The following is a 54,927-nucleotide window of genomic DNA, read 5'->3' on the forward strand; positions in this document are numbered from 1 at the left end:
AGTACGCCACGGTGACCGACTGGTCCACCGACCGGTTCGTCGTGCACCCGGGCAACCGCACCCTGCCCGCGCCGGAGACCGCGGGCATCTGGACGGCGCAGGCGAGCGGCGGCGGCACCCAGACGGTGGTGTGGCCGATGCGCAGCGGCGACTGGACGGTCGTGGTGATGAACGCCGACGGCTCACCCGGGGTGAACGTGGTGGCCGAGATCGGCGCGACGGTTCCCGCGCTCGACGACATCGCCTGGATCGTGATCGGCGTCGGGCTGGCGCTGCTGGCCGGCGGCGTCGCCCTGATCGCGGTGCCGGTGCACCGGGCCGCGCAGCGTCCCGTCGGCGCGCGGCCGGAGTCCTGAACACCTGTGCCGGCGCGCAGGACACCCGTGACCTGATGATCGATCCGGTGACCTTCGGCCCTGTCCGCCCACACGAACCCGGGGCGACGATGACGGCGTGATCGAGCCGACCTCGCCGAGGGCCCCGCGGGAACTGGGCCGCGCCGAGTCGCTGACCCTGCTCGGCAGTGTGGGTGTCGGCCGCGTCGTGTTCACCCACCAGGCGCTGCCCACCATCCGGCCGGTGAACCACGTGCTCCACGACGGCTGCGTCCTCGTCCGGACCCACCCCGGTGCGGCGCTGCTGTCCGCGATCGGGACGGTGGTCGCCTACGAGGCCGACCTCGTCCGGGAGGGCGACCGGATCGCGTGGAGCGTGATCGCCGTCGGGTACGCGCGCCGCGTGGGCGACCGGGAGCTCACCCGGTTCCGGGCCTTGCCACAGCCGTGGGTGGCGGGCGAGACGACCGAGGTGATCCGGATCGACCCGGAACTCGTCACCGGCTTCGCCCTCGACGGCGAGCTCGCGGCCGAACTGCCCGCCTAGGGACCGGGAAGCGCTTTCCGGGCCGGGTTGCTGGCAGACTGCCGCCGTGACGTTGTTGTTCGAGGGTGAGCTGCACGTGCACTACGGGCAGTTCTACGTGGAGAGCCGGACCGACGAGTTCTTCGACGGGCTGACCGACGCCCGCGGCGGTCAGTCGAACGGTCTGTGCGGGGCCGCGGTGCCCGGCCTGCTGTTCCTCACCACCGGCCTGCACACCGGGAACGTCGAACTCACCGTGGAGGTCCTGGACGGGCCCGCGCCGGTGGGGGAGGACTGGGAGGAGGTCGTCGAGGTGTCGTTCCGGCCGCAAACGGCGGCCGTGCAGCTGGTGCAGTGGGCGGCGGAAGCGAGCTGGCCCCTCGACCTCGAACCCGTCGACTACCGCGTGCGGTACTGCGCGTCGGGCATTGAGCAGGCGCGGGCGAAGGACACCCGGCTGACCGGCGAACCCCCGCTCGACCGGTACCTGCTGCAGTTGTGGCCCGCGCCCCCGGCGGCCGACGTGGTCGTCCGGGAGACCAGCGCGACCGCCGCCTACTGGCACAAGCACGCCCGGACGCTGCCGCCGCCACCCACTCCGGAGCAGCGGGCGGAAGCACGGCGGCGGGAACGTCTGGAACGCGAACGGGCCCGCCGGGAGGCCGCACGTGCCGCCGAAGCCCGGCGCTGGGGCGGCCGGCCGCCGGGCGAACGGCTCAAGCGCGTGAACGGCGGCCTGGTCCTGGCGCGGCTCGACCGGGATCTCACCGACGCGATCGAGCGGCTCGACGAGACCACCCAGCGCGCCGTCGCCGTGTGGCTAGCTCGCCGGGCCTGCGACGAGGCCGGCCTGAGCGACCTCGACTGGGTCGCCCCGGCGCTGGCCGCGCTCGGGGACGGCGAAGCGGTGCCGCCGTTCGACGACCACGCCGCGGTTTTCGAGCGGCTGCACGGCGACGACCGCGTCGCCTACACGGCGGTGCCCTCCTACGACGGGCGCCACGACCGGGTTTCGCAGCAGCACGCGGCCCTGCCCGCGGTCCTGTCGGCCGTGGCGGGCGACCCGCTGGCGGCGGCGCTGGAAACCCTGTTCCACGCCACGGTGACGTTCGGCAGCGGATATCCCCGCCTCCACTCCGAGGTGCGCCGCGCGTTCCTGAGGCCCGCTTAGGCGCCCAGGATCAGGCGCCCAGGATCAGGCGCCCAGGCTCAGGCACCCAGCGCGCTCAGCACCAGCGCCGACACAGTGGCGCGGTGCGCCGGGCTGTCCTCCCACCGCAACCGGCGCCCGGACTCGACCACCACGCCGAAACCGGCGTGCACCAGCACCCGCGCCTGCCTTGAGTCGAGCTCCGGCCGCACCGCCCGCAGGTGCTGCTCCCACACCGCGATGTGGTCCCGCTGCGCGGCGACCAGCGGGCGCCGCAGGTCGTCCGGAAGCCCGACGATCTCGGCGTTCGCGACCGTGGTGAGAGCGTTGTACTCGAAGCTGTACGCCACGTAGGTGGCCGTCAGCGCGGCGAGCGCGTCACGCGGATCGGCCACCCCGCGCAGGTTGTGGTCCACCGCCTGTGTCAGGAGCGCCGCCGCCTGCAGGCACGCCGCCGCCAGGATGTCGGCCTTGCCCGGGAAGTAGCGGTACAGCGCGGACGGGACCAGGCCGACGGCCTCTGCGATCCGGCCGTTGGTGACCGCGGCGAACCCGTCCCGTTCGAACAGCGGCACGGCGGCCGCGAGGATCTCCGAGCGCCGCGTCCGCGCCACCGGTTGCGCGGGGAGTTCGACCGCGTGCGTGGTGCTCGCTTCCGGATCGGCCGCCGCCACGCGCAGCGCGCAGCGCTGCAGCTCGTCCTCCAGCCGCCGCTGGGCGATCGACGTGTGGTGCATTGTGATGGACCCGATCGCGCCGAGCGCCGCCACGGCCCGCAGGTGCTCGCCGGGCCGCGGGTGCTCGTGCCGCACCGCCTCCGCCACCCGCTCGACGACACGCGCGAACTTGCCCCGCAGCACCCGCCGGTCCGCGCGGTCGAGGTAGCGGGACTCCCACCGGTAGAGCCCGCCGGACGCGCGGTGGGCGACGGTGACGCGGGTGGCGGCCGCGAGCACGTCGGCCAGGGGCGCTCCGGCGGGCACCTCGTCCAGCGCGGCGAGGAGGCCGTCGACCATGACGTCCGCGCACTCGGCGAACAACGCGTACTTGTTCGGGAAGTGCCGGTACAGGGCGGCGGCGGTGATGCCGACCCCGGCGGCGATCTCCTCCATCGACGCCGCGTGGTAGCCGCGCTCGCTGAACACGCGCCCGGCCGCGTCGACGATGAGCTGCCTGCGGTTGCGGGGCCGGACGGCCGCGGCCGGCTCTGCGGTCACCGTGCGTCGGACGTACGCGGGAACTGGGCCATACGCGCCAGTCAACCACGCCCCGCGCGGCTCCTCTTGCCGACCAGCCTCCGTGCTCGATATGTTAATGAGAAATCTCTTCGCGAACTGGCCACGAATGCCCCACCACACCTACCAAGGAAGCTAGGTAAGTAAATGACCGATCTCAACCGACGGAAAGCACTGTCGCTCGGCGTCGCCCTGGGTCTGGTCGGCGCGGCGAGCGCCACGCCGGCGTGGGCGTGGTCCCCGGCCGGGTCGGTGGCGGGCACCGGCACGGGCGCCGACCCGTGGTGGGTCTGGGACGACGAGGTGGACGCCGTCGTGGCCGGGCTCTTCGCCGAGGGCCGCATCCCGGCGGTCAACACCGCGATGGCGTCCTGGGTGAACAACCGCGACCCGCTGCCCGCCGGCCTGCCCGCCGAACTGTCAGCCTGGCTGCAGAAGGTCAACAAGCTGCCCACCTGGGCCGACCCGGTCAAGCTGCGCCGCGCCGCGGACTTCAACCGGCGCAAGGACACCTACCTGTTCATGCTGTACGGGCTCGGCAGCGGCATCATGAGCACGGTCATCCCGCGGGAGGCCAAGTCGGTGTACTGGTCCGCGGGCGGCGCCGACATGCAGGACCGGGCGGCGAAGACGTTCACCTTCGGCTACGACCTGAGCGACCTCGACGCATTCGAGCCCTCAGGCCAGTTCGTGGTCACCGCCAACAAGACGCGCCTGGTGCACGCCGCGGTGCGGCACCTGCTGCCGCAGTCGCCGCACTGGCGGGCGGTGGCCGACGAGCAGAAGCGGATCCCGATCAGCAACGGCGACATCCTGATCACCTTCCACAGCCTGGGCACGTTCGTGCACCGCAAGCTGATCGAGTGGAAGGTCCCGATGTCGCCCGCGGACGAGGAGGCCTTCCTGCACTCCTGGCAGGTCGCCATCCACCTGCTCGGCGTGCGGGAGGAGTTCATCCCGAAGACGTGGGCCGAGGCGGACGCGCAGTCCGCGTCGGTGCTCACCCCGCTGCTCGCGCCGACGTTCGAGGGCCAGGAGCTGGCCGAGGACCTGCTGGGGCTGACCGCGCAGATCGACCTGGGCGTCACGCGCGGGTTCCTGAACGAGTTCGTGCGGTACGTGCTGAGCGACGAGATCGGCGACTGGCTCGGACTGAGGCGGGACTACGCGGCGGCCGGGCTGATCCGCGCCGGGTGGCCGGCCTACATCGCCTTCCGGGAGGGCCTGCTGCCCGTCGCGCCCGCCGGGTTCTACATGTTCGACCAGTTCATCCGGGCGATCGCGATGCTGTTCCTGAACAAGGGCACGTCGGCGACGACCACGCCGATCACCATCCCCACCGGGAACCGCCCCGGAACCTGATCCGTGCGGTCGTCGCGCCCGGTGCGGTGGCCCGAGCGCGACGATCGCGCTTCCAGCGCCGTGCCTTGACGCCGTTCGCGCCCGCGCGGTTGGCTTCGGAGATGACCGTGGGGGAGTCGTACGTCGAGCGGCCGCCGTTGCCGGCGCTGGCCGGAGTGGTGCGCACGGTCTGGATCCAGCGCACCGGCGACGCGCCGTACGTGCAGCGGCACCTGCCCACCGGCGGGGTCGAGATCCACTTCCCGCTCGGCGGCCGCCCGCAGCTGCTCGGCCCGCTCACCGGTCCGCACGTCGAGGTCGTCCCGGCCCGCACCACGCTCGTCGGGGTGCGGTTCCGGCCGGGAACCGCACCGCCGCTGCCCGCTGCGCTGGGCGACCTCGTCGACCAGCGCCTGGACCTCGCCGGACTGTGGGGCCCCGCGGCCGGCCGGCTGGTGGAGGAGGCCGCGGGCGCGCCCGAGCGTGCGCTCTTGCTCCTGCAGCACCACCTCCTGCGCCGGTTCCGCGCGGCGGGGAGAGTGGATCCGCTGGTGCGCGAGGCCCGCCACGGCGCTGATGCCCTGGCAGCCGGTCGGCATCGACACCCTGGCCGACCACCTGGCTCTGTCGGCGAGCCAACTGCGCCGCCGCTGCCTCCAGGCGGTGGGGATGGGCCCCAAGGTCCTGCAGCGGACGTTGCGGTTCCAGGGGTTCCTCGCGCTCGCGCAGGCGGGCGCCACGGCGACGGGCCGTCGCGGCGTGGACGGCGTGGCCGGCCTCGCGGTCGACGCCGGGTACGCCGACCAGGCCCACCTCAGCCGGGAGTGCCTCCGCCTGACCGGCGTCACCCCGCGTGAACTGCTCGGCGGTGACGTCGAACGCTGCGCCTGCGGCCACGATCACTCCGCGTCGTACCTGCCGTTCCTCGCGCGGCGCGACCGGGCACCCCTGCTCGTCTGATTCCTGCGCGTTTTGTTCAAGAGCCGCCGCCGCGCCGCTCCTAGCGTGGTCCTCCACCGACCCGCACCGGTTCTTCACTTCCCCAGACGATCGACGGCGAAGGAGCGCAATGACCAAGGTTCTCGTCACCGGCGGGCTGGGCATGATCGGCGCCCACACCGCTCGCGCGCTCGCCGACCTCGGCCGGGAGGTGGTCTGCACCGCCCACCACCGGGCCGAGGTGCCGTCGTTCCTGGCCGGCGAGGTCGCCGTGGAGGCTCTCGACGTCACCGACCGGGACGCGTTTCTCGCCCTCGGCAGCCGCCACGACATCGGCGACATCGTCCACCTCGCCGGCAGCGTTCCCGGCGACGACCCGGTGGCCTTCTTCCGCACCGACACGGCCGGCCTGCTCAACGCGCTCGACGCGGCCCGCGTCTGGGGCGTGCGCCGGTTCGCCGTCGCCAGCAGCCTCGGCGTCTACTTCGGACGGACCGAAGTGCCGTGGCACGAGGAACTCCCGCTGCCGTCCGCGGCCCTGCCACACCTGATCATCGCGTTCAAGAAAGCCGTCGAGCCGCTCACCACGCACGCCCTGCGCGGCAGCGGCGTGCGGCCGGTACTCCTCCGGATCGGGAGCACCTGGGGTCCGTTGATGGACCCGGAGTCGCCGTTCAACCCGATCCCGCCCTGCATCAGCGCGGTGCTGCGCGGTGAGCAGCCCAAGCCGCTGTACGCCGACGACGGCGGCGACAGCTGCTACGCGCCCGACGCGGGGCGCGCGATCGCGATGCTGACCACGGCGGAAACGCTGCGGCACAACACCTACAACGTGTCCCGCGGCGAACCGTTCACCAACCGCGAACTCGCCGAGGCCCTGCGGGCGATCACCTCCGGGCCTGCGCTCGACGTCCGGCCGGGACGGCAGAACGGCCCGGGTCCCGACCCCTACCTCGACATCACCCGGCTCACCCAGGACACCGGTTTCACACCCGCGTTCGACACCGCCGCGGCGGTCGCCGACTACGTCGCGTGGCGCGCCGGCAACCCCCGCTGAACGGACATCCCGTCATCGACCCGGACGTGCGCCGCGATCCGCGTCTCGCGCTGTCCCTCGCCCCCGCCGGCAACCCCTTCGAGCCGGGTCGTCGTGCGGGGGCGGGGCGTCGCCCTGATCGGAACCGGGCGGGTCAGTCCAGCAGGTCCTCGATCCGGATCGGGATGTGGCGGACGCGGATGCCGGTCGCGTTGTGGATCGCGTTGGCGACCGCCGCCGCCACGCCCACCGTGCCGATCTCGCCGAGGCCCCGCGCGCCGAGGTCGTTGTGCAGCGTGTCCGGGTACTCCACGAATTCGACCTCGATGTCCGGGATGTCGGAGTTCACCGGGATCAGGTAGCCGGCAAGGTCCGCGTTGGCGAGCCGGCCGCTGCGCTCCACCTCGAAACCCTCGTGCAGCGCCGCCGACACACCCCAGATCATGCCGCCGCTGAGCTGGCTGCGCGCGGCCTTGTCGTTGATGATCCGGCCGCCGTCGAAGACCCCGAGCATCCGCGACACGCGGGCCTCGCGGGTGAGGCGGTGCACCCGGACCTCGACGAACTGCGCGCCGAACGAGCTGAACGAGTGCTTGGTCAGCTCCTCGCCCGGCGCCGACGACCCGACCGCGGTGAGGCTCGGCCTGCCCACCGCGCGCAGCACCTCGCCGAAGGTCATCGACCGGCCGCCGCCGTGGACGCGGCCGTCGGCGTAGGTGACCTCCTCGCCGGCGAACGGCGCCCCGGGAGCCGAGGCCAGCGCGAGCAGTTCGTCGATCACCTGCCCGGCGCCCGCCATGATCGCCGTGCCCGCGCTCGCCGTCGCGGTGGACCCGCCGGACATCCCGCCGGGCGGCAGAGCCGAGTCGCCGAGGCGCGGGGTGATCCGGCCCGCCGGGATGTCCAGCGATTCGGCGCCCACCAGGGACAGCACGGTCAGCAGGCCGGTGCCCGGGTCCGCGCCGCTGGTCGCGATGTCCGCCGTGTCGTCCGCGTTGAGCGTGATCCCGACCGACGCGGGGAACCGGAGCGCGGGGAACATCGCCACGGCCACGCCCATGCCGACCAGCCAGTCCCCGTCGGTGCGGCCGCCCGGCCTGCGGTCGGCCCACCCGAACCGCTGCGCGCCGATGCGGAAGCACTCGTCGAGGTGCTTGCTCGACCACTGCAGGTCTTTGCCGGGCGGGGCGAGCGAGTTGTTCCGCTGCCGCAGCTCGATCGGGTCCATGCCGAGCGCGTCGGCCAGCTCGTCGATCGCGCTCTCCAGCGCGAAGGAGCCGGGCGCCTCGCCGGGCGCGCGCATGAACGTGGTCGGCGGCAGGTTCAGCGGCACGATCCGCTGGCTGATCTGCAGGTTGCGCGTCGAGTACCACTCGCGGGACGTGCCGTGCGAGGTCGGCTCGATGAACGAGCGCGCGGTGTCCGTGCTGCACCACGAGTCGTGCCGGAGCGCGACCAGCGTGCCGTCCCGTTCCGCCCCCAGGGTGATCCGCTGCACCGTGGCCGCGCGGCCCGCCGTCGCCGTGAACACCTGCTCGCGGGTCAGCGACGCCTTCACCGGCCTGCCCAGCGCGCGGGACGCGGCGGCCGCCAGGAACGCGGGCGCCGAGGTGCGGCCCTTGCCGCCGAACGCGCCGCCCACGAACGGGTTCACCGCCCGCACCGCCGCCGGCTCCAGCCCCAGCGCCATCGCCAGCTCCATGGCCTGCAGGTGGGCGCCCTGGTTTCCACTGTAGACGGTGAGGGTGCCGTCGTCCCACACCGCGACGGCCGAGTGCGGCTCCATCGGGGTGTGGTTCTGCGCCGCCGTGCGGTAGGTCGCGTCGACGACCACCGGGCTGGCGGCGATCGCGTCCTCGATGGACTCGACGCCGTCTTCGAGCACGCTGAGCGTCGGCGGCGCGTCCACGTGCCCCGGCGACGCCTCGATGGCCGTGGCCAGCCCGTCCTCCAGCGAGGTCACGGCGGGCAGCTCCCGGTAGGCGACCTCGACCAGCATGGCCGCGTCCCGCGCCTGCTCGAACGTCTCCGCCACGACGAAGCCGATCGGCTGGCCGACGTAGGTGACCTGCCGGTCGCGCAGCGGGATCCACGTCTCGCCGAACATCGGCATCGTGACCGCGTTCAGCGCCAGCGGGTCGAAGGGGGAGTACACGCCGAGCACGCCCGGGGCGCTCTTCGCGGCGGTGACGTCCATGGACTCGATCTCGCCGTGCGCGATCGTGCTGACCACGATGTAGCCGTAGACCATGCCCGGGAAGTTGTGGTCCACGCCGTACTTCGCGCTCCCGGTGACCTTCAGCGGCGCGTCCAGCCGTGCGGGCATCAGCGGCTCCCCTCGGTGACTTCGAGCAGGGCGCGGACGATCGTCCGCGGCAGCAGGGACAGCTTGAAAGCGTTTTCCGACAGCGGCCGTGCGCCGTCGGTGGCGAGCGCGGCGGCCGCCGTGAACGACTCCTCGGTCGCCGGCTTCCCGCGCAGGGCCGCCTCGACCGCCGTGAGCCGCCACGGCACGGTGGCCACGCCGCCTGCCGCGACCCGCGCGTCGGCGACGACCCCGTCCCGCACGTCGAGAGCGACCGCGGCCGAGCAGAGCGCGAACTCGTAGGACTGCCGGTCGCGCACCTTGACGTAGGTCGAGTGTGTGGCCCAGTCCAGCCGCGGCACGACGACCTCGGTGATCAGCTCACCGGGGCGCAGGTCGTGCTCGACGTGCGGGGTGTCGCCCGGCGTGCGGTAGAAGTCGGTCAGCTTGACCGTGCGCTCGCCGTCCGGCCCGGCGAGCCGGACCCCGGCGTCGAACGCGACGAGGGCGACCGCCACGTCACTGGGGTGGGTGGCGACGCACTTGTCGCTCGTGCCGAGCACCGCGTGCATCCGGTTCGCGCCGCCGAGCGCGGGGCAGCCGCTGCCCGGCTCGCGCCGGTTGCAGGGCGTGGTCACGTCGCGGAAGTACGTGCACCGCGTGCGCTGCATCAGGTTGCCGCCGATGCTGGCCATGTTGCGCAGCTGCTGGGACGCGCTGAGCAGCAGGGCGCGGGAGATCGCCGGGTACACGCCGGGGTGCGCGGCGATGTCGGCCATCCGCTCCAGCGCGCCGATCCGCAGCCCGTCGCCGGTGTCGATGCCGCGCAGCGGGAGCCCGTTGATGTCCAGGACGCGTTGCGGGGTCAGGACGTCGAGCTTCATTAGGTCGACGAGCGTGGTGCCGCCGGCCAGGAAGGTGCCGGGGGAGTCCAGCGCCGCGGCGACGGTGGCCGGGGCGGTCAGCTCAAAGGCTCGCATCGGCCCTCCTCGCCTGCTCCACGGCGCGGACGATGTTCGGGTACGCCGAGCAGCGGCACAGGTTGCCCGACATGAACTCGCGGACGTCCGCGACGTCCTGCTCGACCGCGGCCACCGCGGACATGACCTGCCCCGGCGTGCAGAAGCCGCACTGCAGGGCGTCCTGGTCGGCGAAGGCCCGCTGCACGGGGTGCAGCTCGTCCCCTGTGGACAGTCCTTCGACGGTGGTGACCGGTTCGGTCACGGTGGCGGCGAGCGTGAGGCAGGACAGCACGGGCCGTCCGCCGACGTGCACGGTGCAGGCGCCGCACTGGCCGCGGTCGCAGCCCTTCTTGGGGCCGGTGATCCCGAGTCGCTCGCGTAGCGCGTCGAGCAGCGTGACACCCGGGTCGACGCTCAGGTGTTCGGGGTGGCCGTTCACTTCGAGTGAGATGTCCACTGGGTCTCTTCCCTGACGGCGTGGTGGGTCCGGAAACGGAAGCGGATATTTATCCGATTGCTCTCGACGGTATCGGATTACAATCCGCTTCGCAACGAAGAGTACGCCCGGAGCAGCTCCAGGTGGGCGGGTTACCGTGAAGCGGCACCGGAACGGCGAGGGAGGGACCAATGACGACGGGTTCGGTCAGCCCACGGCGTGCCGACACCCGCCGCAACCACGAGCGCATCCTCGCCGTCGCGGCGCAGACTCTCGCCGAGTCGGGGGAGGTGTCGTTCAACGCGATCGCCAAGCGCGCCGGGGTCGGCGTCGGCACCGTGTACCGCCACTTCCCGGCGGCCGCGGACCTCATCCTGGCCGTCTACGAGCGGGAGGTCCGGCACCTGCTGGAGGTAGTGCCGGAGCTGCTGGAGCACGCCGGGCCGGCCCGGGCGTTCCGGACCTGGGTGACGGACCACCTGGCGCCGTACATGATGACCAAGCGCGGGCTGGCGAAGGCGCTGGCCGAGGCGACGGCGCAGCGCGGCACGCTGCCGGTCAGCGCTGTGCAGTCCATCCGCGAGGCGATGGAAGCGCTGCTGACGGCCGGCGTCGAGGCGGGCCTGGTCCGCCCCGGGGTGGACGTCGAGACGGTGATGCGCAGCCTGTTGGGCCTGCTGCACCTCGACCCCGAGGACGACTGGCAGCGCCAGACGGCGGACCTGGTGGACCTCGTGTGGCGCGGTCTTCGCCCGGACTGAGCACTAGCGACTGCTGCCGGGTGCCGCTCCTGGCCGCCCGGGGACGAAGGTCACTTCTCCGGGTAGGGCGCTGTACTCGCGGGTAGCCGTCTGGCAGGGTCGTGACTCCGGCCGCGTTCGCGGGCCGTGTGGAAGGGGTGAGCACGTGCCCGGGACTCTGGAGAAGATCGCCCACGGGCGCCGGGGTGAGCAGGAGATCCGGCGGTTGGAAGGGCTTCTGCGGCTGGAGCAGCCGCAGTTCGCGCCCGGTGTGGTGCACGAGTGGGTGGCGCGCGAGTTCGCCCGGTTCGACGACGCCCCGGTGCGGGCCTACATCCCGATCCTGGTGGAACGCGCCGTCCGGGCGCGGCTGCGCGCGACGCCCGTGGTGCCCTACTCGCCCGCCGCGGACCTGGTGGACTGGGCGCGCGGCACGGCCGAGATCCTGCTGGCCGGGGAGCTGCCGCGCCGCTGGCAGCACACCCGGGGAGTGGCCGGGCGGGCGAGCGAGGTGTCCGCGGTCCTGCCGCCCGCCGAGCGCGCGGTGCTGGTCGCGGCCGCCTGGCTGCACGACATCGGGTACGCGAGCCCGGTGTCGGTGACCGGCCTGCACTCCCTGGACGGTGCCCGGTTCCTGGCCCGGCTCGGCGTTCCGTCGCGGGTGTGCGCGCTGGTCGCGCACCACTCCGGCGCGGCGGCCGTGGCCTCGTTGAGCGGGCTGGCCGGGGAGCTCGCCGAGTTCGGTGACGAGCGCGGGCCGGTGCGGGACGCGTTGTGGTACTGCGACATGAGCACCAGCCCGTGGGGCGAGCCGGTCTCGTTCGAGGAGCGGATGGCCGAGATCGAGACCCGCCGCGGCCCCGAGGACCCGGTGGTCCGGGCGCTGGCGATCAACCGCGCCGAGCGGGCCGCCGCGGTCGCGCGGACCACCGAGCTGCTCCGCCGGCGTTCCTGCTGATCAGCTGCCCGCCAATTCGGTGAGCAGCGCCCGGACGCGCCGGTCGATCTCGTCGCGGATCGGCCGCACCGCGTCGACGCCCTTGCCTGCCGGGTCTTCGAGCCGCCAGTCGAGGTAGCGCTTGCCGGGGAACACCGGGCAGGCGTCGCCGCAGCCCATGGTGATCACGACGTCGGCGGCCCGCACGGCGTCCGTGGTCAGCGGCTTGGGGAATTCCTTGGACAGGTCGAGGCCGATTTCGCGCATGGCTTCGACGACGGCCGGGTTGATGGTGTCGGCGGGGGCGGAGCCGGCGGAGCGCACGGTGACCCGCCCGGCGGCGTGGTGGTCGAGCAGCGCGGCGGCCATCTGGGAGCGGCCGGCGTTGTGGACGCAGACGAAGAGGACTTCGGGTGTGGTCATCGGGTGGTCTCCGTTGTGGTGAACCGGCGGCGGAGGGCGAGCGAGACGTAGACGAGCGCGACCAGCACCGGCACCTCGATCAGCGGGCCGACGACCCCGGCGAGGGCCTGGCCGCTGGTGGCCCCGAAGGTCGCGATGGCGACGGCGATGGCGAGCTCGAAGTTGTTGCCCGCCGCGGTGAAGGCGAGCGTGGTGGTGCGCTCGTAGTTCAGGCCGAGCGCCTTGCCGAGGGCGTACGAGCCGGCCCACATGAGTCCGAAGTAGACCAGCAGCGGCAGCGCGATGCGGGCGACCTCGAGCGGGCGGCTGGTGATCTGGTTGCCCTGCAGGGCGAACAGCACCACGATGGTGAACAGCAGCCCGTACAGGGCGACCGGCCCGATGCGCGGCAGGAACCGGGTTTCGTACCAGTCGCGGCCCTTGCCTCGTTCGCCGAGACGGCGCGTGAGGTATCCGGCGACGAGCGGGATGCCGAGGAAGATCAGCGTGCTCTTGGCGATCTGCCACCCGGACACTGACAGGCTGGTGGTGTCGAGGCCGAGCCAGCCGGGCAGGATCTCCAGGTAGAACCAGCCGAGCGCGCCGAACATGATCACCTGGAACACCGAGTTGAGCGCGACCAGCACGGCGGCGGCCTCCCGGTCGCCGCAGGCGAGGTCGTTCCAGATGATGACCATGGCGATGCAGCGGGCCAGGCCGACGATGATGAGGCCGGTGCGGTACTCGGGCAGGTCCGGCAGCAGCAGCCAGGCCAGCGCGAACATCAGCGCCGGGCCGATGAGCCAGTTGAGCACGAGCGAGGGCCACAGCAGTTTCCGGTCGCGAGTGACCGAGTCCAGCCTGTCGTAGCGGACCTTGGCCAGCACCGGGTACATCATCACCAGCAGGCCGAGCGCGATCGGCAGCGAGATGCCGTCGACGGCCACGGCGTTGAGGCCGGTCTCCAGGCCGGGGATCCAGCGCCCGGCGAGCAGCCCGAGGACCATCGCCGCGCCGATCCACACCGGCAGGAAGCGGTCCAGTGTGGACAGCTTGCCGACGACCCCGGCGGGCGCGGTGCCGGTGGTCGTCACGCGGTCACCGCCGCCGGCGTGAGGACTGCGGACAGGCGGGCCAGCGTCTCGGGCTGGACGCGGTAGTAGATCCAGGTGCCCCGCCGCTCGCCGGTGATCAGCCCGGACTCGCGCAGCACCTTGAGGTGGTGCGAGATGGTCGGCCCGGTCAGTTCGAACGCGCCGGTCAGGTCACACACGCACGCCTCGCCGCCGTCGTGCGAGGCGATCAGCGACAGCAGCCGCAACCGCACCGGATCGCCGACCGCCTTGAACACCCTGGCGAGCTCCGCGGCCTGCGGCTCGGACAGGGGCTCACGCACGACCGGCGAGCAACAGGCGACGTCCTCCGCGAGCGGCAACTGCTTCGACATGCCTCTATCTAAACAGACTTCTATATTGGGGTGTATCGAGGCAAGGATCACGCCCGGAGGAGACGGCTCACCAGGTACTTCGCGTCGCGGCCGACGCCACGGATGGTCGCGGAGGCGAAGCTGCGCTGCCACTCCAGCCCGACGTAGCCGAGGCCGGGATGGGTGGTGGACAGGCCGCGGCGCTGCCGGGGCGCGCCGGTGCTGTCGAGGGCGCCGAGACCGCGCAGGTAGGGGAACGCGGGGCGGAACCCGGTCGCCAGGATGATCGCGTCGACGTGCTCGCGGGTGCCGTCCGGCCAGGTGACGGTGTCGTCGTCGCAGCTGGTGAACAGGCGGCGCTGATCGGGGTCGCCGGCCTCGATGGCGGAGCGGTAGCCGCCGGTGTCCAGGACCGGCGTGCTGGGCTTGGTGCGCAGCCACGGCCCGATCGGCAGGGCGTCGAACCCGGTGGCCCGGAACCAGAAGTGCACGTCGCGGACGAGGACCCGCTGGGGCGCGTAGCGGATCGGTCCGCGGGTGGCGAGGGTGACGCGGGCGTGCGGGGCGAGGTCGAGAGCGATCTGCACCGCCGAGTTCGCTGCCCCGACCACCACGACGCGCTGCCCGGCAAACGGTTCGGGCGCACGGTAGTCACCCGAGTGCAGCACGGCGCCGGTGAAGCGGTCCAGGCCGGGTAGCGCCGGCCGGTGCGGGGACCCGAACGCGCCGGTCGCGGCGATCACGATCGGCGCCATGACCCGCGGGCCGTCGGCGACCCGCACCTCGAACTGCCCATCGTGGGTGACGGTGGTGACGCGGTGGCCCGTGCGGATGTCCGCGTCCAGCTGCTTGGCGTAGGTGCGCAGGTAGTCGACGACCTCGTCCCGATGCGGGTAGCGACCGGGGTCGCCGGGGAAGGGCAGGCCGGGCAGGGCGCTGTACCGGGCGGGGGAGAACAGGCGCAGGCTCTCGTAGTAGCGCGGCCAGGAGCCGGCCGGTTCGTCCCCGGCTTCGAGCACGAGCGGGCGCACACCGCGGGCGAGCAGGGCGTGGGCGGCGGCGAGGCCGGCCTGCCCGCCGCCGATGACGACGGCCTCGGGCATCAGGAGTGTCCTTTCCGGACCGGGGACAGCGAGATCAGCTCCGGTTCGGCCGGCGTGCCGCAGCACCCGCCCTGTCCGGGCTCGTCGAACAGCCCCGACCCGCCGCACACCCCGGTCTCGGCGAGCTGCAACTCCACCCGCTCCGCGGCCGCGTGGTCGCCGGCCAGGAAGGCGGCGATCGAGCGGACCTGCTCGTAGCCGGTCATCGCCAGGAACGTCGGCGCCCGGCCGTAGCTCTTCATGCCGGCCAGGAACACGCCCGGCTCCGGGTGCGCCAGCTCCTTCGCCCCGTGCGGGTAGACGGTGCCGCAGGAGTGCACGTTCGGGTCGATCAACGGCGCGAGCGCGACCGGCGCCTGCAGCGTCGCGTCCAGCTCCAGCCGCAGTTCCGACAGCCACGAGAGGTCCGGGCGGAACCCGGTGACGGCCACGACCTCGTCGACCTCGAGCCGTGTCCCCGCCGAGGCGGTCAGGATCAGCCGGCCCGCCGGGTCGCGGTCGACGGACTCGGTGCGGAACCCGGTGAGCACCGTGACCAGGCCGGCCTCCACCGCGGCCTTGGCCCGCAACCCGAGGGCGCCGCGCGCCGGCAGCTGGTCGGCCTCGCCGCCGCCGAAGGTGTCGCCCACGGCGCCACGCCGCAGCAGCCAGCTGATCCGGGTCGCCGGCTCCTCCTGCGCCAGCGCCGCGAACGCCACGAGGGCGGTGAGTGCGGAGTGCCCGCTCCCGGCGATCGCCACGTGCCTGGCGGCGTAGCGCGCGCGGACTCGCGGGTCGTCCAGGTCGGGAACGCGGTAGGCGATGCGGTCGGCCGCGGCTCGTTCGCCCGGGGCGGGCAGGCCGTCGCCGCCCAGCGGGTTCGGTGCCGGCCAGGTGCCGGACGCGTCGATCAGGGCCGCCGCGGTGACCAGCTCCTCGCGCCCATCGCGGTGGCGGACGTGCACGGTCAGCGGTTCGGTGTCGCGGCCGTGGTCGACCACCCGGTCCCGGCCGCGCCGTGCCACGCCGGTCACCTCGGTGCCGAAGCGCACCCGCGTACCCAGCACCGCGGCCAGTGGGGCGAGGTATTCGGTGACCCACTCCTGCCCGGTCGGGTAGCGCTCCGGGGCGGGCCGCTGCCAGCCGGTCGCTTCGAGCAGCCGTCCGGCCGCCGGGGCGACCAGCTCGCGCCACGCCGAGAACAACCGCACGTGGTTCCACTCCGACACCGCGGCTCCCGCGCCGGTGCCGCGTTCCAGCACCAGCGGCTCCAGCCCGCGCTCGGTCAGCTCGGCCGCGGCCGCCAGCCCGATCGGCCCGGCACCCACCACAACGACCGGCAACTCGCTCATCCGAACCCCTTCCATCGATCCCTGTCGATTGAGGTGGACTCTATCGACCGACGTCGATGGTCACAAGCATCGATTCCAATCGATACACTCGGCGGCATGACAGTCGTGACGTCACCCGCGGCCCAGGTCCTGCCCGAGGGCGAGGCCGGCACCTATGCCGAGTGGTTCGCGTGCCTGGCCGAGCCCACCCGCGTGCGGCTGCTGCACGCCGTCGCGACCGCGCCCGGCGGCATCACCGTCGGCGCGCTCACCGAGTTGCTCGGCATCAGCCAGTCCACGTGCTCGCACCACGTCCGCAAGCTCGCCGACGTCGGGTTCGTGCGGGTGCGGAAGGAGGGGACTGCCAGCGTCGTCACGATCAACGCGGCGTGCTGCTCCGGCCTGCCGCACGCCGCCGACGCGGTGATGGGCCTGCTCGCGCCGCGGCCGTGCTGCCCCGAGGACGTGCCCGCGGACGTCACGGTGCGCGCCCTGGGCGACGACGACTGGCCGTCCGTGCGGCGCATCTACGGCGAAGGCATGGCGACGGGCATCGCGACGTTCGAAACCACGGTCCCCAGCCGCGCGGTCCTCGACGCGAAGTGGCTTCCCGGCCACCGGTGGGTCGCCGAGATCGAGGGCAAGGTGGTCGGCTGGGCCGCTGCAACCCCGACGTCTGCCCGCGACTGCTACTCGGGAGTGGCCGAGACGTCGATCTACGTCGCCGACGGCCACCGCGGCCGCGGAATAGGCAAAGCACTGATCCGCAAGCAGGTCACGGCCGCCGACGAGGCCGGCCTGTGGACCCTGGAAACCTCCATCTTCCCCGAAAACCGGGCCAGCCTGGCCCTGCACCACGCGGCGGGCTACCGCACCGTCGGAATCCGCGAACGAATCGCCCAGCGGAACGGCGAGTGGCACGACACGGTCCTGCTGGAGCGCCGCAACAACCTCGGCTGAACAGCTGCGGCCATTCGGTCCGATGTGGACTAGCGTTCTCCTGTGCTCGGCTCGGTCAGCGGCGCACCTGGTAGCGCAGGTGCAGCACCCGGTTGCCCTGCAGCACGTCCGGGTCCTCCAGCAGGTGCTGCGCGTCGACCGAGCCGAAGTAGCGCTTGCCGGATCCGAACACGACGGGGACGACGTCCATGCGCACCTCGTCGACCAGGCCCGCGGCGAGCACCTGGCCACCGACGTCGCCCGCGGCGACCTCGACCAGGCGGTCACCGGCGAGCTCCTGCGCCTTGGCCACGGCTGCCTCGATGCCGTCGACGAAGTGGAACGGCGCTTCGGGGTCCCAGCCCTCGGGCGGAGGCCGGTGCGTCACGACGACCACGTGGTCGATCCCGCCCGGGGGCTTGCCGTCCCAGCCGTCCGTGAGGTCGAAGACGTGGCGGCCGGCGATCGTCACCCCGATCCGGTCCCAGTACGCCCGCGTGTAGTCGTAGGAGGTCCGGGACACGTTCAGCGCTCCGCTGTCGTCCAGGGGGACGTCTCCGCTGGTCAGCCAGTCGAACAGCGGTCCGGGCTGGTCGTTCTCGTCGGCGATGAAGCCGTCCACCGACACCGAGCTGTACAGGACCACCTTGCCCATGGGGACTCTCCTCTGCTTGGAAGGTGCCCCGAAACTAGCCGGTCGCGAGCGGCGGCTCTTGTAAGAAATCAATCGGCGGGCAGCGGCCAGCCGTCCAGCGCGTGGCCGGGGTGTTCGCGCAGGAACCGCCGCCGCACTTCGAGGTACCGGGTCGGCGTGAGCCCGGTGAACTCGCGGAACTCGTGGCCGAAGTGGGCCTGGTCGAAGTAGCCGGCTCCGGCGGCGAGCTCGCCCCAGTCGACCGGTCCGGCGGGGTCGATCGTGAACACGGTGGCCGTGAGGCGGTAGGTGCGGGCCAGCCGCTTCGGCGTGACGCCGACGAGCTGCTTGAACCGGTGTGCCAGATGGGTGCTGCTGACACCGGCCGCCCCGGTCAGGTCGCCGATCGCCACCGCCCCGCTGGTCGCCTCGATGACGCTGCTCGTGTGGCGGACCAGCCCCAGGCCGGCGGTCTCGCGCAGCCGCCGCCTCAGTTCGTCCTCGAGCAGCGACAGCATCTCGTGTGGTCCGTCCGCGGTGGCCAGCCGGTCCCGCAGCTCGGCGGCGGCGGGCCGGCCCCACACCTGCTCCACCGTCACGGGCCGGTCGCACAGCTCGGCCGCGGGCATCGGCAGGAACGGCGCCAGCCCCCACGGCTTGAAGTGCACCCCGACGGAGCGGGTGCGGGGCGGGTAGCCGAAGTCCAGCGCGCGGGTGGGCATGGTGATCACGCACCCGTCGGCGTACTCGCCCTTCTCGATGTCGGTGCCGGCGCGGATGCGGAACGGCGCCCCGAGGTTGACGATGAGCAGGGCGGACGGCGCGGGCGGCAACGTCAGCCGCGCATACGGCGCCTCGCCCTCCAGGTAGTAGAGGTCGTCGATCAGCCCATCCAGCGGCGCCCGCGGCACCTGGGACACGTACTCCACACCCCCAGCATCGCCGACGCGCGCCGGGCTGGTCCAGCCGCGTGTCGAGCCTTCACGAAACGCTCGACCGCTACGCTCCACGGTACGGCGCGGAACCGGTCGTCGTTCTTGAGCCGTTTGAGGGGGCATGTGTACGAACTTCACGGCGCTGCGGTTCGTCAGCAGGCGTCTGCCCGGCTCGTACGGTCTGTTGTACGAACGCGACGACGAGATCAGAATTCCGCCTGGCCCCAATGCATTCCGGGTGACCGTTCTCGCCCCGCGGTGCACGCCTCGGCCGCCGCGGCGCCGTGCACACCGCCTGACGCGCAAGGCCGGCGGAGGCCCGATCCGGAGGACCTCCGCCGCCCGCGTCGGCTACAGCGCCGACCGCAGGTGCTCCACCGCCGCCTGGTGGATTTCCGCGCTGCGCGGGATCGCCGCGGTGGCCCAGTAGGTGGCGTGCGCCAGGCCGTCCATCCGCACCGCGCGGGCCTCGGCGCCCGCGGCGCTCAACGCAGCCGCGAAGGCCTCGCCCTCGTCGCGGAGCGTGTCGTACTCCGTGGTGATCACCAGCGTCGGCGGGAGGCCGCTCAGCTCGTTGCGGTCCAGCGCCAGCCGGGGGTCCACGGCGTCCTCCGGGCTGCCGCAGTACTGCGCGCCGAACCACCGCAACGCGTCCAGGTGCAGCAGGTAACCCTCGGCGTACTCGCGCCGTGACACGGTGTCGGCCAGCGGATCCACCAGCGGGTAGACCAGCACCTGCGCTCGCACGGCCGGCTCGCCCTCGTCGCGGGCCCGGATGACCGCCGACGCGGCCAGGTTGCCGCCCGCGCTGTCACCCATGACCGCGATCCGCCCGGGATCGCCGCCGTGCGCGGAGATCTCCTTGGCCGTCCACCGCAGCGCGGCGAACACGTCGTCGTGCGCGGCGGGGAACTTCGCCTCGGGGGCGAGCCGGTAGGTGACCGACACGACGATCGCTTCGGCGTCGAGCGCGAGGGCACGCACGGGTTCGTCGACGACGTCGAGACCGCCCGCGACGAACCCTCCACCGTGGACATAAAGCACGACCGGGAACGGCCCGTCGCCCGGCGGCACGTAGATCCGCGCGCGGTGGGCCGGGTCCGGCCCGTAGGACACCTCGCTGGTCCGGGAGAATCCGCGCTTGGGCTTCTGCAGCCCGGCGAACGACGCGATCGCCTCGCGGGTGGCTTCGAGGCCGATCTTCTCGAACGACTGGAAACCGCGCTGCGCCAAGCCTTCGAGCAGGGCGGAGACGGCGGGATCGAGTGGCATGACGGCTCCTCGTTCAGGCGAAGACGCGGGAGGCGGACGACAGGGTGAAGCCCGCGTAGCCGGCGGCGACGACCTCGTCGCACTTGGCGCGGTAGGCCGGGGCGCCGCCGAGGTAGACCAGGACGCGGCGCGGTTTGCCGGGGATGTTGTTGCCCATGTACCAGGAGGTGGGGGAGTCGGGCAGCAGCGTCGCCTCGGCCAGCTCGTTGGTGTGCGCGACCCACGCCCGCTCCGCTTCGGGATCCGGCTCGATGACGTCCAGACCGTTCTCGCGCAGGTGGTCCAGCGCGGCGACGGTGAAGTCGACGTGGTCCTCGATGGCCAGCGGCATGTTGTACAGCACCGACGGGCTCTGCGGGCCGGTGATCATGAACAGGTTCGGGAACCCGGCGGCCATCAGGCCGAGGTAGGTCTGCGGCCCGTCGGCCCAGTGGTCGGCCAGGCGCAGCCCGCCGCGGCCGGTGATGTTCATCGCCAGCAGCGGTCCGGTGCACGCGTCGAAGCCGGTGGCGAGGATCAGCGTGTCGAAGTCGTGCTCGGTGCCGTCGGCCAGCCGCACCCCGGTCGGGGTCACCGCCGCGATCGGGTTGCCCTTGACGTCGACGAGGTCGACGTTGGGCCGGTTGTAGGCCTCGTAGTAGTCGGTCTCCAGCGGCGGCCGCTTGGTGCCGTACGGGTAGCCCTCCGGTGCGAGAAGCTCGGCCTTGGCCGGGTCCTGCACGCGTTCCCGGATCCGCTCGCGGATGTAGGAGGCGATCGTGTCGTTGGCGGCCTTGTCGAACAGGATGTCGCCGAAGGAGTCGATGAACAGCCGGAAACCGCCGCGGTTCCAGCGGTCGTCGAACACCCGCCGCCGCTCCTCCGGCGACACGGCCAGCGCCGAGGGCTGCACCTCCGAGTAGGGCACGCCGAGGAAGTGGTTGCGCGAGGCGTCCCGGATGGCGCGGTAGTTCGCCTTCTCGGCGGCCTCCTCCTCCGGCCGGGTCGGGTAGTTGCCGATCGGGGTGGCGTAGTTGGGGGTGCGCTGCAGGACGGTCAGGTGCCCGGCCGTCTTGGCGATCTCGCTGATCGCCTGGATGCCCGACGAGCCGACGCCGATGATGCCGACCCGCTTGCCCGCGAACGACACCTCGTGGTGCGGCCAGTTGCCGGTCATCAGGACCTCGCCGGCGAAGTCCTCGACGCCGGGGAACTCCGGCTTCTTCGGCACGGAGAGGGTGCCGGCGCCGGAGACGACGAACCGCGCGCGGTGCGTCTGCCCGGTGCTCGTGGTGGCCGTCCACAGCGCCGCGGCGTCGTCCCAGGCCAGGGAGGTGATCCGGGTGTTGAAGCGGAAGCTGCGGCGCAGGTCGTAGCGGTCGGCGACGTGTTCGAGGTAGGACAGGATCTCCGCCTGCGCGGGGAACCGTTCGGTCCAGTGCCACTCCTGCTGCAGCTCGTCGTCGAACGAGTAGGAGTAGTGCACGCTCTCGATGTCGACGCGGGCGCCCGGGTAGCGGTTCCAGTACCAGGTCCCGCCGACGTCGCCGGCGGCGTCGAAGCCGATGACGCGCAGGTCCCGCTGGTCGCGCAGGACGTGCACGGCGTACAGGCCGGCGAAACCGGCGCCGATGACGATGGCGTCGTGGGTGGACGGTTCGGGTGACACCACTGATCCAGCCTCCTCGATGGTTCGGGTGTGATCGCCGCTACAGCCTGCGGTCGTGCGCGGCGGGCCGGACAGGGTGAGATCACCCCATTGCCCACCCCATCGCGGTCCCGGGCACACCCGCGTGTCCTACGGTGGGAGCCGCGGTGTCCAGCGGCGGGCGCGTGATGGGAGGCGTCATGGGTGACGGTGCCGGAGGGGGACTGCGGCATCCCGCCGTGGCGCTGACCAGCTTCGTCGGCCGCCGTCAGACCTTGGCGCAACTGGACGCCGAGCTGCGCGCCCACCGGCTGGTGACCGTCACCGGCCCGGGCGGGGTGGGCAAGACCCGCACCGCGATCACCGCCGCCGACCGGACCAGCCTGCCCGGCGGGGTGCGGGTGGTGGAGCTGGCCAGCGTCACGCACGACACCCAGGTCGCGCCCACCGTCGCGACCGCGATCGGCGTCCCCGACCAGTCCAACCGCGACGCCGTCGACCGGGTCGTCGACCACCTCTCCGGAACCAGCACGCTGCTGGTACTGGACAACTGCGAGCACGTGCTGGACGCCACCGCACGGCTGGTGCTGCGGCTGCTGGAAGCGCTGCCCGGCCTGCGCGTCCTGGCCACCAGCCGGGAGCCGCTGGGCATCGGCGGGGAACGCGTGCACCTGCTCGCGCCGCTGGCCGTGCCGGAGGAGAGCGACGCGGCGGGCACCGGCGCCCTCGACCACGTCCCGGCGGTCCAGCTGCTGGTCGACCGGGCACGCGCGGTGCTGCCGGACTTCGCGGTGACCCCGGAGAACCGGGCGGCGGTGGTGGCGCTGTGCCGCCGCCTCGACGGGCTGCCGCTGGCGATCGAGCTGGCCGCGGTGCGGCTGCGGTCGTTGTCGGTGTCGGAGGTGGTGCGGCGCCTGGACCGGCGGTTCCACCTGCTCGCCGGGACGGACCCGGCGGCCGGCCCGCGGCAGCGGTCGCTGCGTGCGCTGATCGACTGGAGCCACGACCTGTGCGCCCCGGACGAACGCCTGCTGTGGGCGCGGATGGCGGTCTTTCCCGCCTCGGTCGACCTGGAGACGCTGGAGCGGGTGTGCGGGTTCGGCGACCTGGCCGGGGACCGGCTGTTCGACGCACTCGACGGGCTGGTCGGCAAGTCCGTCGTGGTCGCCGACCGCAACGGCGAGCAGGTGCGCTACCGCCAGTTCGTGACGTTGCGCGAGTACGGCGCGGAACTGCTGGCAGCCTCCGGTGAAGCGGATTCACTGCGGCGACGGCACCGCGACCACTTCGCCGGCCGCGCCGCGGAGTGCGTCCGCCGGTGGTGCGGTCCCGACCAGGCGGGCGACCTGGCGCGGTTGCGGGAGGACCACCCGAACCTGCTGGCGGCGCTGGCCTGGTCGGCCGAAACCCCGGGCGAGGCCCCGGCCGGGGCGCGGCTGGCGTCGCTGCTGCGCTACCACTGGATCGCGGGCGGGTTCCTCAGCAACGGCCGCCGGTGGCTGGAACGCCTGCTTCCCCAGCTCGGCGCCGGAACCCCGGAGCGGGGCGAGGCGCTGTGGGCGGCGGCGTGGGTCGCGCTCATCCAGGGCGACCGCCTGGTGGCGAGGGGGTACCTGAAGGAGTGCGCGGTGATCGCCGACGCGCTCGGGGATCCGGGGCTGCGCGGGCACGTGCGGTTGTGGCGGGCGCTGCTGAACCTGTTCGAGGGCGATCTCCAGGCCGCGATCGGGCTGTACCGGCAGGCGATCGCGATCCACCGGGCCGGCGGCGACACCGGGCTGGCGCTGACCGCGTCCTTCCAGCTGGCGATGGCGCAGGCCTACGCGGGCCGCCCGCGGGAGGCGCTGGAGACGTGCTCGGCGGTGATCGAGGAGGCGTCGGCCGTCGGGGAACGGTGGAACCGGGCCTACGCGCACTGGGCGGCGGCCATCAGCCACCTGCACCTGGGCGAGGTGGCCGCGGCGCGGACGGCGATCGCCGCGGCGATGCGGATCGAGCAGGACTTCCGCGACGGCGTGTGCACGGCGCTGTGCACCGAGGTGTGCTCGTGGGTGGCCGCCTCGTCGGGGCACGCGGCCGACGCCGCGGCGCTGGAGGGCATGGCGGCCTCGGTGTGGCACCGGATCGGCACGTCGCTGCAGGCCTTCGGGCCCCATGCCGCCAGGGAGGGACGACGGCACTCCGCGGCGGTGGACGAGCAACTCGGAGCGGCCACCGCCGGCGCCATCCGCAAGGACCACGCCGGCGTCACGCTGCCGGACGCCGTGCGGCTCGGGCTCGATCTCGTGGTGCGCCAGAGCGGACGCGGCCGCCCGGCGCCGCCGCGCGAACCTCGCGTGCCGGAGTCGCCGCTGACCGGCCGGGAACGGGAAATCGCCGTGCTCATCGCGCGGGGCCTGAGCAACAAGGCGATCGCGGACCGGCTGACGATCTCACCGCGCACTGTGGACGGTCACGTGGAACGGATGCTGCGGAAGCTGGACTTCACCTCCCGCACGCAGATCGCGTCGTGGGTGGCCGCGAGCAGCGCGGCCCGCTGACGCCGATCCGGAAGACACCGGCACCCGTTCACGGCCGCATCAGCCGCCGAGGAAGTCCACACCCACCGGCCCGCTGCGCGAAGTGCGCACCGCCACGCCCTCGGCGTCCACCTCGACCACGACCTCCTCGCCGCACGTCAGCCGTCCCCGGTAGACGCCCGGCGCGGGCAGCGCGGTCCCCGGCTCCACGCGCAGCCGGCCGTCCGCGAGCACGCCTTCGACGCGGTGCGGCCGGCCCAGCGCCCGCGCCGCACCGGCCACATCGCCGGCCCGCAGGCACGAGCGGACGTGCGTGGACGACACCAGCGGCAGCAGGTCCACCGGGTGGGTGGTGAAGCCGTAGTCGCGCCCGAGCCGCCGCAGCGTCTCCGGCGTGCCCTCGCCCCGGTGGCCGAACGTGAAGTTGCCGCCCACCACCACGGCCGCGGCGCGCAGGCGCCCGGCCAGGATCCGGGCGACGAAGTCCAGGGGCGACATCCCCGCCAGCTCCCGTGTGAAGGACAGGACGCACACCGCGTCGACACCGAGTTCCCCGGCCAGCTCCGCGCGCCGCTCGACGGTGCTGAGCGCGTCCGTGCACCGGGGCGGCCCCACGATCCGCGCCGGGTGCGGGTCGAAGGTGACGAGCACCGTCGGCAGGCCGCGGTCCCGGCCGATGCCGACGGCCTCGCCGATGAGCCGCGCGTGCCCTCGGTGCACCCCGTCGAACACACCGAGGGTCACCACGCACGGCCCGAGATCGGCGGGCACCGTGTCGCGCCACACCGGGCACAGCGTCGCGGTCATCGCAGCTCCTCGCTGGTGTCGCCGGGTGCGGCGCCCCGGGGGAGGAGGCGCCGCACCCGGCGGTGGTGGCCCGGCGACGTCGTTGTCCACCCGGGCCCCGCCGTGGGATCCGCCGTCAGCGGCGGCCTTCCGGGTTGAACAGGTCCGGCACGGTCCAGCCGTCGAGGTCGTACTCGGCCATGCACTGCTCGGCGAAGCCCTTCATGCCGTCGGCCTGACCCGACTGCTGCGCGGCGAACAGCAGCTCGGCGCGCACGCCCTCGTGGTTGCCCGAGTAGTTGCGCTCGTACAGCTCGTGCCTGCCGCCGAACTCGCTGCCGATCGAGTCCCAGATCAGCTTCATCAGCTTGACGCGCTCGATCGCGTCGATGCCGTTCGAGCCGCGCACGTACTGGTCGAGGTAGGGGCGGATCTCCGGCGAGGCGAAATCGTCGGCGTGCGAGGGCAGGTAGATCAGGCCGGATCCGAGGTCCTGCATGATGATCTCGCGCACGCGGGGGTAGCCGACGGTCATGAACCAGCGGTAGGCCAGGCCGTAGTCCAGGTGCGGCAGGACCGCGCCGTCGATCCACTCGTCCGGCCGTGCGGCCATCGCGTCGGACAGCGCCCAGAACAGGTTGCGCCACCCGATGACCTCGCCGACGCGGGTCTGGATGCCGCGGAAGTCCTTGGTGCCGGTGACTTCCACGCCCTTCATCAGCAGGCCGGCGATGAAGTCGAGCTTGACCGCCAGCCGCGTCACGCCGTGGAAGGTGAAGCGGTGCAGGAAGCCGGAACCGGGGAAGAACGTGCTGGCCTTCTCGGCGTCGCCGTAGATGAAGACGTTCTCCCACGGGATCTTCACCTTGTCCAGGATGAAGATCGTGTCGTTCTCGTCGAACCGGGACGACAGCGGGTAGTCGAACGCGCTGGTCGCGCTCTGCGCGTAGGACTGGCGGCAGATCAGCTTCATGCCCGGCGCGCCCATCGGCACCGTGCACACCAGGGCGAACTCGCGCTTTTTGATGGGCAGGCCGTAGTGGGCGATGAAGTTGTAGTTCGTGATCGCCGACCCGGTCGCGACCACCTTGGCGCCGGAGACGATCAGGCCGTCGTCCTTCTCCTCCTCGACGTGGATGAAGATGTCCTTCACCTCGTCGGGGTTGCGGTCCCGGTCGACCGGCGGGTTGATGATCGCGTGGTTCCAGTAGAGGACCTTCTCCTGCGATTCGGTGTACCAGCGGCGGGCGTTGTCGGCGAAGGGCTCGTAGAAGTCCGAGTTCGCGCCCAGCGTGCCGAGGAAGGCGGCCTTGTAGTCGGGGCTGCGGCCCATCCAGCCGTACGTCATGCGCGCCCACTCGGCAATCGCGTCCCGGTCGGCGAAGAGGTCCTCGCGGCTGCGCGGCGTGCGGAAGAACGGGTGCGTGAAGCCGCTGCTGTCGGTGTCCGTCGGCGCGGTCAGCACGCCCTGCTTGTCCGGGTCGTGCAGGGCGTCGTAGAGGCGCGCGGTCATGCGTGCCGAGTTGCGGAACGCCGGGTGCGTGGTGACGTCGTCGACCTTCTCGCCGTAGATGAAGATCTCCCGGCCGTCCCGGATGCTCTCGAGGTACTCCTCGCCGGTCATCGGGCGGGTGGTCCGGGTGGGGGTCACGGCTTCGTCGGGCTGGTGGATCGCCACGGGTGTGGTCCCTTCGTCGTTGAACGGGATCGTTGTGGTTGGCGGGATCAGACGGCCGCGGGAGCGGCCGGGAACCAGCCGATCTCGGGGCAGTCGAGTGAGACGGCCCAGTGCGAGCCGTCGTCGGCGGGGCCGAGTTCGCGGAAGCGGCCCGAGTAGAACAGCAGCGGCTCGGCGTCGGTGATCTCGAGGTCGACGACCTCGCCGAGCACGATCAGGTGGTCGCCGCCGTCGTAGGTGCGCCACGGCAGGCACGAGATCGTCGCGGCGTTGCCCAGCAGCACCGGCGCCGTCGGGCCGGCGCCCCAGCGGGGCCCCGGGTCCTGCGGGCGGCCTGCGAAGTGCATCGCCGTGTCCAGCTGGTCCGCGGCGAGGATGTTCACCGCGAAGGGGGACTCGGCCAGGTAGCCGCACGCCTTGGCGGTGCGCGTCAGCGTGACCTGGCAGAGCGCGGGCTCGAGCGAGACCGCGGTGAACGCGTTCACGGTCGCGCCGTGGGGTTCCCCGGCGCTGTTCTGGCAGGTCACCACCGTGACACCGGTGGCGAACCGGCCGAAGCCGGTGCGCAGCCGCCGCTGATCGAGCGTCATCGTCGACACCTCCTGTACGCTATGCGTACTAGCTGTCCGCTTTGCGTTCACGAGAAGGGTGCCCGCCGATGGGTGAGCGAGTCAATACCTCGCATGCGGGAAGATGGCGGCCATGACCACCGAGGGGAATCCGCGCGACCTCATCCAGAGCCTCGAGCGGGGCTTCGCGGTACTGCAGGCCTTCGACGCCGAGCGGCCCAATCCCACGCTCGCCGAGCTGGCGTCCGCGACGGAGCTGTCGCGCCCGGCGGTGCGGCGGATCCTGCTGACCCTGCAGCACCTCGGCTTCGTGCACGGCGAGGGCGGGCGCTGGACGCTGACGCCGCGGGTGCTCAGCATCGGGCAGCACTACTCCGCCTCGCACGGGATGATCGAGATCGCGCAGCCGCACCTGCTCCGGCTCGCCGAGCAGACCGGCGAGTCGGCGTCGCTGGCCGCGCTCGACGGCACCGAGGCCGTCTACGTCGCCCGCGTGCCGGTGCGGCGGATCATGAGCATCAACGTGTCGATCGGGACGCGCGTGCCGGCGCACTCGACGTCGATGGGCCGCGTGCTGCTGGCGTGGGCGCCGGACGAGGTGGTCGACCACGTCATCGCCGCCGGATTGGAGGCCCACACCGAGCACACGGTCACCGACCCGGACGAGTTCCGGCGCCGGCTGCGCGACGTCCGGTCGCTCGGCTATTCGGTGGTCTCGGAGGAACTGGAGAAGGGGCTGCTCTCGGCCGCCGCGCCGGTGCGGGACTCCTCAGGGGCCGTGGTGGCCGCCCTGGCCTCCTCGACGTCCAGCGGACGTTCCAGTGTGGAGCAACTGCGGGCCGACGTGGTGCCGCTCCTGGTCAAAACGGCGGACCGCATCAGCGCCGACTTCGGCCACCGCCAGGGCGTCACGTCCGGGCCGATGGTCCGAAAAGGACACGAAGGCTTCTTCTGACGGTCGCGGAGCCGGGAGTACGAGGCGCGCGACGGGCCCACCGCCACCGCACGGTGCCGCCGCCTGAAGCGTCGATCAACGAGCGGTTCACCGCGGTTGATCGCCACCCCGTGTTCGCGATCTCCGCCGGTCCGCGTCTCGCAGGTAGCCAGTGGCGACGAGGCCCTTGGCGAGCCCGTGCAGCGAGGAGCGGGGCGCGTCCAGTTCGGCGGCGAGCTCGAACAGGTTCCGACGGCGCCCGGTACCCCGTGCTCGTGTGCCCAACGACCGCGGCGTGGACCGCGCAGTCGACCTCGGTGCGCGAAATCGCCGTGTTCGGCGGCGTCACAGAGTCGTTCGCCGGCGACACCATCGGCGCCGCCACCCCGGGGCGTGTCGCGGCGCTGCTGGACGCGCTCGCCGTGGCCGGTGTCCCGGTGGAGCAGGTCGCGGTGCACTTCCACGACACATACGGACAGGCCCTCGCCAACACACTCGCCGCCCTGCGGTGCGGTGTGACCACTGTGGACGCCAGCGCGGGCGGGCTCGGCGGCTGCCCCTTCGCGGGAAGCGCGACCGGCAATCTCGCCACCGAGGACCGCCTGTGGCAACTCGCCGATCCCGGCATCGGGACCGGCATCGACCTGGACAAGGTGGCGGAGACGAGTGTCTGGATGGCCGAACGGCTGGGCTGCCCAGCCCTTCCCGCACCGTCGCGGCACTCGCCCGCTGAGCACGACCGGGCAGAGGTTGGTCGCGGTGACTCCGGTGGACCTCGGCTGGGGCCGCGGGCTCAGGCCGCCGGTCCCGCTGATCCCTCGCCACGACCGCCCACTGCCGTCGCCGCGCCGGCCGGTACTGGCGCTGCCGAGAGGTCCTCGGCGCGCAGCAGGGGAGTACCCGCCGTCTCGCGCAGGGAGAACGCCGCCACGAGCCCGATCACCGCGGCCACCATCAGGTAGGGCCCAGGCACCAGTGTCGAGCCGGTGGCGGAGATCAGGACGGTCATCACGTACGGGACGGTCCCGGCGAACAGGGCGGCGGTCACGTTGTAGGCGATCGACAGGCCGCTTTGGCGGGTGCGGGTCGGGAAGATCTCCGCCGACCACACCGCGTAGGTGCCCAGGATCGCGGCGAGGATGACACCCAGCGCGAGCGCGGCGGCCCACGTGCCGGCCAGGCCGGTGCGCATCAGCAGGTACGCCGGGGTGGCCAGGACGAACAGCGCGATCCCGGCGCCGATGAGCACCGGGCGGCGGCCCACCCGGTCGGACAGCCTGCCGAAGGCGGGCACCAGCACGAGCCCGGTCAGCGAGATCACCGTGGACAGCAGCGCGGCACTGCCCGCGGAGTGGCCGAGGTAGTCGGTCTCGTAGGTGACCAGGTAGGTCAGCACCGCGTAGAACGGCACGTGCATCATCGTCATCAGCCCGGCGGCCTGCAACAGTTGCTTGCGGTTGTGGCGGAACAACTCCCGCACCGGGCTGCGCGGCACGTTGTCGGTCGCCTCCAGCGCGCGGTACTCGGGCGTGTCCTCGATCTTGGTGCGGATGACGAACCCGACGACGCCCAACGGCGCGGCGATGAGGAACGGGATGCGCCAGCCCCACGAGGTGAGCTGCTCGCCCGACAACCCCACGGACAGCAGGAGGAACACGAACGACCCGGCGAGGAACCCGAGCAGCGAGCCGACCTCCAGCCAGCTGACACCGAACCCGCGGCGGCGGCGCGGCGCGTGCTCGGCGAGGAAGCTCGCCGCGCTGCCGAACTCCCCGCCCGCCGCGAACCCCTGCAGCAGGCGCAGGAACACCAGCAGCAGCGGCGCGGCGATCCCGATCGTGGAATAGCCGGGCAGCAGCCCGATCACCAGCGTCGCGCCGGACATCAGGAAGATGACGAGCGACAGCGTCCGCTTGCGCCCGATCCGGTCCCCGAGCGGGCCGAACACCAGCGCGCCGACCGGGCGGATGCCGAACGACACCGCGAACACGCCGAACACCGCGAGCAGGCCCGCGGTGCCGTTCTCCGCGGGGAAGAACACCGACGCGATGGTGCCGGCGAGGTAGGCGTAGGTGGCCCAGTCGAACCAGTGGACGAACACCCCGACGGCGCCGGCGGCGACACTGCGGCGCAGCGCCGCGGGATCGGCCATCGCCTCGGTGATCTCGTCGGCTGCGGGGGAGCCGGGTGCGGTCATGGGTGCCTCCTCGGGCCTGCTCTCGCGATGACGCTAGGAGCGGGTGACAGCATCGAACAAGAAGAAAGAGACGAAACAATGCATCGGAAACACCGATGCAGAGCGGCGGAGCTGGGGTGTTGCCCGGGTCTTACACCCGGGCAACACGGAATTCACGCGCGGCTCAGTACCGCAGGTAGTCGCGCTGGATCGTGATGTGGTCGGCGACGAACTTCGCGTCGTGCCACACACCCCAGATGAAGCTCGACCCGCGCCGCGCGAGCCACGGCAGGCCCAGGAAGTACACGCCGGGTTCGGTGGACACCCCGCGCCGGTGCCGCGGCTTGCCGTGCTCGTCGAACGCGTCGACCCGCAGCCAGCTGTAGTCGACCGCGAACCCGGTGGCCCAGACGATCGAGGTGATCCCGGCCGCGGCGAGGTCGAGTTCGCGGACGGGATCGGTGACGCACGCCGGGTCGGGTCCCAGCTCGCGCGCCTCGGGTTCCTCCGGCAGTTCCAGGCCGTTGCGGGCGATGTAGGCGTCCGCTTCGTCGAGCAGCGACAGGTAGTTCGCGTCGCCCGCGGCGATGTTGGCGCCGAGGTCCGGTGCGAAGTGGAGGGTTCCGTCGCGATAGGACTCGGTGCGCCCGGTCAGGGTGATGCCCAGCGCGGCGAGGGCGCGGAAGTCGACGGTGTGCCCGCCGCGCGCGCCGCTGACGGCGATCGTGACGTGCTCGGCGCCGCGGGGCGGGGTTTCGGCGTCCCACTTGCCCAGAACTCCCAGCCACCAGCAGAAGTCGCGTCCCCGGTATCGGCGCGGCGGCCGGTCGTGCGGGCCGACGGACAGGTGCACCACGCGCCCGGCGCGGCGCAGCTCCTCGGCGATCTGCACCCCGGAGGACCCGGCGCCCACCACGAGCACGCCGCCCTCGGGCAGCTGGGCGGGGTTCTTGTAGGAGCTGGAGTGCAGCTGCAGCGGCCCGGCGCCGCCGGGGACGATCGGCGGGATCACCGGCCGCTGGAACGGGCCGGTCGCGGCGACGACGAACCGCGCGTCGAGCTCACCGTCCGAGGTCCGCACCCGGAAGCCGGGGCGTCCCCGGTGCCGCCGCACCGACGTCACCTCGACGCCGGTCCGGACCGGCGCGGCGATCTTCTCCGCGTAGGCTTCGAAGTAGTCCGCGATCTGGTCCTTCGACGCGAAGTCATCGGGTGCGAGGTCGCCGAACTCCATGCCGGGGAAGCGGTCGTGCCACGCGGGCCCGTTCGCGACCAGCGAGTCCCACCGCTGCGACCGCCAGCGCCCGGCGATCCGGTCCCGCTCCAGGACGAGGTGCGGCACCCCGGCGTCGCTCAGGTGCTCACTCATCGCGAGGCCGGCCTGGCCGCCGCCCACGACGAGGACGTCCACCTCTTGTCTCGACATCGTTCTCCGTTTCGGTCCGGTGTGGAGGGTCAGGCGCGCCGCGCCGCGCGGTCGATCCCGGTCCAGGCGAGCGCGACCGCGCCGTCGAGGAGCGCCCGCCGGGCGGTTTCGCCGACGCAGAACGCGGCGAACTCGCGCTGGTGGTTGGTCGCGGGCAGGGACCCGATCCCGATGTAGGGGTGGATCGCCGGCACGACCTGGGAGACGTTGCCCATGTCGGTCGAGGCGCGGTTCATCCGCGCTGCGGTGCCCGGCGGGGCGAACTCGCGTCCCAGCGCCCCCGCGTTCGCGCGGTAGTCGGCCAGCGCCGCCTCGTCCGCGCGGAACTCCGCGTAGGGCTTGCTTTCCGGCTCGACGCTCAGCTCGCAGCCGGTCGCCAGCGCCCCGGCTTCGAACGCGCGCATCACGCGTGGTTCGAGTTCGGCCAGCTCCGCCAGCGTCTCCGCCCGCACGTACCAGCGGCCGGTCGCGGTTTCGGGGATCGCGTTCGGCGCGTCGCCCGCGTGCGTGACGACGCCGTGCACCCGCGCCGAGGACGGCAGCTGCTGGCGCAGCAGCCCGATCGCGACCTGCGCGACCGTGAACGCGTCGGCGGCGTTGATCCCGGCCTCCGGGTAGGCCGCGGCGTGCGCGGACTTGCCGGTGTAGGTGATCTTCGAGTGGCTGACGGCGAACGGGCGCGCCTCGGCCACGTCGACCGGTGCGGGGTGGACCATCATCGCGAGGTCGGCACCGGTGAAGGCGCCGCGGTCGAGCATCTCGATCTTGCCGCCCCCGCCCTCCTCGGCGGGGGTGCCGTAGACCTCGACGGTGAGGCCGGCGTCGTCGGCGACCGCGGCCAGTCCGAGTGCGGCGCCGACGCTGCTCGCGGCGATGAGGTTGTGGCCGCACGCGTGCCCGAGGCCGGGCAGCGCGTCGTACTCCGCGCACAGCGCGATGCGCGTGGGGCCACTGCCGAAGCGCGCGTGGAAGGCCGTGTCCAGGCCGAGGTAGCGCGGGGTCACGTCGAACCCGGCGCGGTCGAGCAGCTCGGGCACCATCGCGGCGGCCCGGTGCTCCTCCCACGCCGTTTCGGGGTCGGCGTGCAGGCGCTCGGACAGGCGCACCAGGTCGTCGGCGTGCCGGGTGACGGTCTCCCGCGCGGCGGTCTTCACAGGTCCCCCGGAACGCCGTAGGAGGGCGCGGCGGCGGGGTCGAGGCCGCGGCGGACGTAGTCGTCGCGCTGGGGCAGCCACACCGCCAGCAGGTCGGCGAGGCCGTCGACGGGATTCTCAGCCCAGTCCACGCGCAGGTCGGTGACCGGCCAGCCGACGTCGGCGACGACGACGAGTCCCGCGGAGCGCACCGGGCCCTCCTCGCCGCCCGCGGCGACGGCCGCCCGCAGCGCGGCGACGAGCCGCTGTTCCAGCTCGCCGGAGGTGGCGGCGAAGGCGTCGAGCATCACCTGGGGGATGTGGGTGCCGGCGAGCATGTTGCCGGCCGCGACGGCGCCGTCCGCGGTCGCGGTGGCGTGCGTGCCGAGCGTTTTCGCGCCGCTGTAGGCGAACCCGGGACCGGTGCGGCCGAGGACGGTCAGCTGGCGGTAGGCGATGTGCTCGGCGGAGGCGGTCACCTCGGACAGCGCGCGCTCGGCGTCGCCGTGTTCGGCCAGCCGGTCGAGCAGCTTCGCGCCCAGCCGCGGGTCGGTGACGTTCTGTGAGGACGCGGCGCCGACGCCGGGGCGCAGGTGCGCGACGCGGGCCGCGACCGCGGGGCTCGACGAGCTGGCGACGATGCCGAAGCGGTCGCCGTCGCGGGCGACGAGGGAGAAGGTCACCGCTCCTCCTCGGGGATGACCGCGATGGCGTCGATCTCGCACAGCCATTCCGGGCGGGCCAGCGCCGAGACGACGACGCCGGTCGAGATCGGGTGCACGCCCTTCGTCCACTTCCCGACCACGCGGTAGACCGCCTCGCGGTAGCGCGGGTCGATCAGGTAGATCGTGAGCTTGACCAGGTGTTCCATCCGGCTCCCGGCTTCCTCCAGGAGCAGGGCGATGTTGGCCATCGCCCGCTCGGCCTGGGCGGCCGCGTCCCCGATGCCGACGGACTCGCTGGTCTCGAGGTCCTGGCCGATCTGCCCGCGGACGTAGACCGTGCCGTTGGCGACGACCGCCTGACACAGGTCGTTGTCGAGGTTCTGTTCCGGGTAGGTGTCCCGCGTGTTGAACGGCCGGATGCGCTGGTGGACGGTCATCGGCCCAGCGTGCGGTCTGGCCGAGGTTCTGTCCAACAGATGTTTCAGCGCTTTTGCATCTGTTTTCCTGATGCATAGAGCTCGCGGCACAGCTTGACGAACTCCTGGGCGCGGCGGGTCAGGCGCACGCCGCGCATCCAGGCGACGACGATGTCCAGCGAGGCGACGTCGTCGGTCAGGGCGAGCGGCACCGCGCGTTCGCCTGCGTACGTCGACTCGGCGGGCGGGCGCTGGTTGAGCAGCGCGAACCCGTGCCCGTGGGCGACGAGCGCCCGCACGGTCTCGTAGCCGGTGGTGCGGTGGCGGATCTCCGGCTCGACACCGGCGCCGCGCAGCACCGACTGCAGGTACTCGCGGCTGTGCGGCAGGTCCAGCAGCACCATCGGCTCGCCGTCGAGGTCGGCGAGCGCGACCTTCCCGCGGGTGGCGAGCCGGTGCCCGGGGGAGACGAGCACGTACGGCGGCGCGGTGTCGACGACCACGCGGTCGATGTCGTCGTCGAGGTCGTAGCCGTAGAGCAGCGCCACCTCGCATTCGCCGCTGCGCAGGGCCGCCTTGAGCGCCGAGTGCTCGCCCTCCCGCAGCTGCACGCGGACCTGCGGGTGGCGGTCCTCGAACTCGGCCAGCAACCCGGGCAGCCGGAACGGCGCGAGCGTGGTGAAGCAGCCGACGGTCAGTGGCCCGACCAGCTCGGTCCCGGCCTGCCGGGCGGTCTCGACCAGCTCGGCGCCGTGGGCGAGGAAGTCCAGGACGCGCTGGTGGAACGCCTGCCCGGCGGTGGTGAGGCTGAGCCCGCGGGCGTGGTGGCGCAGCAGCAGCTGGACCCCGAGTTCGCGTTCCAGCTGCGCGATCGCGGTCGACACGGCCGACTGCGAAACGAGCAACTCCCGCGAGGCCGCCGTCATGCTCAGGTGCCGCGCGGCGGCCTCGAAGTACCGCAACTGGACGAGGGTGAAGGAGGGCTCGCTCACGGCGCCATCCTGCCCCCGGCGCGGGGCCGCGGCCAGGCGCGGCCCAGGAGTGTGACCCTGCCTGCCCGCGACGAAGGGCGCGCGAGGCTGTTCCTGCAGCCTGCAGTGGAAGCACCAGCACCCGCCGTCCACCAGCCCGAAGATGGCGACCGGGTACCGCAGCCGGCGTTTTGACCATCGGCGCGATGAAGTTCGTCGGCGCAGCAGTGGAGGTTGTTGGCAAGGTGAGGCGCCAGGGCGGCAGCGTCGGTCGAGAGGATCGCGCCCTCAGCCGGAAGGCCGTGAATCCGATCCACGTCCATCTAGAATGGCGGAGGTTCCGCAAGAGCTATCACAAGAAATGGCGCGTACGTGACATTCGAAGTGGGCGATCGGCTCCTCAACTTCCTCCGCGAGCTTCAGGTGGCCACCACGTGGACGGTGGTCGTCACCGAGGAGGCCGGCGGCGGTTCGAAGTGGCGGCTCGCGGGATCGACGTGGGAGGCCACCGTGGTCGTCGAGCCGCGAAGGTGGCTCGGATTGACGTTCGAGGCGCGGGATCCACTTGCCGGCAGGTCTGCCACCTACGACATCGACACCGACCTGTACGACATATCGCTGGACGATCAACGCGAATTCGCGGAGGAGATCGAGTGCGATATCATCGAATTTCTCGCCAACCTGAGAGCTAAAGCCGTGCTCCGCGGGAATGACGGATCAAAGTTCGTGCTCGTCTTTCCTTCGAACGGCTCCTGTGTTCGCGTCGTCCAAGGTCGTTTCCTGGCCAGCGTGTCCACGTGCGCCGATCTCGCCGCCGCTCGGACGGGCGGTGACTACGTCCCGGTGGAATGACGAACGCTTCTTCCTCCGAGCCGTTCACCGCCGGTGTTGACGAGCACGCCGAGCCAGAACCCGGGCAGCGGGAACGGTGGCGGCGCGGCACTGCTGCCGGGCGAGGGCATCGACGGGTCGACGGCGGCCGAATGGCACCGCGACCAGTCACCCGCCGGCGTCGCACCCGCCTGGATCGCGGCGGTGATGCCGTCCCCGGTGGCCAGGCGGGTGCCGCGCAGCCGCGCGCTCGCCCAGTCCGGCCCCAGGTGGCGAAGGCGGAGCTGCGGGGAGGCCTGGAACCCGCCGGTGGCGACCACCACGGCACCGGGCACCACACCCGCGCCGGTCACCGCGCCCGTCACCCGGCCGCGATCCCGGACGAGGCCGGCGAGCGGCGTGGACCAGCGGATCTCGACGCCGATGCGCTCGGCGTGCCGTAGCAGCGGCTCGATCACGGCGAAACCACGTGACATCCCCGCACCTGCGCAGGTCAGGACCTGCCCGGGTGGCACGTGCAGCACACCGTCGCGCATCTGCGCGCCGAGCGTCCGGTTGAACACGAACCGCACGCCCCGGGCGGCCAGCCAGCGCACCGTGTCCAAGGACCGCTGTGCGAGGGTGCCGACCAGCGCCGGGTCCGCGCGGCCGCCGCTCATCGCCATGAGTTCGGCGGTGTAGGGCGGGGCCTCGATCCGGTCGTGTTCCAGCCCGGGCTCGACGTCCTTCGTGATGGACGTGAGGTCCTCCGGGCCGTCGTAGCGGAACAGGAACAGCCCTCCGGAGAAGGCGGCGTTCCCGCCGACGTCCTCGCGGCCGCCCTTCTCGAGCAGCACGACCCGCGCACCGACCGCACGCGCGGGCGATCGCGGCGGACAGCCAAGCCAGTCCGGCTCCGGCGACGACGACATCCGTCACGCGCGGGCCCGTTGGAGCCGCCCAGGGCGAAGATGACGTACGTGGCGAGCTCGATGTCGTGGACGGCGGCGAAGGCGGCCATCCGCTCCAGCTCGGCCAGCGAGTCCGAAGTGGAGCGTCCGGTGTCGAGGGCGAGCTGAAGGAAGTGGAACGCGCCGTGAAGTGAGCACCGCCGCCGGTGGCGCGGTCCGACGGCTGACGCTGAACCGCGCGGTGCGCGGCCGCCGACGTGCTCTGCCGGGGCCGCGCACCTCATCGTGATACTGGTGAGTCGTTTCCGCTTCACCGAGGCAGGCCGGCCGCCACGCGGGGTGCACGGCGCGGACCTCTGCCGTCCGGTCAGGCCAGGCTCCGGAAGAACGCCCGGAGGTCGGAGATCATCAGGTCGGGCGTCTCCAGAGCCGCGAAGTGGCCGCCGCGCTCCAACTCCGACCAGCGCACCACGTTGTGCGCCCGCTCGGCCAGGGGTCGGACCGAGAAGTCGGTGGGGAACACCGCGACGGCGGTCGGCACCGTCCCGCGCTCCTTCGGCGCCCACATGGTGAAGTCGTTGAACCGCTCGTAGTAGGTGTGCGCCGCCGAGCCCGCGGTGCCGGTGAACCAGTAGATGCTCACGTTGGTGAGGATCCGGTCCCGGTCCACCGCGTCTTCGGGGAGCTCGGCCGCCGGGTCCGTCCAGTCCTTGAACTTCTCCACGATCCAGGCGAGCTGTCCGGCGGGGGAGTCGTGCAGCGCCGCCGCGATCGTCTGCGGGCGCGTGCCCTGCAGTTGCATGTACGCGCCCAGCTTCTCCTGCCACTCCTTCATCCCGGCCAGCCGCCCGCGCTCGGTCTCGCTCAGCGAGCCCATGATCTCCGGATCGCCGCCGGGGAACGTGAGCAGGCCGTTGACGTGCACGCCGATGACGTTGTCCGCCGCGGCGCGTCCCACGAGCGGAGCGATGAACGCGCTGACGTCGCCTCCCTGCACGCCGTACCGGTCGTAGCCGAGCCGGGACATCAGCTCCGCCAGCGCCGCGGCGGTGCGGCCGTCGGTCCAGCCGGTGGCGGGCAGCGGGCCGGAGAAGCCGTATCCCGGCAGCGATGGGATCACCAGGTGGAAGGCGTCGGCGGCCTGGCCGCCGTGGGCCAGCGGGTCGGTGAGCGGGCCGATGAGGTCGAGGAACTCCACGACCGAGCCGGGCCAGCCGTGCAGCAGCAGGAGCGGGGTGGCGCCGGCCTCGGGGGAGCGCACGTGCAGGAAGTGCACCTGCGCGCCCTGCACGGTGGTGGTGAACTGTGGGTAGGTGTTGAGCGTCGCTTCTTGGGCGTACCAGTCGAAGCCGTCGGCCCAGTAGGTGGCGAGCTCTCGCAGGTAGCCGGTCGGCACGCCGCGCTCCCATCCGGTGCCGGGCAGTTCGGGCGCCCATCGGGTGCGGTGCAGCCGCTCGTGCAGGTCGTTGAGGTCGGCCTTGGGGATCTCGACGCGGTAGGGCTGGATCTCGTTCGTCATGTCCGGGACGGTATTGGCGATTGGTGACAGGTTCCGGCACTGATAACGGCCACAATGGTGCCCATGTTGGAAACCTCCGCGCGGCTGCTGCGGCTGCTGTCGCTCCTGCAGGCGCGTACGGACTTGACCGGTGCCGAAATCGCCGACCGGCTGAAGGTCGGCCTGCGCACCGTGCGGCGCGACGTGGAACGGCTGCGCGAGCTGGGTTATCCGGTGGAGGCCACGCCGGGTGTGGCCGGCGGGTACCGGCTGGGGGTGGGGGCCGCGTTGCCGCCGCTGCTGCTCGACGACGAGGAGGCCGTGGCGGTGGCGATCAGCCTGCGGATGGCCGCGACGGGCAGCGTCGCCGGCCTGGAGGAGGGCGCGGTGCGGGCGCTGGCCAAGCTCCAGCAGCTCCTGCCCGCCCGGCTGCGGCACCGGATGGAGGCGTTCCGCGCGGCGACCGTGGCGCTGCCCGGGGCGGCCGATCCGGCGGTCAGTGCCGAGGTGCTGGCCGCGATCGCCGCCGCGTGCCGCGACCGGCGCCGTGTGCGCCTGCGCTACCGCGGGCGCGACGGCCTCACCGCACGCGAGGTCGAGCCGCACCGGCTGGTGCACACCCCGCGCCGGTGGTACCTGGTGGCGTGGGACGTGGCCAAGGACGACTGGCGCACCTTCCGGGTCGACCGCATCGAGGGGCCACTCGGACCGCCGGGCGCGCGGTTCACGCCGCGCCCGCCGCCCGAGGAGAACACGGCCGCCTACGTCTCACACGGGATCACCTCGACGCCGTACGCCTACCAGGCCCGCGTCCTCTTCCACGCCCCGTTGGAGGCAGTGGCACCACGCACGTCGCCCGGTGCGGGACGGCTGGAGGCCGTGAACGCGCGAACGTGCCTGTTCACGGCCGGCGCGAACTCCCTGCACGAGCTGGCGGTGCACGTGGCGGTGAAGGGGTTCGACTTCGAGGTGCTGGAGCCGCCGGAGCTGGTCCCGGTGCTGCGCGAGCTCCGCGACCGCCTCGATCGGGCCGCGACCACATCGGACCCGGGTTCCGGCTGACGGCAGCGAAGCGTGCGCGAAGGACTGTCGGGACCGGTCCACTCCGGACGGTGTCGCCGCGTGGGTCCTATCTGATCGTCAATCCACCGTCGACGTGCAGCACTGTGCCGGTCACCCACCGGGCGTCGTCCGAGGCGAGGTAAACGGCGGCTTCGGCCACGTCCTCGGGTTCGCCGATCCGCTGGGCCGGATACGCGTCGTGGACGTAGTGCTCGTAATCCGCGCGCTGGTCCGGGGTCATCCGCGCGAGGTAGGCGCGTTCGAACGTCGGCGTGCGGATCGAGCCGGGTGCGATGGCGTTGACCCGGACACGCGGACCGAGTTCGTTGGCCAGCGCCTTGGTGAGCGAGTTGAGCGCGCCGCGGGTGGCCGAATAGACCGAAGAGGGGCGCCCGGCGACCATTTTGTCCGCCCAGTAACTCGAGATGTTCACGATCACGCTCAGCCGCTCGCGCAGCAACTGGGTCAGCAGCACCGGTACGCGCACGTTCAGGTGCACCATCGCGTCGAACTGGGGCTTGGTGAGTTCGGACAGCGGCGGCATGTGCGAGACACCGGCGTTGTTCACGAGCACGTCGACGTCCAGGGATCCGGCAGCGGCGACGAGCGCGTCCTCGTCGTTGAGGTCGACGGCGACGGTGCGCGTGTTCGGCAATGTCACGGCGTCGAGCTTGCGGCTGTCGCGCGCGAGAAGCACGAGGTTCGCCCCTTCCCGCGCGAACGCGGTGGCGATGGCGAGGCCGATTCCCTCGCTGCCGCCGGTGATCAACGCGGTCTTGCCGGTCAGGCGATCCATCGGGTCTCCAAGTCGGCCAGCTGGCGGATCCGGGCGGCGCGGATTCCGGCCGAGGCGTCGCTGCCGACGGTGAGCCGCAATGGCGGTTGCGGCAGGCCGACCAGCGCGATGATCGCGGCCGCCACTTCCTCCGGCTCGGTCGGCCGCCGCGCATCGCGCCCGATGCGGTCGAGCCGGGCGGCGAGAGCGTCGTAGTCGGCGATCGTCCCGGGACGCTCGCGTTCGGCCCAGCTCCGGCGAAAGCCCGTGTTGACGGCGCCCGGTTCGACGATGCTGACCTGGATGCCGAACGGAGCCAGCTCCTCGGCCAGCGACACCGACAACCCTTCGAGCGCGTGCTTGCTCGCCGTGTACGCGCTCATCCCAGGGGCGCCGATCTGACCGGCCAGCGAGCTGATCTGCACGATGTGACCCGAGCGAGCGGCCCGCAGGTACGGCAACGTCGCACGCAGGACGTTGGCGGCCGCGAAGAAGTTGACCTCGAACTGTTCGCGCAGCGCCGAGTCGGACAGCTCCTCGAAGGCGCCCGCCGCCGCATAGCCGGCGTTGTTCACCACGACGTCGATCCGGCCGAGAGCGGCGACGGCCTCGGCGACAGCCCGCCGGACTTGCTCAGGGTCGCTGATGTCCACGGACTTCCTGCTGATCGCGCCCAGAATTTCTCGGCGATCCAGGTGGCCTGGCCTGCTGGGGAGTCGGTGAGGCCGTAGCCGAGGGTTTGCGGCCGGGTCGACTGGATGGCGGAGTATCCCCGGCCGGTGCGTTGGAACTCCTTTTCGGCCTCGAGGTTCGCCAGCTCCGCGGGTGTCGGGTCGTCGAAGGTGCCCGCGGCCACGGAGCCCAGGTTCAGGTGCACGGCGGCGACGCGCTCGGGCGCCACTTCGCCCAGCGCGCCGGACACCGCCGAGCCCCAGTCGCCGCCTTGCGCGCCGTACCGCTGGTATCCCAGTGACACCATCAGCGTGTCCCAGGCGCGTGCGATGCGGGTGACGTTCCACCCGGTCGTCGACGGCTTGTCGCTCCAGCCGTACCCGGGCAACGACGGCGCGACCACGTGGAACGCGTCCGCCGGGTCGCCGCCGTGCGCGCGCGGGTCGGTCAGCGGGCCGAGGATCTCCAGGAACTCGAGCACCGAACCCGGCCACCCGTGCGTGAGCACCAGCGGGAACGCGTCCGGCTCCGGTGATCGGACGTGCAGGAAGTGAATGCCCAGTCCGTCGACGGTGTCCCGGTACTGCGGGAAGGCGTTCAGCCGCTCGGCGAACCCGAAGTCGTAGTCCTCGGCCCAGCTGCGGCAGAGCTCCTGCGCGTAGGCCAGCGGCACCCCCTGCGACCAGTCGTCCACCGGCTCAGGCTCGGGCCATCGCGTCCGCCGCAACCGTTCCCGCAGATCCGCGATCTCGGCTTCGGTGATGGTCACCTCGAATGGCTCGGCGGCCATGGCGGTCTCCTTTCCTGTCACGTCATCGGATGCCGGCACCCGGCCGCCCGGTGAGGCTGAGGACGAGTCCGGTCAAGGGAAGTGCCGCGAGCACGGCGAGGGCCACCGGCACCGGCACGACGCCGGACAGGCCCGCGACAGCGGCCGGGCCGATCCCGCCACCCAGGTTGATCATGAAGGTGAGCAGGCCCTGTGCGGTGTCGCGGTCCCCCGTGGCGACGAGTTCGGGTGCGAGGCCCACCAGTACGGCTTGGGCGCCGGCGAATCCACACACGGTCAGCGCCACGCCGACGACGACAGGGACCGGCCCGGTGAAGATCGCGACCACGAGCACACCGACGGCGGTGAGTGCCGCGAGCCCGGCCGAGACCTGCCACGCGGTGAACCGTGCGGTCGCGGCGCCGACGAGCCGCCCGGCCAGCACCGAGCAGGCGGCCGCCGGGACCAGGAGCACGCCGGCTTCCAGAGCGCCACCACCCGTGGCCTGCTCGATCAGGGACGGGGCGAGAAACAGCACCCCGTAGTAGCCGGCGAAGACCGTCCCGCCGATGAGCCCGGCGGGCAGGAAGCCGCGGGCTGTGATCACCCGCCGGGGCACGAACCCGTCGGGCGTGCGCCGCACGCGCCACCACAGTCCCGCGGCGGCGAGCGCCCCGGCGGCAGCCACGACGAGCGTGACCGAAGTGGACAGGCCGACCGAATGGGCCTGCAGCAACGTGATCAGCGAACCGGCGAGCACCGACAGCACGGCCGCGCCGGCGATGTCGAGTCGCTCGGCCGAGTTGTTCCCTTCCCGGCCACCGTTCCGCTTCAACGCCCGCCTACCCGGCACTGCGGCCAGCAGGAGGGGGAGCGCGAGGACCGGGATCGCGAGCACGGCACGCCACCCCAGCCACGCCGTCACCGCCCCGCCCAACAGCGTCCCGCACCCAGACGCCGTCGCGCTGGCGGCCGCGACGATTCCCAGCGCGCGAAGCCGTTCCCGCCCCGGAAGGGCAGTGACCGCGGCGAAGACAGCGATCACGGTGGTACCCGCCCCGGCACCGCCGATCAGCCTGCCGATGATCACGACTGCCAGTGTCGGGCCGAACCCCGCGAGCGCCGAACCCGCGGCGAGTGCCACGACCCCGGCGACGAGTGCCCGGAAGGGGCTCCGCCGGGCCATCAGCCGGCCCGCGACCGGCATCGCGAGCGCGGAGGTCAGCGACCACGCGGCGAGAATCCACGCCGTGGCCCCGAACGGCACCCCCAGCGCGCGGCCGATGACCGGCAGCGCCACCGACGGTGCGCCCAGCGCCACGTACATCGGCAGCACCAGCAGGCCCAGCGTCAGCCCGAGCCGACGCCCGTCCGGCGCGTGTCCCGATCCGCCGCGGAGGACCCCTCCAGACGGGATCGCCTGCGGCATCGTCATCTCCTCCGGGGTACGCTGTGACACGTAAAAGCCACAACGGGTGTCACGTTACAAGGCGGCGAGGAGACACGTCAAATGCTTGACGCGTGTTACAACCCATCGGCTGTCCAGACGGCCGTCGATCTTGCCAACACCTTGAAGCCGATCAAGGGAGAGGACGAGCTCGAGACCGTGGAGCAGCTGCGGGACTTCCTCGACGAGCATTCCCTGGCCGCACCGGCCGAGCCCGCGGGTCACGGAGCCGGCCGGCGGTGGCGTCTCACCCGCGCCGATCTGGCGGAGGTCCGCGCGTTGCGTGAGACGGTGCGTGCCGTGCTGGAACGAGCGAACACGGACGCGATCGAAGCCGCGGCCCTGATCAACGACGGTCTGCGCCGCAGCCGAGCCACCCCGGCGCTGCGCCACGATCACTACCGTTGGCGGACCGAGATCACCTCCGACACCGACCGCTGCTCGGCGCACTTGGCCGCGACCACACTCAGCGCACTCGCCTCCGTGATCGCCACACTCGGTCCGGCTCGCCTCGGCGTCTGTGCCGGGCCGGCCTGCCGGGCCACTTTCGTGGACCTCTCGCGCAATGGGTCGAAGCAATACTGCACACGAACCTGCGCACACCGGGCCAGCGTCACGGCCTACCGGAGCCGGCAAAGCGCGCGTTGAGTCCCGGCATGGCGGGCGCCGGAGTTCCGTGTCCAGGCGATCGCTGATCATTCCGGCTGACTCTTGTCGCCCACGGCGACGCGTGCCGGGCGATGTTCCGTGTGCCGGAACGCCGAGGACAGGCGGACTGGCAGCGTCAGCGCTCGGTCCACACTGCCTCGCCGTCCGCCGCGAGCCTTGCGCCGCGGAACGATGTTGATCTTCACGTGCTCAAGCAGCTGTTTGATCTCGGATGGGGTGGGGAACCGCGCTGGCGCTGGCCGCTCTCGGCGCACGGGTGACCGTGGTGGCTCGTCGAACGGACCGCCTCGACGCGCTGGTCGACAAGATCGCCACCACTGGTGGCCAGGCTCTCGCCGTGCGCGCCGACATCACGGACTAGGAACAAGCTCACTCAGCCGTCGCCCGCGACGTTGAGGCGTACGGCCGTCTCGACACCGTGGTGGCCGACGCGGGCGTCATGATCCTCGGACCGATCACCGGCGCGGACACGACCGGCTGGCGCCGGATGATCGAGCTCAACACCCTCGGGCTCATGTACACCGCGCACGCGGCTGCCCCGCACCTGCTGCCCCTCCAGAACCGCGCCGACGTTCAGGGGCGGATGTACGAGCGCTACTCGACGTTGGAGCGGCTACGTCCGGCGGATGTGGCGGACGTGATCGCCTTCATCCTGACCAGGCCCCGCCGCGTCGCCGTCAACGAGGTCCTGGTCCGGCCGACGGAGCAGCAGGGTTGACCGCCGCGATGCCGGAGCGCCGGCCAGGCTGCATGGGTGTGCTGCACCCACGCTCCGGGAGCCGGCCGACATTACTGTCGGCGGCGTGGACAGTGAGAACAAGCTCGGTGACTACCTGCGTGCTCGACGGGCGCTCCTCCGGGCGCAGGAGGTCGGTCTGCCCGACGATGGCCCGCGGCGGGTCCCGGGGCTCCGGCGCGACGAAGTGGCGTTGCTCGCCGGCGTGAGCACGGACTACTACATCCGGCTCGAGCAGGGCCGGGAACGGCATCCGTCCGACCAGGTGCTGCGGTCGATCGCCAGTGCGCTGCGACTGGATGACGCCGCCGCGGCGCACCTGTTCCGGCTCGCCCTTCCGGTGTTCGGGGCGAGTTCGGTCACCTCGCTGACGGTCGCTCCGGAACTCGTCCGGCTGATGGACGGCATGCCGGACGTGCCCGCTTTCCTGGTCGGCGCGGCGCAGGCCATCCTCGCCGCCAACGCCATGGCCAGGGAGCTCTACCGCGGGTTCGCCCGGTACGACAACTTGCTGCGCATGATCTTCCTCGACCCGTACGCGAGGTCCTTCTACGGCGACTGGGACGCCGCGTCGCGGCTGGCGGTGAGCAACCTGCGGGCATCGTCGTCGCAGTTCCCCGCGGACGAGCACATCGAGCGGGTCGTCGGCGAACTGACCTTGCGCAGCCCGGCGTTCGCGAACCTGTGGGCCCGCTACGAAGTGCGTCCGCGGACCCGCGAGGTGAAGCATTTCCTGCATCCACAGGTGGGGGAGCTGAGGCTGCACTTCGAGACGCTGGCCGTCGCCAGCGCGCCCGGGCAGCACCTGTCCGTTTACAGCGCCGAACCCGGTAGCGCGAGCCACGACGGGCTGGTCCTCCTGCGCCGTCTGGCCGACCAGGCAGCCACCGCCGACAACGCCGACCAGGACGAGGTCCTGGAGGGTGACACCCGATCATGACCGCCCCTGTCGCGGACCGCGTGGGCACCTACGAGATCACCGGGAAGAAGGTCGCTCGCCTGGGCTTCGGCGCCATGCGGCTGACCGGGCTCGGATTCCGGGGCGAGCCCGAAGACCGGCCGGTCGCTCCGGGTACCTCCGGCAGCAGGCGCGGCTGATCACCGACCTCGCCACGGTCCTGAACCGGTACAACCGCTGACCGAAGCTCCGCCGACGTCCTGGTCTACTGCACTCGGCACGACATCGGGTTCATCCCGTGGACTTCCGTCACCGCCGGGCAGCCGGCGCGCCCCATCGCCGCGGTGCACGACGCGCCACCGTCCAATGTGGCGCTGTCCTGGATGCTGCACCACTCCGACGTCGGCCTGCCTGTTCCCGGCACGGCCAAGGTCGGGGACACCTCGCTCCGCCGGAGCAACCCCAATCTCCTGTCTTTCGCTGCTCGATTTCGTGGGCCCGCCTGCCTGGCCGCGGGGATAAGAACCGAAAGGGAATTCATGGAAACCGTCTTCGTGATCTACCGAGGAACCCGGCTCCGCGGTGTCTCTTCCAACGTTGCCGAAAGCGGGACCAAGCAATGAGTTCAACACCGAAAACGCCGGCCCGGACTTGGGTAGGCGTGGTCACACTGCTGGCCGGCACGCTGCTGCCGCCACTGGACTTCTTCATCGTCAACCTCGCCATCCCGTCGATTCAAGACGACCTCGGTGGCGGTGACATCCTGGGCCAGCAGATCGTGGCCGGTTACGCCGCCACCTATGCCGTGACGCTCACCCTCGGTGGCCGGCTCGGCGATCTGTACGGGCGGCGGCGCGCTTTTCTCATCGGAATCGTCGGGTTCGCCGTGGCCTCGCTGATCTGCGGTTCGGCCGGCGCGCCCTGGCTGCTCCTCGCCGGGCGCATCCTGCAAGGTTTGACGGCCGCGCTGATGGCGCCGCAGTCGCTGGCCCTCATCCGCGCGAGCCTCGACGGCCGTGACCAGACGATCGCCCTCGGCTTCCACGGTGCGACCCTTGGCCTCGCCGCGGTCATCGGCCAGTCCCTTGGCGGCCTCCTCGTCACCGCCGATGTCTGGGGGCTGGGCTGGCGAGCGATCTTCCTCATCAACCTGCCCGTCGCGGCGCTGGCTCTGCTGGGCAGCCTGTTCCTGCGCGACCGGCACACCCGGGGCGTGGAAAGACTCGACTGGGTCGGCGCCGTCCTGCTCTTCGGAGGTCTTGCCGGGATCGTCATCCCCTTGGTCGAGGGGCGCGCGCTGGACTGGCCTTGGTGGTGCTTCGTCCTGGTCGTCGCCGCCGTCATCCTGCTGCGCAAGTTTTGGCGTTACGAGTCCTCGCTCGGCGGCGACCGGCGCGGTGGTCGTGTGATGCCCCTGGTGCCACCCGGAGCGGTCACCGCGCCCGGAGTGCGGATCGCGCTCGTGGCGGTCGCCCTGTTCTACTCGATCGCCGCGTTCTTCCTCATCTTTTCCGAACACGAGCAGACGGTCGGTCGCACGCCGTTGCAGGCGAGCCTGGACATCCTCCCGCTGGGCATCGGTTTCCTCATCGGCCCGCTGACCGTGCCGTACCTCGTGCGGGTGATGGGGCGCCGGATCGCCGCGCTCGGCCTGTGCCTGGAGACCATCGGCTTCCTCGCCTTCGCCGGGCTCGCCGCCGCATTCGAGCACACGGCGTGGACCGCCGCACCCTTGGCGCTCATCGGCTTCGGCCAAGGGCTCGCTCTGCCCGCGCTGATCCGCCTCACGGTCACCCACATCCCGCGCGCGTTCGCGGGACTGGCCAGCGGCCTGGTGAACGCGACCCTGCAGATCAGCGCCGCCTTGTCGGTCGCGATCGTCGGCGGTCTCTTCTACACGGCTGCCGGCACGTACGGATCGACCGCCGCCATCACCGCGGCGTCGATCCTCATCGCCGCGCTGCTGTTCGGCTCCGCGCTCTTGTCGCAGCGGGCTGAACGCGTCCCGGCCGTGGATACGCTCTCGAAGGCGCTGTCGGTGAGGTAGCCGGCTCGACGGGAGGCGACACGACCGAGGAGGTGCCGCGCCAGCCGACGTCGCGCGGATAGCGAGGGTGGACGCCAGCCGGGAATCGCGGGTGCTGCGCAACGACCCGCGCTCCGCCGAAAAAGTCGGCTACCGGGCGAATGCCGCCGCCCGGCGCCTCCGCAGTGGCCGGACCATGACGCTCGGGTTGCTGCTGACCAGGGACGAAATCCGCCGGCTCGCGGATGGTCTGGGCGACGTCAGCCAGACACTGATCAACGCCGACCCGGCGGACAAAGCGGAGGTCTACCGCCGGCTCGGCCTGCACCTGGTCTCCCACCCTGGAATACGAACAGAGCTTCGGACGAGCCTGCGGGGAGCACCTGCACAGCGTCACGCCGGTTCGCTCTGATGGGCAATACGCCGGTCCCGACGAGTTCGCCGGGAGCGCCGGCGCCACCTCACCGAAGCGCACACGCTTCTCGGTGCTGCGCATGGCGCGGCTGCTGCAACGCCGCGCCGACCTGGAGGTGAAGATCACCCAGGCGCACCGGGACTCGCACGGCACCTACGGGTCGCCGCGCATCACCGCCGAACCGCGTGACCAGGGCGAGGTGGTCACGGCGAAGACCGTCGCCAACATCATGGCCGGGGTCGGGACCGAGGGCATCAGCCCACGCACCTTCAAGGTCGAGACGACAGGTGATGGCGTGGCCACCAGCGGTGTTGATCTCGGCAGTGAGCCGTTCGGCCGCGTCGGCCTGGGTCCGGTAGTCGATGGCCACCGCTGCCCCGTCGACTGCGAGACGTCGCACGACCGCCGCGCCGATTCCGCGTGAGCCACCGGCCAGCGCTGCCCTGCTGTCAGCGCACCCGTCGTCCTGCCTTCCGGCCCCCTCACCAAGGCACCCTGCCGTTGTCGTCGAAGAAGCCGCCGGTGGGACACTCTCGCCCGAGCGTGGCCAGCCGCACCACGATCGCAGCGCCCTCGGCTGCGGTCCGAGTCAACTGGAACGGCAGGCCCTTGGCGAAGTCCGTGTCACACGCACCAGGCGCGACCGCGTTCACCAGGATCCCTTCGCGTGACAGCGCTTTTGCGTACTGCACCGTGAGCATGTTCAGTGCCGCCTTCGACACCGGATAGCCCAGCGAACCCGGCATCCGGCTCAAGTAGTGGGTGGCATCGGTCGTCCACGTCATCGACGAGGTGCCGCTGGAGACGTTCACAATCCGTGCCGCGGACGAACGGCGCAGCAGCGGGAGCATCGCCTCGATCACGGTGACGACACCGAACAGGTTCGTCTCGAACACCGCCCGCACCCCGTCGAGGTGTGCGGAGCCCGGCGCCTGCGCCCCGAGGTCGCCGGCGATGCCGGCGTTGTTGACCAGGACGTCCAGACGGCCGAACCGCTCGGCGATCTGCTCGGCCGCCGCGCTCACCCCGCGTTGGTCCGTCACGTCGACGCCGATCGGGTGCGCGATACCACCCGCCGCGCTGATCTCGGCCACCGCCTCGGCGCCCTTCTCCAGGTCTCGGGCACCAACCACCACCGTCGTCCCGAGCCTCGCGAGCTGGCCCGCGACGGCCCGCCCGATCCCCTTGTTCGCCCCTGTCACCAGGGCAATCGTCGCGTCATCACTCATACGATCAGCGAATCACCTGTCGTTCCCCTAGGCCAGGACCGGACTGATCTCGCTCGATACCCTCCTTGTATGGACGTCCAGACCCGGGAACTGCGCTACTTCATCGCGGTCGCCGAGGAACTGCACTTCGGGCGGGCTGCCCAGCGGCTGGGCATCGCCCAGCCACCCCTGTCCCGGGCGATCCGCCTGCTCGAACAACGGATGGGCCTCACTCTGCTGGACCGCACCAGTCGCGGGGTGCAGCTCACGGCGGCCGGGGAGGTGTTCTTGGCCGAGGGACGCGCCGCACTGGATGCGGTGGCCGCCGCGGTGCGCCGTGCGCGAAGGGCGGCGGAAACCACTCCGCGGCTGGTCCTGGCGCTCAAACCCGGCAGCGACGCCGACCTGTTGCAGCCGATCCTGGACCGCTACGCTGCCACCCCCGACGCCGTTCCGGTCGATCTCGCCTTCAGTGTCGGCGAACGCGCCGCGATGGTGCGCGACGGCCGCGCCGACCTCGCACTGCTCCACCGGCCGCAGAACGATCTGAGCGGCCTGGACAGCGACGACCTCCACGTCGAAGACCAGGTCGTGGTGCTTCCGGACGGCCACCCCCTGACCGCCCGCACCGAGGTGTCGATGGCCGACCTGCGCGGCGGAACCCAGCCCCGATGGCCGGAGTCTCGCCCCGAGGTGACCGGCCACCTCGTCACCGACACCGACCAACTGCTGCAGCTTGTCCGGCTCGGGCGGATGATCGCGGTGCTCCCGGAATCGATCCGTGATCGTCTGCCACCCGGTACAGTCAGTCGTCCTGTCTTCGACGCCGAGCCGGCCACCCTCGTGATCGCCTGGCACCGGGAGTCCACCTCCCGCCAGGTCGCCGCCTTCATCCGCGCCGCGACCTCCGTCAAGACCGAGCTGGAACAGGTCTGACAGGTTACGGCCGGAATACGCCAGCTACCAGCGCTGACCAGCAGCTTTACGCGGCTCGCTCGTACTCGATCATCAGGCCTCCAAGGAGCCGATGTCGCCTGATCAGCTGGAGGCTGAGGTTCGGATTTGAAGGTGAGCACGAACCGTCGGCGTAGCAGTCGCTCGTAAACACGGCGGGGGAACTTGACCGCCTTGATTTCCACGTCAGCCAGGACGGCATCGAACGAGGCCGCGAATTGGCGAGCCCGGTCACGGACAAGAAACCGGAACTCGCCGACCCGCTCCCCCCAGATCCATCACCGGGTTGCGGACCTGTTGTGTGGTCCACACGCCCATCCGGATGGGCGGCTGTACCGAGGATGTGGATGTAACGGCTGCCGACCTCCAACACGAACAACACGTAGATCCGCTTCAGGGTGAGCGCGCGGTCGACGGGGAAGAAGTCGAAGGCCAGCCTCGTCGAGGCCTGCGTGCGCAGGAACTGCTGTCAGGTTGTGTCGGTCTGCCGGTCCGGCGCGGGAGGTATGTGCGCTCGCTGCATGAAGAACGAGCGGTGGATGTCTCCATCCGTCCCGCCCGTAGGGTTAGTACCGGTGTCCGAGGAGGAGCTGACCCAAGTCCCCAGCCTGGTGTACGCGGCTGACTTACAGCTTCCTTGACGGTGTGTTCGTTCAAGCCCCTGGGGCGGCTCCGCCCGAACCGGCGGGAGACGTTCCTGACTGCGCTCGACACCGCGGATGACGCCGCCAGCCATGACCGCGTAGAGCAGCGCCAGTGGCTGCGGTTGTGACGGTGCCGGAGCTCCTGCACGAACGGGTCGCTGGGAGATCGGCGAGCTTGTGGCCACCCCGTGTCAGCCGGGCCGATCTCCTCGGTGCGCTACCGCATCTGGCAGTCGCTTTCATCGCGCGCCGGTCGCGCCGCTTGACCGGCTGTTCGACCTGACGCAGCTGGCGGTTCAGGTGCACTAACCGATCGGGCACCTGGGCGCGGCGACAAGCGACATGGCGCGGCAGGCGGCCGATGAATGCTGTGAAGCGTGTCTCTTGGTGCTGTGGTCCTGCGCCGGACTTCCCCGCCGGAAACGCGCGGGCCGTGGAGGCCGGGTCAGCGGTCCTTGCGGTGGTCGGCGGTGAGGCGGTCGAGCCACTCACTCAGCAGGTGTTGCTCCGCACTGCTGAGCGTTGTCTGTTCGGGCAGAAGGGCGCGCAGCGCCCGGGCGGCAGAGGCGGGGCTTGCGTCGCGTACGGCGGGTTCCTCGAGGGTGACGGCGGTGATCATCGCTTCCCGGAGGGCGGTCAGGAGGGCGGGGTCGCGTTGATCGCCGGGGAGTGATAGCCAGGTGAGCACTGCTCCGCGGGCGGTCGCGTGGATGAGAGAGGCAGCGAGTTCCTCGCCGACGCGCAGCAGGCCGCTGCTGGCGAGGCGGTGGATGCGATCGAGCAGGATCTCCATGCCGGCTCGGAAGGCGGCCGAGTCCGTGCCGCGCCTGGGTTCGCCGTACATCAGCGTGTACAGCTCGGGATTGGCGAGCCCGAACTCGACGGCGAGGTCCCAGCCCGTGCGCAGGTCCTCGACGGGATCCTCCGGACGGGCGTCGGCGTGTTTGGCCGCGAGGAAGGTGGCGTAGCCGTGTTCGGCCACCGCGTCGAGCAGCCCGTCCTTGTCGCCGAACAGGCGGTAGATCGCTGGGGCCTGTACCCCGGCGGCGGCCGCGACCGCCCTGGTGGTGACCGCCTCGCGTCCCTCGCGCGCGAGCAGGTCCGCCGCCACCTCGACAAGCCGCTGTCGGGACACCTCGCGTGCCGCGACCTGTGCGTCCTCCGATCCATCAACCATGTGTCAATGATATCGAGTACTTGCTTCCACTGATGTTTCCGGTGATACCATGATTCGAGTATCGTTGGAAACGCCAGTTGAGGAGTTGCTGACATGAGCGACAAGCTGCGTATCGTCGGCCTTGAGGAACACGTGGTCCTGCCCGTTCTGCTCGACGCGTGGGCGGCGGCGGGAGTCCGGCCGAACGTCTACCCCGACGACCACCCGGTCACGCGAAGGCTGTGCGATGTCGGCGATGAACGCTTGGCCGACATGGACGAGCAGGGCATCGACGTCGCGGTGCTGTCCCTGGCCACTCCGGGGGTGCAGAACCTCCCGCCGGCCGATGCCGTGCGCGTCGCGCGCGAGGCCAACGACGCGCTCGCCGCGATCGTCGACGCCAATCCCTCGCGGTTCCAGGCATTCGCCGCCATCCCGACGTCCTCGCCCGAAGCCGCCGTCGAAGAGTTGGAGCGCGCGGTCACCGGACTCGGCTTCCGCGGTGCGATGCTGTATGGCCGCACCGGCGACGCACTGGCCGACGCGCCGCAGTTCGACGACCTCTACGGAGCCGCCGAACGGCTTCACGTCCCCTTGCACTTCCACCCCCAGGCGCCGGTGCGTGCGGTCCAAGCGGCGTATTACTCGGGACTGCCCAACGGGGTGGGGGCGGCATTGGCGACCGCCGGGCTCGGCTGGTACTACGACCTGGGTGTGCAGTACCTGCGGATGATCTTCTCCGGGGTGTTCGACCGTCACCCCGGGCTGCAAGTGATCGCCGGGCACTGGGGCGAGGTCGTGCTGTTCTACCTCGATCACGTCGGCTTCCTGGGGGAGATGGCCAGGTTGCAGCGGCCGTTGGCCGACTACTTCCGTCAGAACTTCTGGGTGGCCGGCAGCGGTACGGTCAGCGAGCGCTACCTGCGCTGGACCGCCGAGGTCGTCGGAACCGACCGCATGCTCTACTCGACCGACTACCCGTACACCTTCGGCACCCGGCCCGGCGGCTTCCCCTACCTGGACACCAGCGGCGGCATCGCCAGGTCGTTCCTCGAGAACGCACCCTTCACCGAGGAGGAGAAGGCCGCCATAGGATCCGGCAACTGGGAACGGCTGACCGGCCACCTCAACGCCGACCGCCGGCCCCGCCGACCAGCATGACGGGTGCATGGGGCGTCACCTGGGTTGCGGACGGTGCAGCCACGGCGCCGACGTCGGTAGAGACCCTGTATGCCGGTCTCGCGCATGAGCCGGGCCCCGCGGCTGCGCGGCACGCCATTCGACCCGTTCGGCCGCGCCTCGGTGCGGCGCGCCGAGCGGGCGTTGGTCGCTGGGTACCGGGAGGTGCCGGCCGAGCTGGGACACTCGCTGTGTCCGGAAACCACGACGTGGCCGTGGAAATCGCGAACCTGCCGGACGCCGTCCGCGGCTACGAGGACATCAAGCCCGGCAACGTCGCCGCCTACCGTGACGCGCTCACCGAAGCGCTGCAACGGTTTCGCGCACAGGCGAAAGGCGGGGGAGCCGTGCTGACCGCGGCCGTCGCCGACGAGCTGCGGGCGTAGCCGCCTGCGGGGCGAGTGATCGTCGAGCCGGACGTCATGGTGGCCTACCCGCGCGACCAGGCACCGTGGGCGAGGACGGGCCACCGGCCGGTAGTAGTGGTACGAGCGCTCACCACTAGCACGGTCGCGACGCTGTTCTTCTGCCTGCCGGCGTAGGCGGACGGGCGCGTCCGGCACTGTGTTGGCCCAGGGGGCAGCGGTCCGCGACGGGATCCACCTCACGGTCAGCGACGACGGCCGGGTGCGGTTACGTGTCGCCTACGACGGGACACGCGACGAGTAGACCGACCTGCCAGCGGACACGAAGTCCACCAGCGGTCGGGCCGGTGCGTTCCTGTCAGGGGCTCGGCCGCGACCACTCCGAAGTGCGCTGCGAGCCTGGTGAGCTCGGGCCGAGGCGTCGGGGCGCACGCTTCACGAGCCGCGCCATGACGGCCCCGCCGAACCGCTGCGTCCGCACCCAGTCCGGCGCGAGGTCGCGAGCCTCGGCGAGGTAGCGCAGCGCCTGCCCGATCCTGGTGGAGCTGGAGCGAGGTGGCGGCCAGGCGCAGCCGGTGCCCGGCTTCCCAGAAGGCCTGGCACTTCTCCGCGTGCCTCGGGCACAACCTGCGCCAGCTGGAGCGCCTTCTCCAGGTCTCGTGCTCGTGCCGTGCTGTCGACGAGCTGGAGCGCGGCGACGCGGAGCCTGAAGATCGCCGCCTCACTCGCGCTGTCGCTATGCGCCCGGACTGCGGAGCAGGGCGGGCTGGATCTGTTCCACGGCCTTCACCGCGACGCGCGCGGCGTCCTGCCGCCCGCCCGGATGGCCGACAGGACGAGGTCGATGGCGCTGTCCGCCGCCGTCTGCAGCGTCCGGGACGTGTCCGGGTCCCGTACCCAGCGGAAGATCACTCCCGTGTAGACGTCGCTGAGGGTGCGTGCCGCCTCGGCGACGTCCACCCCAGGATCGACTTCTCCGCGTTCCTGGCCATTTCTGAGCAGAGGTGTCAGGTCGGCCAGCAACTGTGACTCGTAGCGGATGGGGCCGCCCGCCGCGGTCCAGCCGAGCATCATCTGCCTGCTCAGCTCGGGCTCCGCCTCCACCATCCGGCTGATCAGCCGGAAGTAGGCGCGGACCCGTTCCGGCACCGCTTCCTCCGTGGCCTCGGTGATCACCTCCACGGCGCGGTCCGCCATCCGCCGCGTCCACAACATCGGGATGTCGCCCTTGCTGGGGAAGTGGTTGAACGCCGTGCGGCGCGAGGTGCCTGCCCGCTGGGCGATGTCCGCCATCGTGGTGTCCTCGTAGCCACGCTCCACGAACAAAGCCGCCGCGGCCTCGTAGAGCAGATCACGGGTGGCCGGAGCGCGCCGGCCCGCTGCGCCCTGTTCGGTTGCGGTCACCGCCGCCCTCGCCCCTTCCTGATGCTTGACATCGCCTGCACCCGAGTGCAAACATCCCTCGCATAACGACTGCACTCGAGTGCAACGACTCGTCACAAGGGAGTGACCATGTCCAACATAACGTCCTCGATGCGGCCCAGCGACCTCGACCTCTACCACCCGGAAGCGCTGCTCGATCCGTACGCGCACTACGCGAAACTGCGCGAGCTGGGACCGGTGCTCTTCGAGCCGGAGCGCGAGATCTGGCTGGTGCCCGGCTACACCGAGGCGTCAGGTGTGCTGCGCAACCACAAGGAGTTCGTCTCCGGCGACGGGGTCACCTACGAGGGGGTCGGTGACCGGCTCGAACGGTATCCGCTGATCGAGAACGACCCGCCGGTGCACACCCGCATCCGCCGGGCGGTCCAGCCGGCGTTCACCAAGAGCCCGATCGAGCAGCTGCGGCCCGCGATCGAGGCCGCCGCGA

At 71.8% G+C, this 54,927-nt stretch carries 53 protein-coding genes and 8 pseudogenes (1 of these 61 only partly in view); 28 read left to right on the top strand and 33 right to left on the bottom strand.

The window, feature by feature from the left end:
• From AMY39116_RS46605 to AMY39116_RS0317725, 3 genes and pseudogenes are all read left to right on the top strand, one after another.
• Window positions 1-356, top strand: a pseudogene (locus tag AMY39116_RS46605) (DUF4389 domain-containing protein); the annotation flags it as partial.
• Window positions 357-453: 97 nt separating this feature from the next.
• Entirely contained in the window at window positions 454-882 is a 429-nt protein-coding gene (locus tag AMY39116_RS0317720) for a pyridoxamine 5'-phosphate oxidase family protein (RefSeq protein ID WP_020418970.1), read from the top strand.
• A 46-nt stretch (window positions 883-928) separates the two neighbouring features.
• Window positions 929-2,032: a hypothetical protein gene (locus AMY39116_RS0317725; RefSeq protein WP_020418971.1), complete on the top strand. Its 1,104-nt coding sequence runs from the start codon at window positions 929-931 to the stop codon at window positions 2,030-2,032.
• A gap of 38 nt (window positions 2,033-2,070) precedes the next feature.
• Here the strand turns inward: AMY39116_RS0317725 and AMY39116_RS0317730 are convergent, their stop codons facing one another.
• On the bottom strand, window positions 2,071-3,228 hold the full coding sequence (locus AMY39116_RS0317730) for a TetR/AcrR family transcriptional regulator (RefSeq protein WP_020418972.1): 1,158 nt from the start codon (window positions 3,226-3,228) through the stop codon (window positions 2,071-2,073).
• A gap of 165 nt (window positions 3,229-3,393) precedes the next feature.
• Between AMY39116_RS0317730 and AMY39116_RS0317735 the strand changes: the two genes are divergently transcribed.
• The 4 genes and pseudogenes from AMY39116_RS0317735 to AMY39116_RS0317745 all read left to right on the top strand — a co-directional run bounded on the left by AMY39116_RS0317735 (window position 3,394) and on the right by AMY39116_RS0317745 (window position 6,583).
• Window positions 3,394-4,608, top strand: a complete 1,215-nt coding sequence (locus AMY39116_RS0317735) for an oxygenase MpaB family protein (RefSeq protein WP_020418973.1) — start codon at window positions 3,394-3,396, stop codon at window positions 4,606-4,608.
• A gap of 101 nt (window positions 4,609-4,709) precedes the next feature.
• A pseudogene (locus tag AMY39116_RS48145) lies at window positions 4,710-4,943 on the top strand (DUF6597 domain-containing transcriptional factor); the annotation flags it as partial.
• A gap of 220 nt (window positions 4,944-5,163) precedes the next feature.
• The gene (locus AMY39116_RS47515; protein ID WP_020418975.1) at window positions 5,164-5,547 is read left to right on the top strand and encodes a helix-turn-helix domain-containing protein; all 384 of its coding nucleotides are present in this window, start codon (window positions 5,164-5,166) and stop codon (window positions 5,545-5,547) included.
• Window positions 5,548-5,656: 109 nt separating this feature from the next.
• Window positions 5,657-6,583, top strand: a complete 927-nt coding sequence (locus AMY39116_RS0317745) for an NAD(P)-dependent oxidoreductase (RefSeq protein ID WP_020418976.1) — start codon at window positions 5,657-5,659, stop codon at window positions 6,581-6,583.
• 133 nt (window positions 6,584-6,716) lie between these two features.
• On the opposite strand, the gene AMY39116_RS0317750 is transcribed toward AMY39116_RS0317745, so the two are convergent.
• From AMY39116_RS0317750 to AMY39116_RS0317760, 3 genes are read right to left on the bottom strand one after another with little or no spacing between them, the layout of a single operon-like run.
• Window positions 6,717-8,888 (bottom strand): xanthine dehydrogenase family protein molybdopterin-binding subunit, encoded by a 2,172-nt coding sequence (locus AMY39116_RS0317750; RefSeq protein ID WP_020418977.1) that lies wholly within the window; start codon window positions 8,886-8,888, stop codon window positions 6,717-6,719.
• On the bottom strand, window positions 8,888-9,847 hold the full coding sequence (locus AMY39116_RS0317755) for a xanthine dehydrogenase family protein subunit M (RefSeq protein WP_020418978.1): 960 nt from the start codon (window positions 9,845-9,847) through the stop codon (window positions 8,888-8,890). Before AMY39116_RS0317755 ends, AMY39116_RS0317750 begins: the two co-directional genes overlap by 1 nt.
• Entirely contained in the window at window positions 9,834-10,286 is a 453-nt protein-coding gene (locus AMY39116_RS0317760) for a (2Fe-2S)-binding protein (protein WP_020418979.1), read from the bottom strand. Before AMY39116_RS0317760 ends, AMY39116_RS0317755 begins: the two co-directional genes overlap by 14 nt.
• A gap of 170 nt (window positions 10,287-10,456) precedes the next feature.
• Between AMY39116_RS0317760 and AMY39116_RS0317765 the strand changes: the two genes are divergently transcribed.
• The gene (locus AMY39116_RS0317765) at window positions 10,457-11,026 is read left to right on the top strand and encodes a TetR/AcrR family transcriptional regulator (protein ID WP_020418980.1); all 570 of its coding nucleotides are present in this window, start codon (window positions 10,457-10,459) and stop codon (window positions 11,024-11,026) included.
• 145 nt (window positions 11,027-11,171) lie between these two features.
• A complete protein-coding gene (locus tag AMY39116_RS0317770; protein WP_020418981.1) occupies window positions 11,172-11,963 on the top strand; it encodes an HD domain-containing protein in 792 nt (263 codons plus the stop codon).
• Here the strand turns inward: AMY39116_RS0317770 and AMY39116_RS0317775 are convergent, their stop codons facing one another.
• From AMY39116_RS0317775 to AMY39116_RS0317795, 5 genes are read right to left on the bottom strand one after another with little or no spacing between them, the layout of a single operon-like run.
• Window positions 11,964-12,365, bottom strand: a complete 402-nt coding sequence (locus AMY39116_RS0317775) for an arsenate reductase ArsC (protein WP_020418982.1) — start codon at window positions 12,363-12,365, stop codon at window positions 11,964-11,966.
• Entirely contained in the window at window positions 12,362-13,438 is a 1,077-nt protein-coding gene (gene arsB, locus AMY39116_RS0317780) for an ACR3 family arsenite efflux transporter (protein ID WP_020418983.1), read from the bottom strand. Before arsB ends, AMY39116_RS0317775 begins: the two co-directional genes overlap by 4 nt.
• A complete protein-coding gene (locus tag AMY39116_RS0317785) occupies window positions 13,435-13,791 on the bottom strand; it encodes a helix-turn-helix transcriptional regulator (protein WP_020418984.1) in 357 nt (118 codons plus the stop codon). Before AMY39116_RS0317785 ends, arsB begins: the two co-directional genes overlap by 4 nt.
• 47 nt (window positions 13,792-13,838) lie before the next feature.
• Window positions 13,839-14,873 carry an NAD(P)/FAD-dependent oxidoreductase gene (locus AMY39116_RS0317790; protein ID WP_020418985.1) on the bottom strand — a complete coding sequence of 345 codons (1,035 nt, stop codon included), beginning with the start codon at window positions 14,871-14,873 and terminating at the stop codon, window positions 13,839-13,841.
• Entirely contained in the window at window positions 14,873-16,204 is a 1,332-nt protein-coding gene (locus AMY39116_RS0317795; protein WP_020418986.1) for an NAD(P)-binding domain-containing protein, read from the bottom strand. Before AMY39116_RS0317795 ends, AMY39116_RS0317790 begins: the two co-directional genes overlap by 1 nt.
• A 96-nt stretch (window positions 16,205-16,300) precedes the next feature.
• On the opposite strand from AMY39116_RS0317795, the gene AMY39116_RS0317800 reads away from it, so the two are divergent.
• Complete coding sequence (locus tag AMY39116_RS0317800) at window positions 16,301-17,143, top strand: metalloregulator ArsR/SmtB family transcription factor (RefSeq protein ID WP_020418987.1); 843 nt, start codon at window positions 16,301-16,303, stop codon at window positions 17,141-17,143.
• A 55-nt stretch (window positions 17,144-17,198) separates the two neighbouring features.
• Here AMY39116_RS0317800 and AMY39116_RS0317805 read toward each other — a convergent pair whose 3' ends face one another.
• Window positions 17,199-17,777 (bottom strand): dihydrofolate reductase family protein, encoded by a 579-nt coding sequence (locus AMY39116_RS0317805; RefSeq protein ID WP_020418988.1) that lies wholly within the window; start codon window positions 17,775-17,777, stop codon window positions 17,199-17,201.
• A 68-nt stretch (window positions 17,778-17,845) separates the two neighbouring features.
• Window positions 17,846-18,667 carry a helix-turn-helix domain-containing protein gene (locus tag AMY39116_RS0317810; RefSeq protein ID WP_027936018.1) on the bottom strand — a complete coding sequence of 274 codons (822 nt, stop codon included), beginning with the start codon at window positions 18,665-18,667 and terminating at the stop codon, window positions 17,846-17,848.
• A gap of 145 nt (window positions 18,668-18,812) precedes the next feature.
• Here AMY39116_RS0317810 and AMY39116_RS45505 point away from each other — a divergent pair, with 145 nt between their 5' ends.
• Entirely contained in the window at window positions 18,813-19,121 is a 309-nt protein-coding gene (locus AMY39116_RS45505; protein WP_084506113.1) for an Imm7 family immunity protein, read from the top strand.
• Here the strand turns inward: AMY39116_RS45505 and AMY39116_RS0317815 are convergent.
• Complete coding sequence (locus AMY39116_RS0317815; RefSeq protein ID WP_020418990.1) at window positions 19,043-19,963, bottom strand: alpha/beta hydrolase; 921 nt, start codon at window positions 19,961-19,963, stop codon at window positions 19,043-19,045. The genes AMY39116_RS45505 and AMY39116_RS0317815 overlap by 79 nt on opposite strands.
• Before the next feature lie 13 nt (window positions 19,964-19,976).
• Window positions 19,977-21,614, bottom strand: a complete 1,638-nt coding sequence (locus AMY39116_RS0317820) for an NAD(P)/FAD-dependent oxidoreductase (protein ID WP_020418991.1) — start codon at window positions 21,612-21,614, stop codon at window positions 19,977-19,979.
• A gap of 176 nt (window positions 21,615-21,790) precedes the next feature.
• Here AMY39116_RS0317820 and AMY39116_RS0317825 point away from each other — a divergent pair, with 176 nt between their 5' ends.
• Window positions 21,791-24,130, top strand: a complete 2,340-nt coding sequence (locus tag AMY39116_RS0317825) for a LuxR C-terminal-related transcriptional regulator (protein WP_193354365.1) — start codon at window positions 21,791-21,793, stop codon at window positions 24,128-24,130.
• 39 nt (window positions 24,131-24,169) lie between these two features.
• On the opposite strand, the gene AMY39116_RS0317830 is transcribed toward AMY39116_RS0317825, so the two are convergent.
• The 3 genes from AMY39116_RS0317830 to AMY39116_RS0317840 form a co-directional block, all read right to left on the bottom strand.
• Window positions 24,170-24,916 carry a cytidyltransferase gene (locus AMY39116_RS0317830; protein WP_020418993.1) on the bottom strand — a complete coding sequence of 249 codons (747 nt, stop codon included), beginning with the start codon at window positions 24,914-24,916 and terminating at the stop codon, window positions 24,170-24,172.
• 115 nt (window positions 24,917-25,031) lie between these two features.
• Entirely contained in the window at window positions 25,032-26,519 is a 1,488-nt protein-coding gene (locus tag AMY39116_RS0317835) for a 4-hydroxyphenylacetate 3-hydroxylase family protein (RefSeq protein WP_235716167.1), read from the bottom strand.
• 101 nt (window positions 26,520-26,620) lie between these two features.
• The gene (locus AMY39116_RS0317840; protein WP_020418995.1) at window positions 26,621-27,163 is read right to left on the bottom strand and encodes a flavin reductase family protein; all 543 of its coding nucleotides are present in this window, start codon (window positions 27,161-27,163) and stop codon (window positions 26,621-26,623) included.
• Window positions 27,164-27,275: 112 nt separating this feature from the next.
• Here AMY39116_RS0317840 and AMY39116_RS0317845 point away from each other — a divergent pair, with 112 nt between their 5' ends.
• Window positions 27,276-28,097, top strand: a complete 822-nt coding sequence (locus tag AMY39116_RS0317845; RefSeq protein ID WP_020418996.1) for an IclR family transcriptional regulator C-terminal domain-containing protein — start codon at window positions 27,276-27,278, stop codon at window positions 28,095-28,097.
• Between the two features lie 87 nt (window positions 28,098-28,184).
• Here the strand turns inward: AMY39116_RS0317845 and AMY39116_RS47520 are convergent, their stop codons facing one another.
• The gene (locus AMY39116_RS47520) at window positions 28,185-28,361 is read right to left on the bottom strand and encodes a helix-turn-helix domain-containing protein (protein ID WP_157358590.1); all 177 of its coding nucleotides are present in this window, start codon (window positions 28,359-28,361) and stop codon (window positions 28,185-28,187) included.
• 56 nt (window positions 28,362-28,417) lie between these two features.
• On the opposite strand from AMY39116_RS47520, the pseudogene AMY39116_RS47525 reads away from it, so the two are divergent.
• Window positions 28,418-28,809, top strand: a pseudogene (locus tag AMY39116_RS47525) (hydroxymethylglutaryl-CoA lyase); the annotation flags it as partial.
• A gap of 60 nt (window positions 28,810-28,869) precedes the next feature.
• Here AMY39116_RS47525 and AMY39116_RS0317850 read toward each other — a convergent pair.
• From AMY39116_RS0317850 to AMY39116_RS0317875, 6 genes are all read right to left on the bottom strand, one after another.
• Window positions 28,870-30,273 (bottom strand): MFS transporter, encoded by a 1,404-nt coding sequence (locus tag AMY39116_RS0317850; protein WP_020418997.1) that lies wholly within the window; start codon window positions 30,271-30,273, stop codon window positions 28,870-28,872.
• A gap of 163 nt (window positions 30,274-30,436) precedes the next feature.
• A complete protein-coding gene (locus AMY39116_RS0317855; protein WP_027936021.1) occupies window positions 30,437-31,678 on the bottom strand; it encodes an NAD(P)/FAD-dependent oxidoreductase in 1,242 nt (413 codons plus the stop codon).
• 29 nt (window positions 31,679-31,707) lie between these two features.
• On the bottom strand, window positions 31,708-32,832 hold the full coding sequence (locus AMY39116_RS0317860; protein WP_020418999.1) for a M20 family metallopeptidase: 1,125 nt from the start codon (window positions 32,830-32,832) through the stop codon (window positions 31,708-31,710).
• Window positions 32,829-33,494 carry a DUF1028 domain-containing protein gene (locus AMY39116_RS0317865; protein ID WP_020419000.1) on the bottom strand — a complete coding sequence of 222 codons (666 nt, stop codon included), beginning with the start codon at window positions 33,492-33,494 and terminating at the stop codon, window positions 32,829-32,831. Before AMY39116_RS0317865 ends, AMY39116_RS0317860 begins: the two co-directional genes overlap by 4 nt.
• Complete coding sequence (locus tag AMY39116_RS0317870; protein ID WP_020419001.1) at window positions 33,491-33,913, bottom strand: RidA family protein; 423 nt, start codon at window positions 33,911-33,913, stop codon at window positions 33,491-33,493. Before AMY39116_RS0317870 ends, AMY39116_RS0317865 begins: the two co-directional genes overlap by 4 nt.
• Before the next feature lie 44 nt (window positions 33,914-33,957).
• Entirely contained in the window at window positions 33,958-34,884 is a 927-nt protein-coding gene (locus tag AMY39116_RS0317875) for a LysR substrate-binding domain-containing protein (protein WP_020419002.1), read from the bottom strand.
• 351 nt (window positions 34,885-35,235) lie between these two features.
• Here AMY39116_RS0317875 and AMY39116_RS46975 point away from each other — a divergent pair, with 351 nt between their 5' ends.
• Window positions 35,236-35,715 (top strand): hypothetical protein, encoded by a 480-nt coding sequence (locus AMY39116_RS46975; RefSeq protein ID WP_020419003.1) that lies wholly within the window; start codon window positions 35,236-35,238, stop codon window positions 35,713-35,715.
• Here the strand turns inward: AMY39116_RS46975 and AMY39116_RS43100 are convergent.
• Both AMY39116_RS43100 and AMY39116_RS0317895 read right to left on the bottom strand, forming a co-directional pair.
• Window positions 35,697-36,530: an FAD-binding protein gene (locus AMY39116_RS43100; protein ID WP_020419004.1), complete on the bottom strand. Its 834-nt coding sequence runs from the start codon at window positions 36,528-36,530 to the stop codon at window positions 35,697-35,699. The genes AMY39116_RS46975 and AMY39116_RS43100 overlap by 19 nt on opposite strands.
• Window positions 36,531-36,951: 421 nt before the next feature.
• Window positions 36,952-38,103 carry an epoxide hydrolase family protein gene (locus tag AMY39116_RS0317895; RefSeq protein WP_020419006.1) on the bottom strand — a complete coding sequence of 384 codons (1,152 nt, stop codon included), beginning with the start codon at window positions 38,101-38,103 and terminating at the stop codon, window positions 36,952-36,954.
• Between the two features lie 63 nt (window positions 38,104-38,166).
• Between AMY39116_RS0317895 and AMY39116_RS0317900 the strand changes: the two genes are divergently transcribed.
• Window positions 38,167-39,144 carry a YafY family protein gene (locus tag AMY39116_RS0317900; RefSeq protein ID WP_039791604.1) on the top strand — a complete coding sequence of 326 codons (978 nt, stop codon included), beginning with the start codon at window positions 38,167-38,169 and terminating at the stop codon, window positions 39,142-39,144.
• Between the two features lie 67 nt (window positions 39,145-39,211).
• On the opposite strand, the gene AMY39116_RS0317905 is transcribed toward AMY39116_RS0317900, so the two are convergent.
• From AMY39116_RS0317905 to AMY39116_RS0317920, 4 genes and pseudogenes are all read right to left on the bottom strand, one after another.
• A complete protein-coding gene (locus AMY39116_RS0317905; RefSeq protein ID WP_020419008.1) occupies window positions 39,212-39,940 on the bottom strand; it encodes an SDR family NAD(P)-dependent oxidoreductase in 729 nt (242 codons plus the stop codon).
• Complete coding sequence (locus tag AMY39116_RS0317910; protein ID WP_020419009.1) at window positions 39,928-40,572, bottom strand: SDR family NAD(P)-dependent oxidoreductase; 645 nt, start codon at window positions 40,570-40,572, stop codon at window positions 39,928-39,930. Before AMY39116_RS0317910 ends, AMY39116_RS0317905 begins: the two co-directional genes overlap by 13 nt.
• 17 nt (window positions 40,573-40,589) lie before the next feature.
• A pseudogene (locus AMY39116_RS0317915) lies at window positions 40,590-41,381 on the bottom strand (epoxide hydrolase family protein); the annotation flags it as partial.
• Window positions 41,382-41,403: 22 nt separating this feature from the next.
• Window positions 41,404-42,789, bottom strand: coding sequence for an MFS transporter (locus AMY39116_RS0317920; RefSeq protein WP_020419011.1), 1,386 nt, complete (start codon window positions 42,787-42,789; stop codon window positions 41,404-41,406).
• Between the two features lie 81 nt (window positions 42,790-42,870).
• Here AMY39116_RS0317920 and AMY39116_RS0317925 point away from each other — a divergent pair, with 81 nt between their 5' ends.
• The 7 genes and pseudogenes from AMY39116_RS0317925 to AMY39116_RS47530 all read left to right on the top strand — a co-directional run.
• Window positions 42,871-43,455: an ABATE domain-containing protein gene (locus tag AMY39116_RS0317925; RefSeq protein ID WP_027936023.1), complete on the top strand. Its 585-nt coding sequence runs from the start codon at window positions 42,871-42,873 to the stop codon at window positions 43,453-43,455.
• A gap of 232 nt (window positions 43,456-43,687) precedes the next feature.
• A pseudogene (locus AMY39116_RS45515) lies at window positions 43,688-44,194 on the top strand (SDR family NAD(P)-dependent oxidoreductase).
• Window positions 44,195-44,279: 85 nt separating this feature from the next.
• On the top strand, window positions 44,280-45,152 hold the full coding sequence (locus AMY39116_RS0317935) for a helix-turn-helix domain-containing protein (protein WP_020419015.1): 873 nt from the start codon (window positions 44,280-44,282) through the stop codon (window positions 45,150-45,152).
• A complete protein-coding gene (locus tag AMY39116_RS46980; protein WP_020419016.1) occupies window positions 45,149-45,310 on the top strand; it encodes a hypothetical protein in 162 nt (53 codons plus the stop codon). The genes AMY39116_RS0317935 and AMY39116_RS46980 overlap by 4 nt, the downstream gene beginning before the upstream one ends.
• Before the next feature lie 461 nt (window positions 45,311-45,771).
• Complete coding sequence (locus tag AMY39116_RS43110) at window positions 45,772-47,157, top strand: MFS transporter (RefSeq protein ID WP_020419018.1); 1,386 nt, start codon at window positions 45,772-45,774, stop codon at window positions 47,155-47,157.
• Window positions 47,158-47,248: 91 nt separating this feature from the next.
• Window positions 47,249-47,548 carry a hypothetical protein gene (locus AMY39116_RS47160; protein ID WP_027936024.1) on the top strand — a complete coding sequence of 100 codons (300 nt, stop codon included), beginning with the start codon at window positions 47,249-47,251 and terminating at the stop codon, window positions 47,546-47,548.
• A gap of 82 nt (window positions 47,549-47,630) precedes the next feature.
• Window positions 47,631-47,783, top strand: a pseudogene (locus tag AMY39116_RS47530) (IS3 family transposase); the annotation flags it as partial.
• Between the two features lie 96 nt (window positions 47,784-47,879).
• Here AMY39116_RS47530 and AMY39116_RS47535 read toward each other — a convergent pair.
• Window positions 47,880-47,951: pseudogene (locus tag AMY39116_RS47535) on the bottom strand (hypothetical protein); the annotation flags it as partial.
• An 82-nt stretch (window positions 47,952-48,033) separates the two neighbouring features.
• A complete protein-coding gene (locus AMY39116_RS0317965) occupies window positions 48,034-48,780 on the bottom strand; it encodes an SDR family oxidoreductase (RefSeq protein WP_027936025.1) in 747 nt (248 codons plus the stop codon).
• Between the two features lie 69 nt (window positions 48,781-48,849).
• Between AMY39116_RS0317965 and AMY39116_RS0317970 the strand changes: the two genes are divergently transcribed.
• On the top strand, window positions 48,850-49,695 hold the full coding sequence (locus AMY39116_RS0317970) for a LysR family transcriptional regulator (RefSeq protein WP_020419022.1): 846 nt from the start codon (window positions 48,850-48,852) through the stop codon (window positions 49,693-49,695).
• Between the two features lie 1,107 nt (window positions 49,696-50,802).
• On the opposite strand, the gene AMY39116_RS0317975 is transcribed toward AMY39116_RS0317970, so the two are convergent.
• Window positions 50,803-51,534, bottom strand: coding sequence for a TetR/AcrR family transcriptional regulator (locus AMY39116_RS0317975; RefSeq protein WP_020419023.1), 732 nt, complete (start codon window positions 51,532-51,534; stop codon window positions 50,803-50,805).
• Window positions 51,535-51,627: 93 nt separating this feature from the next.
• Between AMY39116_RS0317975 and AMY39116_RS0317980 the strand changes: the two genes are divergently transcribed.
• The 3 genes and pseudogenes from AMY39116_RS0317980 to AMY39116_RS0317985 all read left to right on the top strand — a co-directional run bounded on the left by AMY39116_RS0317980 (window position 51,628) and on the right by AMY39116_RS0317985 (window position 53,078).
• Complete coding sequence (locus AMY39116_RS0317980) at window positions 51,628-52,674, top strand: amidohydrolase family protein (protein WP_020419024.1); 1,047 nt, start codon at window positions 51,628-51,630, stop codon at window positions 52,672-52,674.
• Between the two features lie 84 nt (window positions 52,675-52,758).
• Window positions 52,759-52,860 (top strand): annotated as a pseudogene (locus AMY39116_RS48150) (DUF6537 domain-containing protein); the annotation flags it as partial.
• Window positions 52,861-52,883: 23 nt separating this feature from the next.
• Window positions 52,884-53,078, top strand: a complete 195-nt coding sequence (locus AMY39116_RS0317985; RefSeq protein ID WP_020419025.1) for a hypothetical protein — start codon at window positions 52,884-52,886, stop codon at window positions 53,076-53,078.
• Between the two features lie 765 nt (window positions 53,079-53,843).
• On the opposite strand, the gene AMY39116_RS0318000 is transcribed toward AMY39116_RS0317985, so the two are convergent.
• Entirely contained in the window at window positions 53,844-54,461 is a 618-nt protein-coding gene (locus tag AMY39116_RS0318000; protein WP_020419028.1) for a TetR/AcrR family transcriptional regulator, read from the bottom strand.
• 108 nt (window positions 54,462-54,569) lie between these two features.
• Between AMY39116_RS0318000 and AMY39116_RS0318005 the strand changes: the two genes are divergently transcribed.
• Window positions 54,570-54,927: the beginning of a cytochrome P450 gene (locus tag AMY39116_RS0318005; RefSeq protein WP_235716162.1), read on the top strand. Its footprint extends 848 nt past the window's final position; only the first 358 of its 1,206 coding nucleotides appear in the window; it begins with the start codon at window positions 54,570-54,572; its stop codon lies beyond the right edge, outside the window.

It is taken from the genome of Amycolatopsis sp. ATCC 39116, from assembly GCF_000231075.2.
Lineage (GTDB): Bacteria > Actinomycetota > Actinomycetes > Mycobacteriales > Pseudonocardiaceae > Amycolatopsis_E > Amycolatopsis_E tucumanensis.

Excerpts from the sequence above, each read along its gene's own strand:
- AMY39116_RS0317850 (WP_020418997.1), bottom strand. The coding sequence starts at position 30,273 with ATGACCGCACCCGGCTCCCCCGCAGCCGACGAGATCACCGAGGCGATG.
- AMY39116_RS0317775 (WP_020418982.1), bottom strand. The coding sequence starts at position 12,365 with ATGACCACACCCGAAGTCCTCTTCGTCTGCGTCCACAACGCCGGCCGC.
- AMY39116_RS0317905 (WP_020419008.1), bottom strand. The coding sequence starts at position 39,940 with ATGGATCGCCTGACCGGCAAGACCGCGTTGATCACCGGCGGCAGCGAG.
- AMY39116_RS0317830 (WP_020418993.1), bottom strand. The coding sequence starts at position 24,916 with ATGACCGCGACGCTGTGCCCGGTGTGGCGCGACACGGTGCCCGCCGAT.
- AMY39116_RS46980 (WP_020419016.1), top strand. The coding sequence starts at position 45,149 with ATGACCGCCCCTGTCGCGGACCGCGTGGGCACCTACGAGATCACCGGG.
- AMY39116_RS0317765 (WP_020418980.1), top strand. The coding sequence starts at position 10,457 with ATGACGACGGGTTCGGTCAGCCCACGGCGTGCCGACACCCGCCGCAAC.
- AMY39116_RS0317805 (WP_020418988.1), bottom strand. The coding sequence starts at position 17,777 with ATGGGCAAGGTGGTCCTGTACAGCTCGGTGTCGGTGGACGGCTTCATC.
- AMY39116_RS0317980 (WP_020419024.1), top strand. The coding sequence starts at position 51,628 with ATGAGCGACAAGCTGCGTATCGTCGGCCTTGAGGAACACGTGGTCCTG.
- AMY39116_RS0317745 (WP_020418976.1), top strand. The coding sequence starts at position 5,657 with ATGACCAAGGTTCTCGTCACCGGCGGGCTGGGCATGATCGGCGCCCAC.
- AMY39116_RS47515 (WP_020418975.1), top strand. The coding sequence starts at position 5,164 with ATGCCCTGGCAGCCGGTCGGCATCGACACCCTGGCCGACCACCTGGCT.
- AMY39116_RS0317965 (WP_027936025.1), bottom strand. The coding sequence starts at position 48,780 with ATGAGTGATGACGCGACGATTGCCCTGGTGACAGGGGCGAACAAGGGG.
- AMY39116_RS0317795 (WP_020418986.1), bottom strand. The coding sequence starts at position 16,204 with ATGAGCGAGTTGCCGGTCGTTGTGGTGGGTGCCGGGCCGATCGGGCTG.
- AMY39116_RS0317870 (WP_020419001.1), bottom strand. The coding sequence starts at position 33,913 with ATGACCGTCCACCAGCGCATCCGGCCGTTCAACACGCGGGACACCTAC.
- AMY39116_RS0317735 (WP_020418973.1), top strand. The coding sequence starts at position 3,394 with ATGACCGATCTCAACCGACGGAAAGCACTGTCGCTCGGCGTCGCCCTG.
- AMY39116_RS0317825 (WP_193354365.1), top strand. The coding sequence starts at position 21,791 with ATGGGTGACGGTGCCGGAGGGGGACTGCGGCATCCCGCCGTGGCGCTG.
- AMY39116_RS0317975 (WP_020419023.1), bottom strand. The coding sequence starts at position 51,534 with ATGGTTGATGGATCGGAGGACGCACAGGTCGCGGCACGCGAGGTGTCC.
- AMY39116_RS0317895 (WP_020419006.1), bottom strand. The coding sequence starts at position 38,103 with ATGACGAACGAGATCCAGCCCTACCGCGTCGAGATCCCCAAGGCCGAC.
- AMY39116_RS0317845 (WP_020418996.1), top strand. The coding sequence starts at position 27,276 with ATGACCACCGAGGGGAATCCGCGCGACCTCATCCAGAGCCTCGAGCGG.
- AMY39116_RS0317970 (WP_020419022.1), top strand. The coding sequence starts at position 48,850 with ATGGACGTCCAGACCCGGGAACTGCGCTACTTCATCGCGGTCGCCGAG.
- AMY39116_RS0317840 (WP_020418995.1), bottom strand. The coding sequence starts at position 27,163 with ATGACGCTCGATCAGCGGCGGCTGCGCACCGGCTTCGGCCGGTTCGCC.
- AMY39116_RS0317855 (WP_027936021.1), bottom strand. The coding sequence starts at position 31,678 with ATGTCGAGACAAGAGGTGGACGTCCTCGTCGTGGGCGGCGGCCAGGCC.
- AMY39116_RS0317925 (WP_027936023.1), top strand. The coding sequence starts at position 42,871 with ATGCTTGACGCGTGTTACAACCCATCGGCTGTCCAGACGGCCGTCGAT.
- AMY39116_RS0317800 (WP_020418987.1), top strand. The coding sequence starts at position 16,301 with ATGACAGTCGTGACGTCACCCGCGGCCCAGGTCCTGCCCGAGGGCGAG.
- AMY39116_RS0317920 (WP_020419011.1), bottom strand. The coding sequence starts at position 42,789 with ATGCCGCAGGCGATCCCGTCTGGAGGGGTCCTCCGCGGCGGATCGGGA.
- AMY39116_RS0317835 (WP_235716167.1), bottom strand. The coding sequence starts at position 26,519 with ATGACCGGCGAGGAGTACCTCGAGAGCATCCGGGACGGCCGGGAGATC.
- AMY39116_RS0317750 (WP_020418977.1), bottom strand. The coding sequence starts at position 8,888 with ATGCCCGCACGGCTGGACGCGCCGCTGAAGGTCACCGGGAGCGCGAAG.
- AMY39116_RS0317755 (WP_020418978.1), bottom strand. The coding sequence starts at position 9,847 with ATGCGAGCCTTTGAGCTGACCGCCCCGGCCACCGTCGCCGCGGCGCTG.
- AMY39116_RS45505 (WP_084506113.1), top strand. The coding sequence starts at position 18,813 with ATGTGTACGAACTTCACGGCGCTGCGGTTCGTCAGCAGGCGTCTGCCC.
- AMY39116_RS0317900 (WP_039791604.1), top strand. The coding sequence starts at position 38,167 with ATGTTGGAAACCTCCGCGCGGCTGCTGCGGCTGCTGTCGCTCCTGCAG.
- AMY39116_RS0317785 (WP_020418984.1), bottom strand. The coding sequence starts at position 13,791 with ATGTCGAAGCAGTTGCCGCTCGCGGAGGACGTCGCCTGTTGCTCGCCG.
- AMY39116_RS0317815 (WP_020418990.1), bottom strand. The coding sequence starts at position 19,963 with ATGCCACTCGATCCCGCCGTCTCCGCCCTGCTCGAAGGCTTGGCGCAG.
- AMY39116_RS0317790 (WP_020418985.1), bottom strand. The coding sequence starts at position 14,873 with ATGCCCGAGGCCGTCGTCATCGGCGGCGGGCAGGCCGGCCTCGCCGCC.